Origin of the sequence: Bacillus nitratireducens (assembly GCF_036320425.1) — a bacterium.
GTDB lineage: Bacteria > Bacillota > Bacilli > Bacillales > Bacillaceae_G > Bacillus_A > Bacillus_A nitratireducens.
Map to the genome: position 1 here is coordinate 74,126 of NZ_JAUMJO010000009.1, position 57,671 is coordinate 131,796.

Here is a 57,671-nt window from a genome sequence, read left to right on the forward strand (position 1 = left end):
CAGAAATGGTGGTATAAGGGATGTCTCTGAACAATTGCTGCTTCTATTGTATGTACTGCATATCACTATTATAATCTCTCTCAATATAGATATATCCCTATTTCTATAATTGGATATTTCCCTATCCCTCTACTTTTATTATCAGAAATGGTGGTATAAGGGATGTCTCTGAACAATTGCTGCTTCTATTGTATGTACTGCATATCACTATTATAATCTCTCTCAATATAGATATATCCCTATTTCTATAATTGGATATTTCCCTGTCCCTCTACTTTTATTATCAGAAATGGTGGTATAAGGGATGTCTCTGAACAATTGCTGCTTCTATTGTATGTACTGCATATCACTATTATAATCTCTCTCAATATAGATATATGTAGAAGCGAATTTATCCGGAATCTGAAAATGTGTAGAATCCAATACACGAATACGACGAAAATAGTTAGTATACATGGTTGTAATTTTGTTAGTGGAACACAATTGTTGATGAAGTACATACGCTAGTATTTGTTGTAAAAACTGTGCAGCCTGAGAATTAAATCGTTGATTGAGTCCTTCTAGACTCATAAAAATACCTGTATTAGCTTCTAATCGACTACATAATTGTGCCAATGAAGTATGAGCTATATTTTGGCTTAATCAAACACACAGAGCTACTAAATCTTGTGCACGATATTTACTTTTTCGCTGAATAAATCCTATCTCTCTAGCTAATTGTTCTAAGACATCAGCTAACATAAATCGTTGTAACTCTTTAGAAAATAATTCTAGTTTATCAAAAATCGATAAGTTTATGCCAAATACGCCATCCTTTCCTACGATTCTACAGAAAGAATAACGTATTTTTTCATTTTAAAGCAATTTAGTTTTGTTAGCTTGATAATGATGTGACGCTACCCCAATAATGAGTATCGTAGTTTTCTTCTTGTGTAAAATATGTATATTGTTACATTTATTTACGACGCTTTCTCTTTGCTTTTTTACGCTGATTTGTATAACTATATTTTTTTATATGAGTACTTCTGTTCTTCTTATAATTAGGTAACTTAACTATAAAAACAGTAATTGCCCAAAAAATGAAAAATATAAGGTTTGCAATCATCCAAAGGTTAATATCATAGTCATATAGCTTACTAAAATACTTTTTGTCACGAGTAATATGGCTTACGTTACTGTCAATTGCTTCGAGGGTGTAAGGAATAACCCAAAAGGAACCAATTAATATAACAATTATTCCAAGAATGAAACTGAGTATATGTTTTATCAAGTTCTATTCTCCTTTAATTATGTTTATTGTATACGTTCATATAGTATATATGGTTATGGTGCAAAGATTGTATTTATTTGAAAGAGGTATATAAATTTCTATTGGAATCTATTTTTATAAATGGGTTCTTGCCACACCACAATCAAGCTAAGAAAAGTAAATACCCCGAAACAAAAAAATTGACACCTCCAGGTGAAAATTTACAATTTATTATTTTGGAGGCGTTATAAAATTCTTAAGTTGATGGGCATGTGGCATAGGGGAGTCTTTGAAAAAATTTCTGATTCTATTGTATGAACCAATTATCACGACTATAATCTTCTTTTCAATATGAAAATATCCCTATTTCTATAATTGGATATTTCCCTATCCCTCTACTTTTGTTATCAGAAATGGAGGCATAGGGGGCGTCTTTGAACAATTACTGCTTCTATTGTATGAACCACTTATTACTACTATAATCTTTCTTTTAATATAGAAATATCCCTATTTCTATAAGTGGATATTTCCCTATGTCTCTACTTTTATTATGGAAATGATAATATAGGGAGGAACTCTTGAAAACTACTGATCCCATTGTATGTATCAGTTATTACTACTATAATCTTTCTTTTAATATAGATATATCCCTATTTCTATACCTCTGCCATCAAGTTACACTTATGCAACATCAATTATAGGAATGGGTGTTTCTTTTTTAAAAAGCCCCCAAAACAAAAATTTTATATAGATCACCTGGTAATATCAATTCTCTCGTTTTGGGGTATTTGCCTTTCTTAGCTTGATGAGCATGGGATGTTGGGATATAAGGACGTTTTCAAAAAATGAATGGAGTGGTATAAATGACAGATTCTATTGCATGTACCACTTATCACTGCTATAATTTTCTTTGTAACATAGAAATATCCCTATTTCTATAATTAGATATTTCCCTATTCTTCTAATCTTTTCACTAAGATATAGAAATAGGGATATAGGGAAATATTATGGAAAATAAATGGAGTGGTATAAATGGCTATTACAATTACTGTTGGGAATTATAAAGGGGGCGTTGGTAAAACCACTAATGCTGTATTAAACTCTTATGAATTCGCAAAAAAGGGGAAAAGAACTTTACTCGTTGACCTTGATCCACAGAGTAATGCAACAAAATCTCTAATGCTAACAAAATCTATCCTTAATCCTGACGAAAAGGTAGCTTTAACTAAAACATTGATGAAAGGAATTCAAGAGGGGAATTTAGATGGATTAGAAGTTGAAATAATGGAAAATTTACATTTAATTCCTTCTTATGTTGATTTTCAAGATTTCGCAAAATTTCTATATAAATCGTGTTCTTCGGAAGAAGAGGAAGATTTCTACTTTAAGGAATTGCTTGAGAAAATAAAACATAAATACGATTACATATTTATCGATGTTCCACCTATGTCAATTGAAGTTACAAAAAATGCAGTTGTAGCTTCTGATTATGTTCTTATAACTCTACAAACACAAGAACGTTCTCTTACAGGTGCAGAAAACTACATTAACCAACTAATAAAATTAAAAGAGCAATATAATCTTGATATTGAAGTTGTAGGTATTCTTCCAGTGCTATTAAAAAATAATGGTAAAGTGGATGAATACATTATGGAAAATGCTCGTGAAATTTTTGGTGAAGAAAACCTATTTAAAAATATCGTTCCACAGATGGAACGTATTAAAAGGTTTGATGTTAACGGTATTACTGAAAATGATAGACATGATTTAAATGTAATAGAACTATACGAAAAAATTAGTGATGAATTATTATCTCGTATCAATGTTTTTGAAAGTATGAAGGTTGGTGTATAACATGGCAAGAACTCCTGGACTATTAGGTCGAAAAAAGAGCAATTTTGATCCGACAGATCCTTATATCCCAAACGAGGATTCAGTTGTAACAAAAAGTGACGAGAATACTCCTACTTTTCCACCTAAAAATGAACAAGAACAAGTAAATCAGCAGGAACAAAAGACGGAGCAAACACCAGAGAAAAAGAAATTTAAAAACCAACAAGGTAGTATTAAAATTTCTAGTCAATCTAAGGAAGAGCTTGGAGCACTAATGAAACTTACTAATACGAAATATGCTCATGAAATAATAGATTTACTTATACATCATTATGTAGAAAATCAATTAACTCCCGAACAGAAAAGGAAATTTAAATTATTAACAGAGATTTAGAAATATAGAAATATCCCTACGTAGAAATAGGGATATTTCTATATTTTTTGATTTTAAAAAATATCCTCACCAGCACTTCCTCCACAACCTTTTCTTCTCTCCACTGCAATTTCCTCATGATATACCTTATGTAAATTGATAATAAGGTTATTTAATTTCGATAAAAAAATATAAGAGCCTTGCTATATTTTTTTGTAGTAAGAATCTTTAAAGTTGTTTAATTCATGTTGAACTAAAGTACCCGTTACTCTATTTAGTTAGATGAGTAATTTATTAGAAAAACTATCAATTGCCTGAATAGCTAATTCCAACGCTTTTATCTATTCAAGATCAGAAATATCATTTTAGTTTCATTGTAGTCTATCGTTTTTGACATCAATGATTTAAGCACTATCCGTTAATTTTATAGTTCTATTACTTATATCACATATCATCCCTGTGCTCCTCTCTCGTAGTATAGAAATATCCCTATTTCTATATATCCCTGATTTTTTTATCGGAAATAGCGCAGATACTCCTGTTTCTTCACCTGAAAACGAGTAAAGACAAGTGAATGTATGGAATTTAAAAACCAATATGGCGGTTTTTAAACTTCTAGCCAATCTCATGACTCATGAAGAGCTTGGAACACTAATGAACCTCACTATTAAGAAATATGCTCATGAAATAATAGATTTACTTATACATCATTATATAGAAAATCAATTAACTCCCGAACAGAAAAGGAAATTTAAATTATTAACAGAGATTTAGAAATATAGAAATATCCCTACGTAGAAATAGGGATATTTCTATATTTTTGTAGTTAAAAAAGATCATCACCAGAACTTCTTCCACGACTTTCTCTTCCCACTCATCACCGCAATTCCCTTATGATATTCCCTTATCAATCGCTTTGTCACTTAAGCTAACTATTTAATATCTTCTTTGCACTTGGCTACAGTAACAATCTGGCCCTTTAATGGAATAACTTTATTATCACTTAACAAATTCTTAATCCACAAGAAAAGCCAAAATCCTTTCCTTAAAGAGATAGTAAATTCCGGTTCATCTTTCTTATAAACAATTCAACTTTATTTCAAAGCCACATCAAGATCTGGAATATCCTTTAGTTTCATTTTTATAGTAATTAATCTCTGTTGACATCAATACTTTAGATATTATCCATTAATCCTATAATATGCACCACATATCATGGCTGTGCTCTTTTCTAACAATATAGAAATGAAGGGATAGGAGGGAACTTTTGAAAAGTTACTGGTATACATTACTGATTCTATTGCATATACCACATAACACTACTATAATCTCCTTCTCAATATAGAAATATCCCTATTTCTATAAGTGGATATTTCTATATCTCGTTGCTTTTGTTACAGAAATAAAGGGATAGGAGAGAGTTTTGGATAAGTTACTGGAATACTATACATTACTGATTCTATTGCATATACCACATAACACTACTATAATCTCCTTTGCAATATAGAAATATCCCTATTTCTATAAGTGGATATTTCTATATCTCGTTGCTTTTGTTACAGAAATAAAGGGATAGGAGAGAGTTTTGGATAAGTTACTGGAATACTATACATTACTGATTCTATTGCATATACCGCATAACACTACTATCATCTCCTTTTTAATACTAATTTTTAGCTTTAACTTACATTTTATCGATGATCATTTGTCTTTTATACCATTGGTTTAATTTGCTTCTCGCCGTACTAGAGAGACGCTTTGTTTTTTTATTATAGAATCTAGAAAGAGTAGGCTGTGATATACCTATCTCTATTGATAGTTCTCGCATAGTTATATTCTTCTTCATATGAATAAACTCTATTCTCTCCCTGATAAGTTGTTCATTTTCATTCGTATCTAATGGTTTTTCTACACTTTTTACTGGATGACTTTCTTCATCTATTGTATCAATTGTTTTCTTTTTCGCTAAGTTTTCCATTGAACTAATTAATTCTTTGGGTGGCAATATTACTATTCCTAACTGTGAATAATAGTTTTTAAACCAATTCTTCTTTGTCAGTTTTTCTTCTTCTAAACCATTATGATATTCCCAATGAGAAATTACTTCTTCTTTTTCTAAATCACTAAGAACATTTTCTAATTGTTCGCGGATACGATTAGGTTTTTGTTTTTGATTTATCCCCATAACTGCTAACAAACCTTTATCTCCACCTATAGAATAAGGTCTTTGTAAGCTAGAAAACATTTGACGTATTCTCCATTGCCATGTCAAATATCGAATTAATCTTTTATGATATTTGTGTCTATAACTATTATATTCAAGTGCCTTTTTTGATAATAATGCTGTAGTACTATTAGATCCATATAGATATCCAGATAAGAAACTTCCCGGTTTGATTCGACACGATTCTATCCCCATGTATTCGTTTGTGTTTTTATCTCTCCATAGAACTACGGAATCTAATACAAATAGTCTTTTAATTACCTCGCGTTTTACTTCATAATGCTTACCTGTTTCAGCGCGATCATTTAATACGACTACTTCGTTGTCATCATTTAGATATATAAAAATACTCGCTAGGGCCGCAATCCGCTTCGCAACTTTAATTTTATCTTCTACCCTATAATATTCGACACCATTTGCCTTAGCCTTTGAAATACTGCACATTTCTAAAACTTGTTCATATGAAAAATCAATAAATTCATCAGGCGATTTTGCTTCATTCAACCATTGAATCGTGATGGTATCTAAACAATCTGCAGTTAGATCATCCATATTACTCATTACACCATCTACTAATGTATTCCATCTTGCTGTCTCTTCAATGTTGGTTAACTTTAGATCTTCATCTTTATGAGAGGAAAGCTGTGCCACTCCATTACTATCCTTTGTTTCAATAGGATAAGATTTTAACCGTGTGTTTTCATCTTCTTCAAATTGATTTTTAGCTATTCCATCTCTTAACTTATAATAGACTGCGGAGTTATTTACTTCTAAATAGTTTTCATTCAATATGTTCGCATCTGATTCACTTGTTGCTGTATGCACTATAGTACTAGCTGTCTGATTTTTACGAAACTCTTGTTCAATAAAGACACCTATGGTCTCATGAATAATTAATCTGTAAGTATCTATATTTTTAAATATATCTAGAGGAGAAACACCTTTTCTTTGTTGTTGCTCTAACCACTGTACAAGCATTGAAAATGATGGAGAAAGGTATTCTGAAGTCACAATTTTACTTTTATCTGCTTCAACATCAACATAATAGGAAACCCATTTCTGCCACAATTGCTCATCTTGTTTATACAGTTGTTCAGTTATTGATAGTGCGTCTCTAAACAATTGTAGAACGTCTTCCATTTAAATTCGGCTCCTTATATACATTTAGTTATTATTGATCTTAACTTGAAAATAATTAGCTATATGATGTTCCTTTTTATAAAACTAGAAATAAAGTCAGAATATTCAATTCCTTTATTTCACCCTTAACATGTTAAGGGCTCTAGTTTGCATACTTATAGCACACTCTGTAACTGATTATACAAGACTGAATCGATTTGTAAAATCCAAATAGCAATTATAGAAGTACTTTTACAATAACCTATCTTTCATCCATTAGCTCTTTTTCTATTAGATTTTCAGTAATACTATTTATAAACATAGCTATTCATTATTTTTTATATAAAAATAAACAGATTTAAGTGCCGATACAAAGCATAATTTATAATATCTTTCTTAAACAAACACCATACATTTTCATAGCAAAGGAATGCAAGTATACTGATCTATACTGCATTCCTTTATTGTAATTGTATGTCCACTATATTTTTATTCTTCCTTTTCTAAAATGAAAAAACTAACATCCAAATTTCTTATTTTTCACCTCTTTCTGGATCCACTCCATTGTAATAAAAACTCTTCATTAAATGTCCAAGCTATTAGCTATCCCTCCTAAACAACAATAATTTTTAAAATAGAAGTTCCAACTGTTATAAAAACAAAGAAAGAGTGGAAAAGCAATACACAAACGTGTAAATCACATGGAGTAAACTAATAAAAAGAATGAAAATTCTAATAATTTATTCGCTAAGGGTTTTCGTTTACTCTTTCTTTGTTGTTATGAGTTTAACATTAAAAATAATATAAATCAACAAAAAAACAAAAAATTCTTATATTTTCGACATTTTATTTATTTCGCTCTAATTTCACCTTAAAAACATGGTTACAGTAGCTTTAAGATAAAGTTTAATCGAAATAATGTCATTAACCTTAATAAACGAACAAAAGAAAAGAGCGTATTTAAAAAAAATCGTGACTTTATTTCAAATCCACACTCTCTCTAAAGTACCTCTTACATTTAAAAGAGAAGTGAAAGTAAAAATGTATGGATTAAAATATTAATGTAACTTCGAACACCCCAAATTCATCAAAATGAAAATTTATAGCCATATCATTCCCCTTTCCATCAAAACATGAAACAAAAATGATATTATGTAACTCTTTTTACTAACTCGAAATTTTTTTCTAAAAGTGCTTAAAGCTTGATATATAAGCTTTTCTACTACACCTATACTATTAGTTATGAAAACTTATAGCTATATGATGTCCCTTTTTTTTAGATGAAAACCACCTCAAACCTTTTTATATTAAGGCTTTACATGTTTATAACCTTATTTTCATGTATTTATGCAACATGAAAATCCATAGCTGTATGATGTCCCCTTTTTTACCCAAACATGAAAACTCGCCTAGCCACTTCATGTTCCTTTTGTAATTATAAAATTACAGATAAACCCCATTAACATCACTGTTTAAAAGGGTTCATCTGTTTAATTCACAATTATCAACATGAAAATCCATAGCCATATCATGTCCCTTTTATTTTTAAAAAAATCGATATAACTGTTGATTTAATCATGTTTACAAGGTTTTTTTGCTATTTCTCTTCTTTTCTACCAATATGAAAATCCATAGCCATATCATGTCCATAAAAAAATTTTCAAGAAGTCTGAAACCCCTTGATACACAAGGGATTAAAGGGTGTTTCATCTTTTTGTTTTTTCTCTTAAAGGGACGCATTTCAACAAATTTCGATTTGGTATAATCAAAATTGGTATATTTTATAGTGTTTTGGCATTTATTTCTGAATTTATAGGTAGGAGGTGAAAAAGATGGGAAAATCATTTATTATTCGTAATCAACGTAGTCTAAGTGGACAATCTACAAATGCAGTTTTAGTAACACTGAAGTCTTGGCAAAAATTTGTTGAAACTTTCGAAGAGAAATACTACAGCTATAAAGATACATACCTTGAGGATATTGTTGATCATATGACATATGAGGAGCGTATTGCCGATGTGGATGGCTTCGTAGCACAGGCTAAACCATCTTTTTCACGTCGTACACTATCTGCTATTTCGGAAACAATGGGAAGAAAGCATAAATTATATGGCATTACAAACGCAGATTTGGAAGTCTTCTTATATTTACACAAAAAATGTTACACGAATGGAGTCATTCCAAATGTAACAATACATATGATGTGGGAAGATTACAAACTATATAAAGAAGAATTTGCTTACATACAGCATTCTCAATTCTATATTGCATTAAAGAAATTAAGTATACATAACATTATTACGATTGAAAATGAATTAGATGGCCGATATACAATTAAATTAACTCATTTTATGAATGAAGAAACTGAAAAGGCCAATGCATATGTTTATATTAGCCCCGTGGTATTTACGAAAGCTTTCTTTGAGTTATCAATTGCATCTAAGAAACTATTCTTAGATATTGCTATGCAACAGCACAGTGAAACTACACTAAAACGTTCCTTAGACAAACAAGATGAAAAAGGGAATAAAACTCATTTTGGTGGGATGTACCGCTTTTTACATAAAAAATATCCACATCAAATCCGTGCAGTTATGACAGAATTAACAACTGCATTACCATGTACAGGGACTCCACTATTCAAAATTTGTAAATTACAAAAAGGGGTTAAGAATAAAAAAAGATATACGACTCTATATCTATCCTTACATACGGATTTCTTATGTGCAAAAGAAACAGGAGAAGTACAGTATCGCGATCCATTCACACCAAAGCTTACTTATGCTCGTAAAGCTCGTTTTATCGAATCCGTACTACAAGAAATGAATATTGGTGAATTTACACAAGACATGAACAAGTTTATCCATGTACTTAAATATACATGCCATCGACAAATTCGAAGCGTAATTCATAGCTTACGTGACATGATAGATCGTAATGAAGAATATCCAAGCAAATTAGTATATACACTGAAAAAATTATTAAATCAAACATCACAATATCAAATTCTTGATACCGCAGCTAAAGAGGGTATTTATCCTCTGATTACACAACATGTTCCAAAAGAACAAAAAGAACAAGCTGTATTTGATTTCGGATTGCATTTCTCTATGTACTCTCTGCGAAACATCAAAAAGTTGTTCCGCAAAACGTATGAATTACTAAATTACAAGTTTGCTGTACCTGTTACAGAGGAATCGTATCACCGCAACTATCTAAAGTATCAAGAAGAAACGTTGTTTAGAAAGTACGCCTATGAACAAGGTACAAATCTAAACGCTTATATGGCTTTAGAAATAGAAATACGTGAACTCTTAAAGGTAAGAGGGCATAAGGATCGCGTTATTCCTAGTGATGTTCGAGAATTGTTCATTGAAAAGATAGACAAATTACCGAAAGAAAAGCTTCGTGTTATTGAAGTACCAGATAGCTTTAATTTAATTACATTTATGCGTGCCTTTGAACAGTTAATACGCGCTGGTATCTCAGTAACAACAGCTGAGCAAGTACTGACAGCAATGAAAACAAACTGATCATAATCAGCTCTCTATTTTTGAAAAAAATTCAAAATAGAGGGCTATTCGTGTTGATACGTTTATTTAAAAGAATTTTACTCCTTCTTCACAATAAGTAACTTTACTCGATTCTATTCATAATAGAGTCTTTTTTTATGCAATCATATACAAAAATAGTATGGTACCTATCTCAATTTCCACACATACTTTCATAAAAACATGTTATGAGCTGTCTATATACATTCAGATATCTACAAAAAATCATAAGAAAAAAATTAAATTTCGTGGATAAGTAGATAAATAACACATAATGTGAATAATTTAGTGCCATTATCATTGATATAAATAGCTTATAGGCCATCATCTATCAAAAATCATCAATATTAATGTGAGTTATGTGCTAAATTCGGATTATGTTGATTAAATCACACATAATGTGAATCTTTTGTGAGTAACTACAATAAGATTGTGGAGATTCATTGAATTCATATGAAATTTTACGATTGAATAAATATGTTTAATAATGTATTAATTTGTTTCATTTTTTATGTAGGAATACTAAATTTAATTTATGATTATTTGTAGATTTTAGAGCTTAATATGGTCCGTTTTTCTGCTGTAAGATTCTACTATTTACGATTTTTTACGCTATGCAATGTTAAAAAGCTTTGTTACAGTAAGGATGTACGTACATTTCTCAGTCCTATATAAGTTTTATCTTTATATTTTAAATATATATAAGATATATATTTATATTAGATTTTATTAACTAATATTCATAAACAAACTGATATAGTATAACGATAAAAAATGATTATAGTAAAACTAACAAAAATATATCATTCATTAAATACCATTGTGTGTTCAAAAAATAAATATACAGCTATCCTCACAGTTATTTTTTAAGGCTATAGCACCATGTCAGAGAATTTAAGATTCCTGTCAAACGTCATTCCTATTTTGGAATGACGTTTTTTTTTAGGGACAAATTCGAAAATACATATCATTATCATATGTATTTAGTGTATCTAGAATTCTATATGGATGGTGAAGACATATGAATCAATATCAAATGCTGTATAGTACACCTTATCTGTATTCTTCTCGAACATTGAATCAAATGTACAAAGCTACTAAAAATGAAGGAAACGTATGTGCTATACAAGAGCACATGCTACGACATGAAGTATACCTGGACCGACAATACCGAGGTTATTATCATTTAAGTCAAAAAATCGAAGAGGATCTATATGGTGATGAACAGGCTGTCTCCTGGAATGAGCTATTAGATGAATATCAACTTTTTAAGGATGGTAAAGGGAATTTGTCCATTAAACCAAAAGGATGGGGTTAATATGACAATCATTGGAGAACTAGGTATTGTATATGGTTTGACGGGAGCTTCAATTTTAGGAATAAAAATGCTGAAGAAGAAAGGTCTTTATCTTCCAGGTTGGTTGCTACGTGCGGGTCTCAAATGCTTGCTGATTGGGAGTGTTTGGTACGTTCTAATGGATATACTAGATGTGTTTCTACGTTAGTATTATATCTGGTAGTTGAAAGTGATTATAATAGCGCATCTTAAACAGCTTTTTCTAAGCTTCCATACAGGCTCAACTACCTAAAGGAGGTATGGAGGGAATGTTGTCGCTTTTATTAATTCCAGCAACCTTTATAACTGTAGCTTATTTTTATCAAAGTAACGGAATGAGTGATAAGAAAAAAATTGCAACGTTTTTTGAAATTGCAAAGATATGTGTCCAGCATAAAGGTGAATTACAATACCCCATTTTTATAAAAGAAATTAAGGATGATATAAGTATGAATTATGTTTACAAGTTACCACTTGGTGTACCTAGTCAACTTATCCAAAAGTTAGCTGAAGTATTAGAAGAAGGCCTATATAAACCTGTTAAAATATCGTTCCATCAAAGAGAGCTTCATATTCGCGTATTTAAGCAACAGATACCTGAAATGTGGAATTGGTCTAAGGATCTATTAAAAGAGCGTACATGGAGAGTTATGATGGGGAAAGCGTTAGATAAACATGTGTATCATGATTTCGAGAAAACACCGCATATGTGCGTGTCGGGTATGACACGGTTTGGAAAGACTGTATTTCTAAAAAACGTGATGATAAGTTTGATTTTACAACAACCTCAACATGTAAGTTTTTTTATTATTGACTTGAAGGAAGGATTAGAATTTAGCCCCTATAAGAATTTGTCTCAAGTTGTAGAGGTCGCTGAAAATCCGGAACAGGCGTTAGAAATGTTGATGAGGGTACGTGAAAAGATGGTAAGACAGATTGAAATGATGAAGAAGTCCTATTTTACCAATATCATAGACACATCAATTAAAGAACGTTGCTTCATCATAGTAGATGAAGGAGCAAATCTTTGTCCTACACAAGGATTACCGAAAAAACAACGTGATGTATTATTTTTGTGCCAGGAGATGTTATCTGAAATCGCAAGAATCGGAGGTGGTTTAGGATTCCGGCTTATATTTTGTACGCAATATCCAACCTCTGATACATTGCCAAGACAGATCAAACAAAATGCTGATGCAAAGCTAGGCTTTCGATTACCAACAGCGGTCGCTTCACAAGTTGCATTGGATGAATCAGGCCTAGAAGATTTGCCTTCCCTCCCTGGAAGGGCATTACTTAAGACTGATCGTACAGAAGAAATCCAGGTACCTTTTTTAAAAGATAAAGATATGTGGGAGTTACTGAAGAAATATAAGGTGGTGAAGCAAAATGAGGCATCAAACACTCAAACAGAAAGCGAGACAAATCGAGATTTTATCCACTTTGAGTAAGTTAGATTTTTTAACTAGGAGGCAATTACAAGCCATCCACTGTCTAGGGAGCATTCGAAATGCAAATCGTGTATTAAAGGATATGCACCCGTATTGTCACATTACAAAAATGGCTCGTGAACACGTATATTATTTAAATAAAAAGGGGCGGGATTTATTAGGCATTACAAAAGAAGTAAAGAAAAGTATTCAATTACAGCACATATTAATGCGAAACGAAAGCTGGATGTGGCTTGGATTTCCAGAATGGAAGACAGAAAGACCTATCGATTTTTCAATTAATGGTCAACGGTATCAGATTATTCCTGACGCAACATATTTTGAGGATAATGTTCCCCATTTTGTTGAAATAGATCGTATGCAACATATGAAGGTAAACGAACATAAAATACAGTTATATGGCCATATAACAGATATCTATAAAAGACAGAATGCTATTGTTCCAGTAATCATTTTTTTCACACTATCAGACTATAGGCAATCAAAGTTAGAGCAATATGCTGTAAAACAAAATGTATTTATGAGAACATTTGTAATGGAGGATGTTTTTAGTTAATTCACGCCCAAAAATCAGTAGAATCTACACTTTTTCCGGTTAAGTTCCTTAAAGCTTTTATAATGCGATTTGAATTCTTAGTTGTCGGTGATACGCTGTCCAAACTACACAATCGACTGACAGTAGAACGAGTTACACCACTTTTTGAAGAGAGTTCTTCTTGTGTAATTTTGTGTCTATCTAAAAAACGGCCTAAAGCTGATCTAGGTTTAGAATACCAATTCATCAAATTCACTTCCTTATGTGTTTTACTTACAGTTTGTCCAATAATCCCATTTTTTAAAAGTCACTGAAAATAGGAATTTTATTAATAGTTGAGCATAATATTGAATAAGAAATAAAAATAAAAAAATATGTAATAATTTTGTGGAATCTAGCATTAATAGTAGTAGCTACAAGTTGCTGATACACTATCCTAATGGCAACTTGTTGCAAAGGGTATTCCTATAAAATTAAAAGCTTGAACCTATTGATACACAAGGGTTTAGGCTTTTTTTAATTTATGGAGCAATGAAAACAAGTTTAATAAATTAAGAGATATCATATTGTTGAGTCGTCGAATATTGAAGAATTAAATTAATAATTTCACGTACCATAATGATAATAAAAAAATATATTCTAAATGGTTGTATAACACGAAACAAAAGGTTTATAATAAGAACAAACGTTCTGTTTTTGGAGGGTGAAACAATGTTTGATTACTCAAAATGCATGAATCGAATGATTTTTTGCATAGATCTGTGTTCATTTTTTGCCAGTTGTGCGTGTGTAATGAGAGGTTTAGATCCTTTAAAAGTAAAATTAGCTGTTGTTGGGGATGTAAATAGAAAAGGGTCAATTGTGCTTGCTGCCACTCCCGAACTGAAAAAATTGGGCATTTCTACAGCAACCAGATTATATGAAATCCCCAAAGATCCGAACATAATTATTGTAAATGCAACAATGAGAAGTTTCGTTGAAATTTCAAATCAAATTACGGAAATTTATACAAGATATGTAGCGCTTGAAGATCTACACGTTTACTCAATAGATGAGTGCTTTTTAGATATGCAACAAACAGCACACCTTTTCGGACGTGATCCAATTGTAATTGCTAAAAGAATTCAAAAAGAGATATATGATACGACGGGTATAACAGCATCAATTGGAATTGGACCGAATTTGTTTCTTTCAAAAGTTGCTCTAGATGTGGAAAGTAAACATTCAAATTCTAGGATTGCAATGTGGTCATACGAAGATGTTTCGAAAAAATTATGGGAAATTAAGCCGCTTCAAAAAGTATGGGGAATTGGAAAGGCTACGGAAGAAGCGTTGCACAGCATGGGACTATTTTCCTTGAAGGAAGTTGCAAAAACGCCTAAAGAGCATCTAATCAAGCGGTTTGGCAAAGTAAAAGGTGAAGAGTTATATCGCTTCTCTTATGGTATAGATGAGAGCCGGATTGCAAATAAATACATTCCTAAAAGTACCTCTATAACAAAAGGACAAATCTTATTAGAGGATTGTTTCAGCCCAAATAAAATAAATCGAGTAAATGTTTCCGATTTTTCAAATTATAGTTAATTGATTTTTATTAAACAAAAGCGTTATTTTAAAATTAAAGAGCGCCCAAGGGAGCGCTCTTCGAACAAAATAATATTAAAAAATACTCGATAATATATGTAATCTTTTAAGCTTTGTGATTAATTAAAAGTTTTTCGAATTGCTTTTGGATGGTAGTACATGCTGTTCTATTTTTTCGTAAAGATTAAGTAATTGTTTGATGAATGTAATTTTCGGTGTTAACCAATACGAAAACAGTGCTGAAATAATTCCTATTAGAGCTCCAGTCATGACATCGAAAGGATAATGAACTCCTACCCAAATACGAGAAATAGCTACGCAGAATGCAAGTACAAGCCATAACCATCTAGCCTTTTTACGAACAAGCCAGAATGAAAAACAAATTGAAAAAAATAGAATCGTATGGTCGCTAGGAAATGAATTATCTACTGCATGATCGACAAGTTTATTAACATTAGGTAATACTGCAAATGGTTGATAATTCAAATGCAAATTCCCTGCTAATTTTCCAATTATTTCAGCAGTTACGAAAGCAACTATTGCTTGAATAATCATCATTTTGTTTTTTCTAGATTGAGTAAACCAATAAGCCATAATAATTAAACCTAAAACATACACCATATATTCCGCTAAAAATACTATAGTGGAGTTTAGAGATGAATATTGCTTCCCTAAATCATTGATAGCTCGAAAAGCATCAATATTTAATTGAGAAAAAGACATTTTTAAATCGCTCCTTATTTTTTGTGTATAAGGAAAATTATAGTGAAGAGTTTATAGTGAAAAAATTGATTTGAGTGACATTGGTCTTACAAAACTGTAAGGATTAGCTCATTAAAGATTTTTAATAAAATAGTTATTTGAAACTGTTCATGAAAAAAGAGCACTGTCGAAAGTGCCCTTAGAAAATACATTTTATATTCTGTTTTGAGCTACTATTTTAATATTCTCTGGTGGAATGATATCTTGAATTTTTTCTTTTAAATCTACTTGGACCATTTCTTCAAGATGTTCAAGTGAAACTTCAAAGTTTATGCATTCCGCAGTTGCGATGTTTAATAAAGAATAATTTTCATTCTTTTTAACAACAAGATATTGCGATTGATCTGTAATTACTATACATCCTTGTTGAATTCCTAATTTACGATTATCTTCAAAAGTCATAAATAAATCTCCTAACGTTTTTCTGAAAGGAATTGTACTATATAAAAAAGTTAGTGTCTAGTCGGTCTTAAGTAAGAACTAGAGTCAAACAAAATCCTTATTTTAAATGAAGAAGCCCTAGAGTTAGGGCTTTAGGGCTTCTTGTGTTGATATATCTCACACGATTTTATAAAAAGAATAGAACGTACTGAGGATAACACATGAATGTTTCATAAATGTATCGGAAAAGTGAAAAAAATCGTAATTTGAATAAAAAAATAGCTCTTACAATTATGTAAGAGCCCCATAAACAGAGAAAAAGTCGCGTGTGAAACCATATGGGAATCACAATAACATTTTAACACCAAAATATATAGTTGTCTATATGTCTAGGTGTGGTAGAACTAAATAAAAATGCTATTTGGTGGAAAAGGATGTGCAGTTTGAAATCTGAAGAAGTTAAACAGCTTATTACTGATTTAGAACGTAGAAAATCAGGTTTAAAACGGATCCAAAATGGCTTTTCGGGAATCCATAGTGAGGAATATCGCGATGGTGTTAATAATCAAATAGGTATCCTGGACCACGTACTTATGAAGTTGAATTGGATTATGAGAGATGAAAGTAATTAGTATAAAAATTTCATTTGGTAGAAGTAAAAACCCTAGTTTCCTAGGGTAATGGTATAACAGCTCAATATATTTTATTCTTTTATATTGTAACGTAATATTATGTTAAAAACATCAGGGAAATGTAACCAATTGCAGAAAATAAGAGCAGCTAGCAACAGCTAACTGCTTAGCCCCAAGTAAGAGAGAGGAGCACTTTATTAGGTCTAAAGCTGAAATAAGGGTTTTAGATGTTAAGACCTAAATATAGTATAGATCTCACTTCAGAAATTATGCATATAAATTGTATTCCTACAAAAATGGTTAAAAAACAAAGTAGCTAGCTCAATTAAATAACTACTTGTTGTACAAAAGAAATTAGGCCCTACAAGTAATGATGTGTAACTTTAAGTTACGGTTATAGTGTAAACAAGATTGGAAAAGTTATTCGGAAATGAACTTAATAAAAATTTCATTTTGTAAAAAAACTAAAAAGAGCACTATCAATTAGTACCCTTTGTAAAAATAGCGTAAGTGGCCAGCTCACGTTATAAGGAAAGGTAGAATTTAATATATTCAAACCCTGCTTAAATGGTGAAAACAAAAGAACAGCTAGCAAAAGCTAACTGCTCCATTGCAACTTGTTAACAAAAGAAAAAGGTTGCTATTCAGGAATTGAACAGCTTGTAGATATTATGTGGAAGTTTTGGGATTTTATTCAGATAAATTACAAAAGCAGCTAGCAAAAGCTAACTGCTCGCCTCCGAGGAAAGAGGGAAAGAGTTTGGGTTCTACAAATCGATTATAGCTGTTTAACAGCCTATCTATAGAATGACCGGGATTTATAATTTTATTCAGACAAACAAAAAGAGCAGTGAGTTTTCACTAACTGCTCGGTTCTCCAAGGGGGAACAAGGAGAAAATCTAATGTCATATACAGTATTGACGGAATATTGAGTTTTATTCAGGGGATTTACTAATTATGTAGGTTACATGAGAAGTCCTATTAACATCCAGGCTGCCCCGATTAGAATTAAAGTTTCGAATGTAATCCAAAACTTTCTTTTTTCTGGTTTTTGAAATTCTTTAATTATAGAAAATATGGCACTTATTCCTACAAGAGTGAAAAGAGAAATTCGGATTGCTTCAGTCATTTGCATCACCACCTAAGATTTTAATAGTTTAATTATATAATAATTACCATTTTGTAGAAACTTAATAAAATAATCCTTTGAATAGAAAGTGAGGAATAACAATGGGACAAGGGAACCGCGGAATAGCTTTTGAGAAGCTTATTAATCTAGCGAATGAAATGTATCAAAGAGAGGGATTGGCGCTTATAAACAAGCGTCCAACTACTGTGAAGGTGTTAAAGAGTAAAGGTGGCCGTGTACTAAATGGATTCTATGAAGCTAAAAGTACAGTAGACTATGACGGCGTGTACAAAGGACGAGCTATTGCATTTGAAGCGAAGTCTACTGAGAATCCTACACGATTTGATCTAAAAAACATCGCGCAGCACCAATTAGATTATTTGGAAAAAGCAGAGAGGATGGGGGCGGTTTGTTTCTTCCTTATTGAATTCAGCAAGGATAAGTCAGTCTTCTTGGTACCACTAACAGTCATTCAATCTTATGTAAGGATGTCTCATCAACCTAAGGGCAAGAAGTCTATATCAAGAGCAGACTTTGATATTTACGGGTACCTGTTAGATCAGACAGAACGAGCGCCAGTTGATTACTTACAATACATTGATGAGCAAGGATTTACACCGATAATAGATGGCATGATTCAATTTGATCAGGACCATAAGAGAGTAGCAAATGACATTGAAGCAGCGAAAGAGAAAATGAACAACAAGAAACGTAAATTATTAAAGGCTTAATGGATAGCGGAACGATGGCGAGTAGATAGTGGGGCGACGTACTAACCGTCGTTCCCTTATTCAACAATGAGATATTAAAATTTCACGTACCTTATGTGATGTTAAAATTACAAATTCAGAAATAGGGGGATTCTTTCATGGAGAGACAATGAACTTTATTACCAGCTATCGATGATAAGAAAGTACAAAAGGAAGTAGTAAGCATATTAAAGGAATACAGAGCACTCAAGATGCGATTCAGTAATGAAGTGGAGCAAGAAGGAATCAGTTTGTTTCCTGAGTTACGTGATTCAAGGAATACGAGTAAATGGAAGGTGCAGCAGGTTGAGAAGGCGCTTAATAATTTACTAGATGAAGATGAGCGTAAGATTGTTGAGCGGAAGTTCCTGACAAACGAGAGAGTAAAGGATTCAGACGTTTATCATGACCTACTACTCAAGAAGACATATTTCTATGAGAAGAAGCAGAGTGCCGTTAAATTGATTGCTACAGCATTAGGGATAATCTAAAAACCGCGAACAAAATGCGAACTTTTTGGGGGACTAAATAAAAACGTGAAAATTATAAGCTATTCCTATAAACAGTTCTTTGAAAGAAGAATACGTTTTGGGGATAGCGTTCCCATTATAATAACGTTACTCGGTGACGCGGAGGCTAGAGGGAATAAGAGCTTCCCGAAATTATTTATATTTATCATTCAGCTCGGAATGCGTCCTCTGGGTTGATAATAAATATAAGTCTATTTCTCTGATATGTCGTTTCTTGAAAATGGAATGGGGGTGGTTGCTCATGATTGAGTGACACTTGCGTTCTAAAATTCTAAAAATGTATGCGTAATCTCGTTCATTAGTAATTACTCACGATTCTTATTAATGACCAAAATGAGAGCAGAGAGCTTTCGCTCTTTGTTTGAGAAAATACAGCGGAAGCATTCCCCTTCCGTCCCTCTAGTGTATTGGTTCAGACAAGGCGTCGGAAGAAATATATACGTCTTGATATTAATCCTTTATAATTCGATATTGGTCTGCAAAGGTGAAAATGACATTAAGTAGCCGAAGTATTGAGCCGACTCTACGGAGTATAAACGAGAAGATTCTTAGTCTTCTCCCAGTCACCGAACTAACCAAATGTGAAGCGTGTAGCTAATATATAGTGTTGCGGTGACTTGGAGAAGGTTGAGAGTTATCTTGACCTTTGAAGAGGAACTTTTGCCATTTGTCTTTTTATTTCTCTCTATTAAATATGTGAACTATGGGGAGTTTTGTAAAACATAACTTTTGAATTATGTAATAAAAGTATATATAATTATACTAATGTCAATATATTAACTGGTTAAAAATGGGGAAAGAAAAATGAAGATTAAATTTGATGTAGTTAAAGATGAAAATTTTGATTTTACTTTATTAGAAACAAAATTGCTGAAAACTTTTAAAGAAGTAGATAATGTAGCAATAATTGAAAAGGTTGAAGATAAAATTTTTGAAAAAGATGATGTGCAAACCCATTTAGCGGAGATTACTATTAATGTTACAGGAAATAATATTGGATATAGATCAGTTTCAGCTAGTATATTCATTGTTCTAGAAAGTCTATCAATAGAGCTATTCAATATTAATATTAGTATACATTAAGCATCCAAAATGGGTGCTTTTTTCTTTGTTATATATAAATTACACATTAAATCAGTGAACATTCTAATAAGACAAGCATATGATGAATTCGTGGGACGAGTTATCATAAGAGGTGAAACTTGGGGTGCCATACTTATTTGTTGAAGGGTACCTAATGACAAGTACTCTTTTTATTTTGCACCTTTTAATAAGGACAAGCATATATTGGAGTATGGGGTTGCCCCACTTCATATATTTGAGCACCTATCGATTATGGGTGCTCTTTTATTTTGTATAAAATTAACACTTGGATTAAAGGATATCTATATAAATTGGTAGAATCTAGTTGTTTGGTTCACATTTTAATCCAAGGGGTACAAATTCGATGCGACGTGAAAAGGATTTGTTGAAACAGTGGAAGGCGGATTTGCAAGCTGTGCAAGAAGAGAAAAGGCTGAAGAAGAAGGCTAAGAAAAAGAATAAAAGATATAGCATGCCTGGTAATACAGCTGACTTCATGAATGGAAAGGATACTTATCGTAAAGAGCATGGAGTATGGAAGCAAAGAAATAAATAATGTAAGGATAAATGAGTTTGATTAAGTTTATAGCAATTATCGTAGGCGCTGCCGTGATCTGGGTGGCGTCTTGTTTGTTGTTAAGGAAAGATAACAAAACAAACGAACACAATGAACGAAAAAATAAATGAATAATGTCTCAAAAACATTAGATCCGAAGACCATTGAAAAGAAATGGTTTTGCTTTCAACAAATATTAGGACGTAACGTAGCAATTGAAGGTGATATTAAAAAGTTTGTACTTAATGTATTTCATTCGGATGCAGGACTACAACCATACAATTACAGTTATAAGAAATGGCAGCCACTATTGAAAAAGTATCGTATTCCTGTTGTGGTGGGCCGGGACCAATTTGGAAACATGATTACGTATAACATGATTGGTTCAAATACACCGCATTTATTGATTGCTGGAGAGACAGGAAGCGGAAAAAGCAGTATGGTACGCGTTGTATTATCTACACTTATTCAATGCATGTCACCTGATAAATTACATTTGTACCTGGGTGACTTGAAGAATTCCGAATTTCACTTTTTACGAAGAGTCAAACACGTAAAAGAGGTTTGCATGGAAGAGATTGAAATGAAGATTATGCTGCAGAGAGTGTGGAAGGAAATACGCGAACGTAGAAAACTAATGGAAGAGTATGAAGTTGATCACATCGATGAATACAACAAATTGAATCCTCACAATCAGAAACCATATATCTTACTTGCTATTGATGAAGTGGCAATGCTCCAGGATGAAAAAGAGTGTATGGTTATAATTGAAAAAATATCAGCCGTCGCGAGGGCACTTGGTGTCTTTCTCATGCTCAGTATGCAACGTCCTGATGCAAAAAAGTATTAGATGGGAAGTTAAAGCTTAATATGACGGTAAGAATGGGTTTTAAATGCGATAGTACGATTAATAGTAATATTATGGGTACATCTGGTTCAGAACACTTGGAGCAATTGGGCCAAATGATTCTAAAACTAAATGGATTAAAGAAAGTGCAAGCTCCATTTTTAGAATTAAGTAAGGCGAAACAGATTGTTGAAACTTATCGCATACCAAAAGAGGATATGACGCTTCAAAATCATTCACAAGAAGAGATTCCGTTGTTTGGGGTGTGTTAGACGATGAGGAATAGAGATAAAGCGATTCTAAGTAATCTGAAACGTTTTAGGTGTATGTCCCGTGATGACATTATCGACTTGCATTTTCAAGGATTAAATAACGCGGTTACTTGCTGTAATACCGTGATGAAACGATTAAGAAGAGACGGTCATGTGGATGCCAATATCTCGCAACAGCCATTTATATATTTCCCTCAACCTAGCACACTTCGCAAAACTAGCCAGAAGATTCCCCACTTCCTCGGTATTGTAGACGTATATAAACAGCTTATCCATTATGAAAAGCCGAAACTATTTAAAGTCGAACCGAAATACGGTAGAGACTATATGGAACCAGATGCATTTGCCATTTGGAATAAATCGCCATTCTTCATTGAGGTTCAGAAGTCTGTTTACAGTAAAAAGATTATGCAAGATAAAATAAACAGGTATGAGTTATATTTCCACAGTCAGGAATGGCATAACGAATCGTGGCAGCCGAAAGGATCTAAATTCTTCCCATCAATCCTCATTATTACTGATAAGCAGTACGATATTAATTCTTCTAATTTACGTATCTTCCAAGCTTCTTCAATTAACAATTTCATGGATAGTCTTGCAACGAAAATATAGTAACTCTTCCTTAACTAAACAGCACACCCAGTTTGGCCGTTGAATCTAGGAAGAGTTACAAGGGTAACAGACAATATATATGTTATGCCTAAGAATCGTAATATAGAATACTAAGCCCTAACCGGGGGCTTTTTTCTTTGCAGGAATTTTACACCAATCATGGAATACTGTCACTAGGAGGTGTTGTGACGCTATGACGGATGAGATTATTTATACCGCTAAAGACGTCTATAGTCGCTTAAAAGTGAGCGATAGCACACTAAGAAAGTATGTTGAAGTCCTCCAACGAGAATCCTACATGATTAAGAAGAATAAACAAGGTAAGAGAGAGTACACCGAGCATGACGTCATGGTGATAGAGAAGTTAATTGAACTCAGCAAGCATGACGGTATGACGCTAGAGAAGGCAGCGAAGATGATTGCGCAGCAAATAGAAAAAGTTAATCCGGATCTGATTCAAGAAGAGGCTGAGGAAACGGACTTAGTGCCATTCCACATTAAACAGCAACTACAGGAACAGTACAGCGTTATGACACAAGAAGTGAATCAGAGCATGTTAGCAATGGAGAAGCGATTAAGTGAGCAGGCGAAGCAAAGTAATAAAGAAATTAAAGCGAGCGTAGAAGCACATAATGAACGAGTGGAAAAAAGATTGGAAGCGCGAGATGAGACGCTTATGAAGACACTACGTGAGATGCAGGAAACGAAGAGATTGATGCAGGAGTTTCGTGATGAGGTTGCTGCAGCGAAAGAGAAGAAGCCGTGGTGGAAGTTCTGGTGAGAATAAGAAGGGGTACCGCCAGCATTTCAGAAAAAAACAGGCTAAGATTATGCAAGATTTTATACAGTTTTTCAGCTAATCCAGTAACAAACGAGAACCCTAAAACCCACGTCAGGATAGGAATGTAAAAAAAATGAATAGAGTCATAGAAAAAGAAAAAGACGGATCTCTACTCTTACAAGGAATTCGCCTTTTTCTTGCTACTGATAATGAGACGTTATGTTAACCGAGTATGTATACAATATTCAACCGAAAACAAACAACATATCACCTCTCTCAAATGGTAAAATAGGGGAAAATGATATTCTAAATAATACCTTTAGAAACCACTATTTATCACATAGGAGTTACCGAAAAAAAGTAAAGTAAAGGGGGGGCATAAGTGAAATATATTAATGGATTGTACATATCACTTATATTGATGATGTTCATTAATTTACTTAATATTACAATTTTTGATAATAAATACTCAGGGATAACAATGTATATCTCTTCCGTTATATTCACAATTGGAAGCGCATTTTTCATAAATGCAAAACGGCTTAAAATTAGTGAGAAAAAATAAAACAAAAAAGTGATATTAAGTCCTCCAGTTAAACAAACTAGAGGACTTTTAATAGTCTTCTAAATATATTGAATCCCTATAATAGGACGTTATGTTAACCTTATATGAATACTATATTCATGGGTAAGAACAAATGTTTGTAATTTGTTTAGAAAATTTAGTAAACTTGTTTATGAGGCTAAGTGAGAGGAGAAATATAAATGAATACAATTGATTTATTGTTATTAAACTTAACAGAAGTTAGAAGACGGAGTATAAAAATATGGAAAACGATTCCTAGCGATAAATTGGATTGGAAACCAGATGAAAAAGCTATGACTTGTTTAGAGATGATTCGGCATGTACTGGAATCAGAGCATTATTATCATCTGGCTATTGAAAATAGGGGAAGTCTGAAAGAGTATAATTCTCCATTTGAAAACAGACTTTTTTTATCTGTCGAAGATGAACTGGATTTTGCTGAGATATATCACAAACAATTTTTAGATACTGTTCATTCTTTTTCTAATGAAGATCTAAATACAATTAAAATTGATCGTTCAAATGTAGGGTATATTCGTTCTTTAGGGGATATGTTAATGCGTATAGCATATCATGAGGGTGTTCATACAGGACAAATGTTAGATTATATGAGAACAATGAAAATTGAACGCCCAAATATATGGGATTAATAATTTCACTACCAATAACGATAATTATGTAAATGAGCTGTCCATATGGGCAGCTTATTTTATTTTTTGCTTAGCGTGTTTTTTTTCCGAAATGCTGGGAGTACCCCATGTAGAAGTGAATTTATCCGGAATCTGAAAATGTGTAGAATCCAATACACGAATACGCCGAAAATAGTTTGTATACAAAGTTGGAATCTTGTTAGAAGAACAAAATTGTTGGTGAAGTAAATGTGCTAAGAGTTGTTGTAAAAACTTAACAGCCTGAGAATTAAAACGTTGATTGAGTCCTTCTGGACTCATAGAAATTCCTGTGTTAGCTTCCAATCGACTACATAATTGTATCAATGAAGTATGAGCTATATTTTGACTTAACCAAATACATAGGCCCACTAAATCTTGTGCGCGGTATTTACTTTTTCGTTTAACAAATCCTACATTTTTAGCTAATTGCTCTAAAGCATCAGGTGACATATATCGTTGCAACTCTTTAGAAAACAATTCTAGTTGATCAAAAATCGATAACTTCATATCAAAAACGCCATCCTTTCCTATGATTCTATAGAAAGAATAGCGTATTTTTTCATTTTAGGGGGGATTTTGTTTTGTTAACTTGATAGCGATGGGGTGCCTCAAAATCTTAGCTTGATGGATGTGAGGCGGTACCCCATAATATAGTGCTAAGTTTAAAAACTATAGGGATTTGTAAGTAGTTTTTACGAAATTATGAGTGTTTTTTATTTTGTATTTCAATAAGTTCATCTGGTATCACTTTTGTATAATATTCTTTTTCGGTTAGTTCAAATATAAATAATGCCTTTTTCCAGTTATAAACAACATCTTCTACATTGTGTTGTTTAATCTTTAATAAAGACTGACCTTTTAAATAGAATAGTTCACCTAATAGGTATAAAGTATTTAGATTAATTGCTAATTTGATGCCCTTATCAATATATTTTATTGCCTCTTCATGTTGATATGTGGAGGCCAAAGTTTTTGCTAAATTTAAAATGATTTTTAATTTAATTTCTTTATCTCTAGGAAAATCTAACTTATTAAAATTAGTTAAACATCTTTTTGATATAGTAATACTTTTTTCATATTCTTTATTTATCCCATGAAATATAGCCATTGTCTGCATGATATCTATTTCTCTTTCTGATAAACAATTAACATTCGTTACAGTTAGTTTTAATGCATGATTTAAAAGAGTTAAAGCAGTTTTTGTTGATCTATTCACCTCAAATATAGCAATTGCTTCATGCCATATTAGAAATTGTTTCTCTTCTTTTGTTTGAAAATTATTTAAGTTTTTCTCTTTTTTTACTATTTCATAAAGTTCTTTATATTGTTTTTGTTTTAAGCAATCTCTTATTACGTATTTTACATTTTCTGTATATTTAATTCTTTTGTTTTGAGTTAGTGCAAATATATTTTGTGGATCAATACCAAGTCTTTCTGATAATTGATATAACAATATGCTAGATGGATAAGTTTTACCTTTTTCTATCTTGCTAATTTGACTTTGTGAACATATTCTATTACATAATTCGGATTGTGATATATTTTTTTTAATTCTTAGTTCTTTAATGGTAATACCCAAATCGTTAAATTCCATTTTTCCACCTACTACTTAGCAATTTATTAGCATAATAATATTATCTAACTTTTAATGTAATTTAAAATCAATATAGTTGCAATTATTGTTTTAAATGACCTTTTACAGAATTCCATTATAAGAGACTAAATTTAACATTTGTCTAATTTTTTTGATAATAATACTAAGATTGTAAAACTTTATTTTTTCTTTCAGATGTAACTATTTATGAATAGAAGAATATTTTTTAACATTCAATATAATGTAAAATCAATATAGTTGCAATTGTTGTTTTTAAAAAACTTCAGTTTAATCACTTACATTATAAGGGAGATGCATAACAATAAATTAATTTATATATTTATCTGTAGGAATTTTTTTAATCTATTAATTTTATACTACGTTTACAAGTATTCTTAAACTTGGTATTCATGTATTGAAGTTAAGCTTTTACATATAAATGGGTTGATTTCTACAGATTTTAAAAACAAAATTAATAATATAATAAGCGTTTTATTCACTTTATTATACGAATCTACTATAAATGTTAAATTACATAAACATACCATAACTTTTTTGTATAATAGATCTCTGAAAAAATATCTATAGGGGGAAATGAAAATATGAAAAAACAGATTGCAGCATTTACGTTAGCAACGACTCTTGGCTTGAGCATTCAGCCAATTGTAAGTTCAGCCGAAACAGCTCAAAATATGCAAGCTACTGAACAGAGTGGTTGGGTAAAAGATGGAAATGGAACATGGTTCTACTTTGAAAATGGTGTAAAAAAAACAGGCTGGCTGAAAGATAATGATAGATGGTACTACCTAGATGCCAATAACGGTGGATCTATGAAAACAGGCTGGGTAAACGTAGAAGGAAAATACTATTATTTAGATATGGATTCAGACCCAAATAAAATTGGTGTGATGAAGACAGGCTGGCTGAAAGATAATGATAGATGGTATTACCTAGATGTCAATAACGGTGGATCTATGAAAACAGGCTGGGTAAACGTAGAAGGAAAATACTATTATTTAGATACGGATTCAGACCCAAATAAAATTGGTGTGATGAAGACAGGTTGGCTGAAAGATAATGATAGATGGTATTACCTAGATGCCAATAACGGTGGATCTATGAAAACAGGCTGGGTAAACGTAGAAGGAAAATACTATTATTTAGATACAGATTCAGACCCAAATAAAATTGGTGTGATGAAAACAGGTTGGGTAAAGGATAATGATCAATGGTATTACTTAGATGCTAATAACGGTGGATCTATGGTAACTGGATGGAATAGAACGGATGGAAAAATGAATTATTTCAAGGATAATGGTCAATGGATAAATACTCGTGAATTAACAGTAACGGCAACAGCATATACAAATGATCCAGCAGAAAATGGTTATAAGCCTGGACAACATGTATATACAAAAATGGGAGATGATTTAACTGCTAATCCTAACTTGAAAGTTATTGCAGTAGACCCATCAGTTATTCCTCTTGGATCAAAAGTTTACGTCGAAGGTTATGGAATAGCTGAAGCTAGAGATACTGGTGGCGCTATTAAAGGTAATAAAATAGATGTATTTATTCCTTCAAAACAGGAATCAAGTAATTGGGGAAGACAAACAGTTAAAATATATGTATTACCTAAAAACTAATTCATCAATATATCTATTTATAAATCTAGGAGGTTATTAAAATTATGAAAAAACAAATTGCAGCACTTACATTAGTGACAACTCTTGGCTTGAGCATTCAACCAATTGTAAGTTCAGCCGAAACAGCTCAAAATATGCAAGCTACTGAACAGAGTGGTTGGGTAAAAGATGGAAATGGAACATGGTTCTACTTTGAAAATGGTGTAAAAAAAACAGGCTGGCTGAAAGATAATGATAGATGGTACTACCTAGATGCTAATAACGGTGGGTCTATGAAAACAGGCTGGGTAAACGTGGAAGGAAAATACTATTATTTAGATACGGATTCAGACCCAAATAAAATTGGTGTGATGAAGACAGGTTGGCTGAAAGATAATGATAGATGGTACTACCTAGATGCCAATAACGGTGGATCTATGAAAACAGGCTGGGTAAACGTAGAAGGAAAATACTATTATTTAGATACAGATTCAGACCCAAATAAAATTGGTGTGATGAAGACAGGTTGGCTGAAAGATAATGATAGATGGTACTACCTAGATGCCAATAACGGTGGATCTATGAAAACAGGCTGGGTAAACGTAGAAGGAAAATACTATTATTTAGATACAGATTCAGACCCAAATAAAATTGGTGTGATGAAAACGGGTTGGGTAAAGGATAATGATAAATGGTACTACCTAGATGCCAATAACGGCGGATCTATGGTAACTGGACAAGCTACTATAGACGGCAAGACTTATGTATTTGCTGATAATGGTCAGTGGATTGAAAATGCTGGAGATATTAGTGCATATGGTTACCAGATGCCTATAAAAAATCCAAATGTGAGTTCAGGGTACGGACCTCGTTGGAATGAATCTCATAAGGGGATTGACTTTGCAGCAACAACAGGTACACCTATTATGGCTGCTAAATCTGGAACTGTAGAATTCTCTGGTTTTGGTTCACCTGGCTCATTTAATGATTATGGAAATGTTGTAGTTATCAAACATGAAGATGGATATTACACGTTATATGCCCACATGAGTGAAAGAATAGCTCATAAAGGGGATTATGTTCAACAAGGTCAAGTAATAGGTAAGGTAGGAGCGACAGGGAGAGTTACTGGTCCTCATCTACACTTTGAATTGAAAACGGAATATAAATTTGGTCAGATTAATCCAACATCATATTTACCATTTAAATAGAAGTTAAGATTCAATATTTAAAAGGGTAATATATTAAAATGTAGTAGTAAGAATGGAGAGGGAAATATGAAAAAACAGATTGCAGCACTTACATTAGCGACAACTCTTGGCTTGAGCATTCAACCAATTGTAAGTTCAGCCGAAACAGCTCAAAATATGCAAGCTACTGAACAGAGTGGTTGGGTAAAAGATGGAAATGGAATATGGTTCTACTTTGAAAATGGTGTAAAAAAAACAGGCTGGCTGAAAGATAATGATAGATGGTACTACCTAGATGCTAATAACGGTGGGTCTATGAAAACAGGCTGGGTAAACGTGGAAGGAAAATACTATTATTTAGATACGGATTCAGACCCAAATAAAATTGGCGTGATGAAGACAGGTTGGCTGAAAGATAATAATAGATGGTACTACTTGGATGCCAATAACGGTGGATCTATGAAAACAGGCTGGGTAAACGTAGAAGGAAAATACTATTATTTAGATACAGATTCAGACCCAAATAAAATTGGTGTGATGAAGACAGGTTGGCTGAAAGATAATGATAGATGGTACTACTTGGATGCCAATAACGGTGGATCTATGAAAACAGGCTGGGTAAACGTAGAAGGAAAATACTATTATTTAGATACAGATTCAGACCCAAATAAAATTGGTGTGATGAAAACGGGTTGGGTAAAGGATAATGATAAATGGTACTATCTGGATGGAAGTGCGGATGGTTCAATGAAAACAGGTTGGTTTCAAGAAGATAATCAATGGTATTACTTAGATGCTAATCAAGGCGGCGCAATGGTAACAGGTCAAGTTACCATTGGTGGCCAACAAGAATCATTTGATGAAAATGGACATTGGATATCTGTTAACAAATATGTAGCTGAAGCAAAGAAATATCTTGGTGTACCTTATGTATGGGGGGGAGCAACTCCAAGTGGATTTGATTGCAGCGGATTTATTTCCTATGTATATAAAGTAGCTAGACAAGATGCTGCAGGTTTCTATAACTCTGCTCAAAAAATTAGCAATCCGCAACCAGGAGACTTAGTGTTCTTTAAGAATACATATAAAAATGGTATCTCCCATATTGGTATTGTTGTTGGAGATGGAAGAATGATCCATGCTGGTGATAAAGGTATTGAATATTCTAATTTAAATAGTTCTTATAATCAACAGCACTTTGCAGGTTATGGTAGACTTAAATAAAGTAATAAAATTTAATGAAAAAATGATTTGATTTTCCTTGGTAATTGAAAAAGGTTTGTAAAGAAAAAAAGGAATCCGTAACGGGTTCCTTTTTTCGGTTCTGGTGCGAAAACTGGTTCTGTTACAACTCTTATTATTTAAGGAACTATTCAATATATACATAATAAATAAAGGTAAACATATGACTTTAAATCATCTTAGGAATTGTAGCCTTTATCATGAAATCATTTGTAAGTAAAAGGAGCAAACATATATCGTTTAGCCCCTTTTGTTGTTATAAAGTCTTTTAGTAAAACTTATATTTTTTTCATAAATGTACATAGCCTATATAATTATAAATAGAACTTGTTGTTAATCATCTTTCTAATAACCATTTCTTTTTAATGTGCGATAAATAGTTGTTCTATCAACATTTAAAAAATCAGCAATTTCCTGTCTTGTTTTTCCTTGTTCAAGTAACTCGAGTATCAAATCAGTTTTAGACTTATTAATTTTAGGAGTTCTCCCCAGTTTCCCGTCATTTTTGATGACTTTTGGGATACCCTAATTTACCGGACAACTTGGCCTAGCGGTAAACCTTCAGCGGTAAGCTTGATAAAGCCTGGCCAGCAGCTGAGGTCTGTAAACTTTCCTCCAAATTGAAGCCTGGAACTGATTCAATGCGAGAAAATGTTTCCATAAAAATTTTGAACGCTTTGTTAGCTTCCAATCTCGCCAGTGGCGCACCGAGACAAAAATGCGGCCCATTGCCAAACGTTTGATGCCGGTTGTTATTTTTTCGGTGAATATTCACAATAAATGGATCCTCGAATACATCCTCATCAAAGTTCGCCACGCTATTCCAAGTGATCACCAAATCACCTTTCTTCAACTCAACGCCTAGAACATTGTTATCTACTTTCACTTCACGGTCCAATACAATACTGTGGAAACGGTAACGCAGCATCTCCTCAACAAAATTAGGTACGAGGTTTATATTGTTTCTTAATTCTTCGTAAAGTTTAGGAGCATCATAAAGCAATGAGTAGAATGAATTAGCTAACAAAAGACTTGTTGTTTCAACACCCGCCGCAAGAAGAAACATAGTCACACGAACAACTTCTTCATCCGTAAACTTTTCTCCTTCGATTTCAACTTGAATCAAATCAGAAAGAATATCGTCTGAAAGCTGCTTTCTTTTTTCCACAACGATTGGATACAGATAATTAAAGTATTCCATCGCTGCCTTCGCCTTTTGTTGCCCCACTTCCTCGGCATTCTCACTATTGAACAGCATGAACAATATATCGACCCATTTCTTAAACAGTAGCTTGTCTTTGTTCGGGACCCCAAGCAAATCGGCCATTACTATGATTGGAAGGGGGGTTGTAAAATCTTTGACAATGTCGATCTCCGATTTATCCCCCATTTCGGCAATCAAATCGTTAATAATCTGTTCAATACGCGGCTCCCAATCTTTGAGACTTCTAGGGGTGAAAGCAGTTGAAAGCAGAGAACGTGACTTACGATGTTCCGGTGGATCCGTTTCATTAATCTTTAAGCGATCTGGGACGCTCCCTTCCTCTGTGTCTGTTCCGATCTGAGAAATGGAACGGTGGCGTTTACTTGAAAATAGTTCATAGTCTGTAAGAACTCGCTTAACGTCTTCATATTTGAAAACATTCCAAGTGTTCGTGCCCGCATGATAGTAAGTCGGATGCTCCATCAGCATTTTTTTATACCAAGAAAATGGAGCAAACTCTTCGGATTTAGTTTTAAAACCCTTAATTTCAGAAGTTGAAATGACTGTATTTTCCATACAAATCCCTCCATGTCTAATTAGAGTACAATAGAACAAAATTTGACTATCCAATCCGTCTAGCCCAGAAACATGCTTCCCTTATTACCTCCTGCATTGAGTGTTTTTAATACATTTATATACTAAGGAGTATATGTAATATAGTAAATAAGTTTAGATTAAATAGGGAGGTTCAGTTTTCATAAATTGTATAGTTAATCTACAAAAAAGAAAAAATGTAGATGAGAAATAATGAAGAACGGTTGGATTTACGTGTTAAACGTACACCTAAATTATTATGGGAGTCTGTATTTGAATTAATAATGCAATCAAAACAGAAATATAGTTCCATTACCATCAATCAAATCTATGATTGTGCGATGATGCATCGAACAACATTTTATAAACATTTTGAAGATAAAGATGCATTATTGGGGAACAACCAATTTCTTAAGTTGATGGGCATGCGGTAGGTTCAAAATAGATATTTTTTACTTAATTTGATATAATTTGGTTAATTATTCGTTTTACTCGATTCCCGACTCCGCAGGAGTGCTGCTGGTGCAGGCCCCAGTAAAAAATCCGATTAGAAATATTGTAAACAAAATTGTGAAATTAGGGGTGATGGGTATGAGCAAATTAGTTCCGTTAAAATTTAAAGGACTTGATGTGCGGTTACCATTTACCACGTTAAAATTTGATTATGATGCTGGGGAATCGGGTAAAGCGAATAATTACTAACCTGTTTTGTGCGAGCAATAAGAAACATTAAAACAAGCCATTTCGGCTCAAGTCAGAACGACTTTTAGGTCAAAAGACAGCTCTAAACGGAGCTGTCTTTTTGGTTTTATAGTCTTTTTTTCTTGAGCCCCGTTCGCATGCTAATACATTAATCAAACTGATCAACCAGATTCAATTTTTGTGGCTCCAAGAAATGTTGAAGTTGTACAAGAAATAGGGGTTTGTGTAGTAATGGAGCAAGAACGGCAATAAGGCTTAATCACATTATCAAAAACGATTATTTTTGGAACAATCGGATCTCAATCCATTTTCGCTTTTTTTCGCTGAAAACTTCTCCCAAAACTCACTTTAGAAACTATGTTCTAAAAATGTACGTTTTAGATTTCTTGCATGTAGTTTTAAATGAACGTTTTGATTCATCCGTAAAAGTATACCTTTTCGAACACACATAGGGGTACAGCCGAGATACGTGTAAAAATAGGTCATAGCGATACATTTTTTTCCAGACGTTATTTTTCGGAGACATTTGTAACATAAACGCGTTCGTTTTTGTTACGTTTTGTGTTTAGAAATATGGAATATCCTAATTGTTGAACTAGCTGTAACAAAATACTGTATCAAAAATAATTCGTAACATTATTAGTAAAACAGCTTTTTGTTACACCGAAATCTGATAATGGAAATAAAATATAGCCCATAACCTTAAATTACACGCATCTCGACTGAACCCTTTTTTATTTGAATTTAACATAATATTACGATGTAAAATTTTCTTATTTGCTGTAATATTAGGAAGGGATTACTTAAAGGAGTAGACAGATGAAAAGATTAAACAATACAACTTTTTGGGTTGCCGTAGGAGCAAATTTCATATTTTGTATAGCTTTGTATATTTATTTTACTTATCATTATGAACTTATTAATATTCACCCTGGTGAACCATATTTAGATACTGGACGTGATCTTACATATATAATTTATGCCTTAATGCTCCCATTAGTTATCGCCATTATTTCTTCAACTATGGCATTGAAAAAAAATAAAGATCACGCAAAATTGTTGGTTCCTAATATACACTTTTCCGTAATATTTTTGATATTCACTACCGCCTGGTTTCTTTTTATGTGTATTTATGGTTAAGCGCTACAAGTCTTAACATTAAATGATATGGTGCCCCCCTATAGGTAGTTACTTTGAGAAGTCAGCTAATTTTTTTCGTTTTGGCTTTTATTTTTCGTAAGTTGATGGGCATGTGGGCGGTACCCTTTATTGTAAAAAGACAACAAAGTTATTAAATTTTTAAACCTAAAACAAGCATAACCCCGTTCTAAATTTAGGACGGGGTTAAAATATAGTTTTTTAATTTTCGATATAAGATACTTAACTTTACTCAAAAATATAACAATAAAGTCGTTTGAAAATCTAAGGTTTATTCAAAAATAGCGCCCAATTGTTGAAGAAGATTCATTCTATCCCCTTAAGTCCCCAATATTTTTTAGGGAAAATAATTATTTCGTCTACATAATTAAATAAGCGATTGGACTTTGGGATAATTCAACATAAAGTTCTATTTTATATTTTTTTTTGCTGCATAATCACCATAAAAGTAAGTGTTCTCTAACTCACCGTATTTAGGAGAAGCAATTATAGTGTATTTACCATTTTCATCAACTTCAAACAAAGCTACATTATTATATTCCGATCCCCCATTTGAATCATCTACTAACATATCTATGTTGTATATCCCTTTTGTTAATACTCCACTTTTTTGAAAGTCCTCAATTAGATCTTGGGCCTTTGGAATAGTTTTAGACATGTCAAATTTAAATAGAAAATTTACTACACCTAAATACCTGACATTATAATTTTCACGTCGGGGGTCACTTGGTATTAATGTAGGTAAAAGTTTAGTAGTATCTATCTTTTGGGTCTTTTTAAAATCATCAAGTAGTTCTTGAGAATAAATTATATTAAACTCAAGGTTGTCGTAAGGAAATATATAAACAGGACCATTCTCTACTGAAATAAATTTATTAGGATATTTCACTAATCCATATTTTTTTATGATTTGTTCAATTACTTGAACTACTTCTGGATGTTGCTCAATATATGCACCCTTGAATTGTTCAAGATAGATATCGTCACTGTCATCATTTAAAATTTTCCAAGTACCTCTTTCGATCATTAGAAACGGATAAGCACGATATGGCTTTTTCATTTCTATATAAGTTTGATGGTCAACCCCTTGAAACCAATAATTATCTGTCTCAACAACAGAAAACCCACCTTGTATTCCATAGTTTGTTTTTAAATATTTTTGTATTGGTTGATTCAAATCATCTTTAGAGAAATTAGAGAAACATCCACTAAGAATTAAGATTGATGTACTTACTAAGATGACTTGAATCAATCTTTTAATACTCTTAATTTTTCACCCTACATTTCTAAAATTTTTATAATATTATAACATTCCCATTCAACTAAACTGCCACGTTGGCTAAAGTCCACTTCTTTACATTCTTAACGAGAAAATTAATAAAATCACTCCGTAATCTGGCCCAATTACTGAATAAAATGACCGGTATTTTTAAAACAACTTTATTATCTCTGTACATTTATAGTACTTCTATTTCTTCATGTCGGTAAGGTAATTCAAGCTCAAGTAAGATTATTACTTAAATAACATTTGTAAATGGACAGGCTCAGTAAACAGTATGTAAATTGTTAAAATATCACTCATACCTGTTAAAACAAACAAAGCGAGGGATATTATAATATTAATCCCTGCGTAGCTTCCTTCGTCTTGTAAAGCATATGCTATCAAGCCGAAGACCAAAGACATAAAAAGGAGAGTCATCTGTAAAATATCCAGTCCAACGGTTAATTTCACATCAGCTGGAGTGAAATCACCAACAGTATAATTGTATTTACCATATGTAGATAGCAGGATCCAACAAACAAGAAACAAAATTAGACAGCTTGATGCTATGGTGTTGTACTTCTTAGAACGCATATATCTTCCCTCTTATCCTTATAAAATAAATCAAAAAACAAAAAGCACTATTATGAAAGGAATGTTATCCTTCACAAGCACTTCTTGTTTAATGTTAACAAATATTAACAATCATTACGAATGTTTTTTAGCAGGCGGAAGTAAAATCGCATTGCCATCAAACTAAGATTTTGAAGTACCCCCTAAATGAAAATTTTCTTTCTCTATAGTTAGTTATTTTGAGAAGTCAGCTCATTTTTTCGTTTTGCTTTCCCCGTAGTATCATGTTATCCTTTAATGAGGGAATAAATGGAATTTTCACTTAAACATGTAAGGTTGGTTTTAGATGATAAAGAAATTTACTAGAGTAGTATTAATTGCAGTTATGCCAATTGGTCTTATTACCGGTTGTGGCACTACTGAAAAAGCTGAGGCACAAGAGCCGAAAGCAGACTATTGGGATTACTCATATGGTCGTGCGGGTATTTTAGTAAGCGGCAAAGCGAAAGAGCGTCAACAATACGAGATTGGGTATATTGACGATAATATGTTAATTGGAATCAATGAAAACATTGAGGACTGTATTACTTTAGACAATAAAGATGAAGCTGGTTACATTTGGAAACAAATAGAGCGCGGATCTATTATTGAAGTGCAATACGGTAAAGACCGCAACGACATCGTAGGCGTACAATTAGTAGGAGATCGTGAGCTATTCGAAATTAGTGACAAGCTAGATCGAAATACGATAAACGAGATCGTTGGAAAAGTTAAAGGTAATTTGTAATAAATACATATCGACACCAGAACGAGTATATGATTTATTTGAAAGTCGATTCCTTATCTCAAATAAGGAATCGACTTTTTATAATTATCTTTTTTGTAAGTTGTTTCTCCAAAAATAATAGCTAGTATCAATGGCTTTTTTAAGAAATCTTTGCAATCTTTTCATGCTCCAAAACCCAATATGATTACAGTAGACAAAAATCCGGTCTATCCTATAGCGATTGAGAGTCTTAAAAGGGAGATTTCACATTGAGTTCTCCCTTTTACAATTTACTTGAAAAATAATTTTCCCTTATAAGTCTCTATATAGATGCGCCCGTCTTTTTCTTCTTTTATTTTGCTATCAAAATGTTTTATCCAATCAACAATGCCTCGATCACTTTCTGTGACATTTTCTTTTACATATAGATATGAATTAATTGATTTATAAAATGTATAGTCAGTTAAAAGCCTTTGGCCAAGAGAAATAGGAATATCTGAATTTGGAGTCTCCTGAATTATATATGGAGATGGGAGAATGTTATTACTGTTAATATATACATAATATTTAGATTGATTAATTGCCCATTTTAGCCATATTAATTGAACTATTATGATAATTACAGTTACCATTTTTTGTGTTTTTTTGAAATTTTGCCCTGGAAAAGAATAATAAATGAAAGTAGGAATAGCAAATAAACTAATCCAAGCTACCCATTTGTCTATTGGTGCACCATTTATCCAAAAGATACATCCTAATGCTTTTATAAATAAAAATAAAAAAACAAGACTTGTGAAAATTATTGATAAATAGTGTATTTTATTTTTCATTGTTTTCTCCCCTAAATATATTTTTACAAAACGAATATAAAAAGAGTATTTTAAAAAGTGTATAGCATATAGATGTAAAGCCCAAAATAGTAACCTAAATTAAATATTGCAAGCATAACGCGTTGGTAAGTCTTACTGGCTCCAGCTGAAAATAAAACGCCTATAAGCGGTGCAAATAAACCAATTTTCCAAAAGATATTTGCTGATCCACCTATCTCTAATGTATCCTCATTTATTATAGTTAAAAGAGCGTAGGGTACACACAATAAAGATAATATAGCCCATTTGTTCAAAGTGCCACCTCTTTTCAATTTTTTAATATGAATAGAATATTAATTATATATATTAAAGTTTCGTTTGAGAAATTTCCACTTTAATAGGGGTACGGCACATGCCCATCAACTTAAAATTTTTTGAAATACCCAAAACGAAAATTTTGTGTATTATGCTCGTTTTTATTGTTTTGAGGTAACCCGTCCTTTTTAGCTTGATAGCGATGGGGTGCTACCCCATATAAAAATATAGTTATAGAAAAAGAGAGATTGGATTCCTTTTGAGAGTACGGATCCGCTTTTTTCTTGCTACTGATAATGAGACACTATATGGGTGTTTTTGCCCATCCCCCGAAAAGGTGGATTAAGACAGAATATACCAATTATTCATTAGGAAAAATAATACTTGAATGGGAGTTCAATATAAATTATTTAAATTAAAGTGGTGGTTCTGGTGCAAAAACTCCAAAATCCTTGCAAGTAATCTCCTAATCTTGGACATACTGATAGTATAACTCTAAAAAAGGTGCGTGATCAGTATGGAAAAGGAAAATCCGTTTAAATGGAAGCACTATCAGACTGATATTATCTTATTAACGGTAAGATGATACCTACGGTACAACCTAAGCTTTCGTGATTTGGTGGAAATGATGGATGAACGGGGCTTATCTATTTCTCATACCACGATTATGCGTTGGGTTCATCAGTATGGTCCTGAATTGGACAAACGAATTCGTCGTCACCTCAAGCAAACCAATGACTCTTGGAGAGTCGATGAAACATATATCAAAGTTAAAGGGCAATGGATGTACCTGTACCGTGCTGTTGATTCGAAAGGAAACACAATCAATTTTTATCTAAGCAAAACAAGAGACCAAAAGGCTGCAAAGCGATTCTTCAAGAAAGCTTTGCGGTCTTTCCATGCCTCTAAACTTCGTGTGATTACAGTTGATAAAAATCCAGCTTATCCAATAGCCATAGAAAAATTGAAGGAAGAAAAAAAGATGCCACTAGGCATCCAAATCAGGCAGATAAAATATCTGAATAACATTGTGGAACAAGATCATCGTTTTATTAAGAAACGAGTACGCTCTATGCTAGGATTCAAATGTTTTGACACAGCTACATCCATTCTTTCTGGAGTAGAAGCCATGCATATGATTAAAAAAGAACAGGTTGATTTACAGGATCAGTCTGTCCAAAATCAGAAAGAATTCATCCATCAATTGTTTGGACTTGCAACATAAGATATGATTCCGTTAGGAATCTATGCGCTTTATTATCTTTTATTCTATTTTTGCACCAGAACCTTGCATAATATAGCTGGTTTTTTTATTTCTTTAAAGATGGATGGGCGGTTTTTTTTGTATCCTCAAAAAGGAAAGGGCTGCTCATAAGTCGGTTTCACTTTTTAAACCATGAGGACTTTTTCAGTGCCTCCTCTTCCTTGTGGGAAGTCGACCCTTTTTTAAAACACAACAATTGACGTATTTTATCAAGAATCTACAGTTGTTTTTAATATTTCGAATTTCCCTTGTTTATCCACGGTAAACATGACATTATTATTACGACTGTCCGTTCCTCCTATGGTTGTTTCATTAGGGCTGGAATACATGGTCACAACAGCTATCTTATAAATGCCCTCTGTTAGCACGTGGCTCTTTTCGAAATCATCCATAATACTTTGAGCATTGGGAACAGTTTCACTATTTTTGTAGGTATTGTAATAGTAATTAAAATTGATAACTCCTATATAATTAGCATGATCTCTAGGTTTACTATCTTTTAACATTTTCATTATATTGTCAGTGTTTATTTTTTGATCACGTTTGAAATTTTCAATTAATTCCTTTTCTTTTTCTTTATCTATATGTATATCTAAATAGTAATAGAAATTTGGTTTATTTTTACGATAGGAGAATTCACTTAATAAGTTATACTTTTTTATTATCTTATCGGATTGTTTCAAAACATCACGATGTTGTTCAACATAAGCTCCTTTAAATATTTCTAGAAAAACATCATCGCTTCCATTTTTAACTATTTCATATGATTCTTTGTCTACAAGTAAATAAGCAAGAGTGCGGTATGGTTTTTTTATTTCCACGTAAGTCTGTTGATTAGAAGCTCCAAACCCACTATCAGTAGAAAGAATTTTAAAATCCCCATTCTTTATCCCGTAGTTTTCGGACAAATAATCTCCTATTGGTTTTTCTAATGGTTTTGTGTCTGTAGAGCAACCACTTAATAGGAATAGTGGTATGCTCAGTAAAAAGATAAAAACAGTTACTTTTGGTTTCCTCATTCAAGTTCTCCCTTTTCTATTATATACTTCATACAATCATAGTTAGGGTTTTTTCCCATCCTTTATTTAAATCCCCCTATGTTCATTTTTCATTCTTACCCTTCCTTAAACTACATTTTACCATTTTTAAAGATGAAAAAGGGACTCTCTTGTGAGAAGTCGTTCCTTATTTAAAATACAATAATCGTTGTATTAGGGGTCACCATACATCGCCATCAACTTAAGAATTTTCACTACCCCTAAGTACAAAAAAACGTTATTTTTTCTTATTCCCTCTTTTCGGGAGATGGACATGTATGGTGAGGCCTCTTATGTTTTTTGTTTAGTGAACAGATAAGCCATTCTAAAATTACTGTATGCAGACGTAAATACAGCCATTTGTAAAAAAGTCATGGAGGGATATTATGTTAAATTTTTATGTAACACTGTTTCTTATATTCGGTACTGCAATATTCTTATTTTTTAAGTCTGGTTCACCAAAAATTAAGGCTAAAAACCTATCGTTGATAATGGTCTGTTTAGGGATAAATCTACTCACAAGTCCAATGGCTTTTTTTTATAGGCGGGATGGCAACAGCCCCTCCAGATAGTACTGCACTTGATTTTTAGGGAGGATTTCTCTTCATTCGGGGAATACCGCTTCTCATACTACTTGCAGCTTTTTTGAAGTTGGCACTAGCAAAGAAAACAAAACAAATATAGAAGCATATAATGAATAGGTGGATTCCTTGTGAGAGTAGGGATCCACTTTTTTCTTGCTATCAATAATGAGACGTTATGTTAACCGAGCATGTATAGAATATACATTCAAAAATCCTAACAAATCGATTGCCCCAAATGGTACAATTAGGAAAAGGGAAGTGAACAGGTTGGTCTTATATCATCCGTTTAAAATGGCTAGCAAGCATTGCATTACTTTGGGCAAACCTTGCTAATTTGATTCCAAATCAGGTTACTTCCCTAAGTATCTATATCGTTATGAATTTGATTGCACTGGGAACCAATCTGAAGGGCTTTATCGGCTTAAAAAGAAAAAATATTGAGAGCAGATCATGTCTCCCTCAAAATGGGATAGGATTTACGGTGCAACATGAATTTCATTGAATTAAGTGTAGGAGGAATTCGGATGGATGAAGTACCAAAAAATAAAAATAAAAACCTGTTGTTATTGATTTATCTTAGTTTAGGATTGAATCTCATCACAGCTCCATTAGCATTGTTTATAGGCGGGATGACAACAGACCCTCCAGACAGTACTGAACTTGATTTTTTAAAAGGACTTCTCTTCATTCAAGCAATACCACTTTTCTTATTGTTTATATTTTTGGCATGGTACTTTATCCGTAAGAATAAATATGCTTATGCTGGAATAGCCTTTTTTTTGTCTGTTATCATACTAGTTACCCCTATTGTTTGGATATATGATATGTATAATTCTTTCGCTAAGAAGGTCTTTTTAATACCTGATGGTTACAAAGGATGTGTGGGTGTCCTTTATAACATCAAGGATGCACCACCCCTAAAAATTGAAGATAAGAAAATTATATATCAAGTAACTAAAGATGGACTATTAAAAACATCATCGAATGAAAGGATTGGTAGGAAAAGTGACCTTGATTCTGGATGGGGTAATGTAAAATACTATTATGTAGACAAAAGCGGAAACCAAATTAAGAGCTTAGAAGAAGGCAAAGATATTCACAATACATCAGTATCATCGCAAGCTGGATTGACATATTCGCAATTCTTTATAGGAACAAAGAAAGAAGCAGAAAAACATCCACAATTCTCAATGTGTTTTAACGAAAAACAACAACTACAAATTGATCATAAGTAAGTCATTTATTCATATCGATGATTAAGAGAAAGCATCTGCGGTAGACCAAAGTCAAGTATAATTCTTTATTAATGTGTTTTATACATCCAATCATATTTAATGGAGTCGTTTTGAAAAATGGAACTTCCGCTAACGATCATTATGTAAATAAGCTGTCCATGTGGACAGCTTATTTACATAAAATTCGTTATCAGAAGTTCTTCTTATGTAAAATTGCTGCTATAGATTCTTCTACTTCTTGTTCTGTTTTGAAACCAACATCAAGAATCATTGTGGTGCTAAAATGCTTATACCAGCTCTTTTCTTGATTATAAAATTTCAATTGTTCTTCAAAGGAATTTCTACTCCTGGTTTTATCTGTTTCTTTTCGTTCACGTAATATTTCTACTGGAGCATCTAAATATAAAATTAAGTTAGAGCGACAGTTTCTAAGTTCTTGTAATTCTTGATTTAATTCAGTTTCAACATCCCAGTTCTCTTCTACAGATTTCGGAAAATGCAAAGTGTAAAACTCAATATCTTCTGGACCACGATCTAATAATACAATTCCCTCAGGTAGAGTTTTAAACCTTTCGATCTCAGCTTGAATAAATAACCTTTGGTTATGTACAAACCCTTCCTTTTTTCGAATATCTAAATTGAGTTCTTTTCTTTTTTGTACAATTGGATATGGATTCTCATAGAAGACATGTAAATTTTTGTACTTTTTTTCAAGATTTCTTGCTAATGTTGTCTTTCCAACTGCCATACCACCTTGCAAAGATATTATAAACTTCATAAAATCCCCCCATTCTTAAATGTATACCCTATACATTTAAAGTTAACATAACACATCATTATCAGTAGCAAGGACAAGGAGGAATCTTCCCCTTACAAGGGAACCTCCTTTCTTTGTTCTATCGACCTATGCATTTTTTATACATTCCTATCCTGGCACGGTTTTAGGGTTCTTGTTTGTTGTTGGATCAACAAAAAAAACTGTATTAAATCTTGCATGCTCCTAGGGGTCACTATATATGAACACTACGTATTTGACTTTCTCAATGACCAACATTACTTAACGTGGTAAAATAGTATTCGGATGGGAATCCAATGTTATTAAAATTAAAGTGGTTATCAAGTCGGAGGAAGGCACCTTAGGGTGTCTTTTCTTTTTAAAATATATAAGCGCACCATCCCTTTCCTAATAGAGGCCTCCCCTCATGCCTCCTTACAGGGAGAATGATAAGGCTTTTTTTATTTACCCAATTACCGAGCTCTCAAATTTTTTAAATAGTTACAATACATGTATTGCTTCAATAACATATGATCATTCTTAAGAATGTCATTGAAGTGTACCAATAGATGTTAGTGCAGCAAAATAAATTGTGCTATGATGTGAGCAAATATAAAGCTATCTAACGGAGGGATTCACATGCCGCATGTTGTGTTTCGTGGAATTACTACTGAACAATTAAAACGCATAAGCAAGCCATTAGTAGAAGAGCTCGCAGAGATTTGTGAGTGTGGTACGGATAATTTTACGTTGGAACTACCAAGTTCTACGTTTGTATTCAATGGAGAAGAAATAGAAGCGTTTCCTCTTATTGAAGTGAAATGGTTCGAGCGTGGACAGGAAATTCGTGATCGATTTGCCAAGGCCATTACTACATATGTAATGGATTTTGGACTTCCAGAAGTAGAGGTTGTATTTACGGTTTTCACAGAATCAGCGTATTATATTAACGGGAAGCATTGTGCAAGTTAGAGCTATTTGAAAGATTTTTGTAACATTTATAAGGGGTAGAACCACATTGCCATCAAGCTAAGAAAAGCAAATATCCAAAAACAAAAAAATGAACTGAATTCTCATAGACAACTAACTGTGAAGAGATAAAATTTTTGTTTTGGGAGACATCAAAATATTAGCTTGATGGATATGTATTGTGACCTCTAGTAGAACAAGATCATCGCTTTATAAAGAAGCGAATCCGTTCTGTGCTAGGCCCTAAATCTTTTGACACAGCTACATCCATTCTTTCTGGAGTAGAAGCCATGCATATAATTAAAAAAGAACAGATTGCTTTACGGAACCAGTCTGTACAAAATCAAAAAGAATTCATCCATCAATTTTTTGGACTTGCAACATAAGATACGATTCCGTTAGGAATATATATGCTTTATTCTCTTTTGTTTTATTTTTGCACCAGAACCATAATTCTAAAGGACTTCATTTAAACTCATCATACGGTGGATTATTAAGTGGATTCATAACTTTGAAGCCTAATACTACATACATACTGTCCGCATCTGGAAAAGTAACTACTCCTGGTTCAGAAGTGTCCCTGCTAGCATTTGTTAATGCAATTGGCCCAACTAGTTTGGAATTTACTTCCTCACAGTATGAACAAAAATCGGTCGAATTTACTACTCTAAATTCTAGTAATCCAAGTGAATTCTACATTTATAATAGTGCCGCGTTCAGCTTTGATGTCTATCTTGATAATATCGTACTAGTTGAAAAGTATCCATAATAAAACATATATTTCTATCATTGACACATGAAAGCAATTCTAGAAATGAGCCGCCATATGCCTATAGACTTGAGACTTTGAAATGTATCCAAAACGAAGTTTGTTCTTTCTACATTTATTTATGGGAATTCAGTTCGTTTTTTCATTTTGAGGAACAATGAATTTCTTAAATTGATGGCAATGTGATGGTATCCTTAAAAGTCGCGACTTTATTTAAAAGCGACATTAAAAATATTCTTCAAATCCTGGAAGCATAAGCTTGCAACCAAGTAAAAAAGCGCCCTGTTTACAAGACGCTTCACTTCAACCTAATGACTTATATTGGCACTTGGATATAATGTTGTTCCTCCAATTGAAACTTTAATTTCATTTGTTAATGGAACATTTTGTTCATTAATAATTGTTCTCCACCATTCCCATGCAAGACCTGTACATTCTCTTGCTACGACTTTTACATTTTTTGCATTCGATGGAAGTGGTATGACTGTATTGAAATGAGCAGTTCTGTCTCTGCCGTTTCCTTCCCAAGTTTTATGGGTTAGTACTTCTTTGCCATTTTGATCATATGAGAATTCATCCCAAGATACATCAAATTGAGCAACATATGCACCGTAATGATCAAGCGTCATTTTCGCACTTGAATATTCTGTAGTTGTCGTCTCGATATAATCTGTATTGTTATGAACAGCAGCAGTTGCGTTATCTTTTAAGAAAGTGCTTGTATATGAAATTGGGTATGCTGGATTTTTAGAACTTAATTCTGCATTATCTTTAATGATATTTCGGATTTCATTAAAATCTTTTGTAACAACCTTGTTATGCTCTTTTGCATCTCCGCCTAATACCACAGCGGTAAAGGTACTGTCTTCAAAAATATCTTTGTACTGTCCACTCGCTTCAACGCCTTGCCCCTTAATTAAGGCTTTAAAGGCAGCTTGTACATCTTTGCTCTTAGATGATGTTTCTAATTTCACATAAACTGTTCTACCATAAGCTACATTTGACACCATAACAGGCGGAGCCGCATTACTTACCCCTTTACGAGTTAGCTCATCAAAAGTAACACTATTATCAAAAAGATCTGATGGATTGTTAGGTAGTTCTGCACTTACGGTATAAAAGATTTGCTTATATGCCGCAACCATCACTTTTTTCTCTCCATCTGCAATCGCTTTAAAATCAATGTTCAGTGAATTGTCAAGATATTTAGCGTTAACATTAAGAGCACTTGCTATTTGAGATTTACTATACACCATAGATTCTGTATACTGCATTCTTGCAGGTAACGTATGTGTTTTTGAATACTTTTCATTCCAAGTAGATACTAATTCATCTACTGCTCCAGACACATTACCATATGTAGGATTTTGAACAGTAATTGTATTTTCTTTTCTCATGCCAGGTAAGTCTATACTAATATTCAAAGGTTTTCTCTTAGCCACTAATAAACTAGGTTGATTATCTGCAAAAGCTTTATTTGCAAGTTGTACTGCCCCTGGATAAGTACGATTAGCCACAGAATCAATAATCGAAATATCGACTGGTGAAGTTGTAAGTGATTTTTTCTCGCGTTCAACTACTACAAATTTACCATTTGAATTTGTACTTTCTTTCGGAACAAAACTCTCCACTTTATCACCATTTACTGCTAAAACCTCTTGATTATTATACTTAAGATTTCCTATGCCAGTATCAATGCCACTAGCATTTTTTGATGCATCAGCTGAATTACTTGTTTTTGTTTCAGCGAAGGAAATAGATGAATAATTAATAGTGCATAAGCCAATTGATAAACATGCTAGTAATTTTATCGCCTTAGTATTTTTCTTGATTTTCAAAAAAACAACCCCTTCCTTTTTTTTCGTATGATTCATGTTATCTCTCCCTTTCTTTCATCATTTCTATAAAATCACCAAAAATAGAATTACACTGTACATGGCTTATACTTTTACTTTGGAATAAAATCACTTTTGTTATATTTATCTTAGTTTAAGTATCTTTCAATACACTTTCATAACTGTTACAAAAGTCTTTCATTAATTTTATTTATAAATGCAATAATTTTGTGATTATAGACTGTTTTTTAATAAAATATCATATTATTAAAATAATAAGATAATAATAATGTTACTTATAATTTTACTGAACTTATATTAGCGTAATCTTTTCCTTTCTTAGTGGTCATACCAGTTATGGTTTTATTAAATCATTAAAATACCAATTCGTAAATAGCAGAATTTTGTCGATTATATCAAAAAAATTCAATGTTGAGCATTAACGAAAATTAAAATATTATATTAAAAAAATAACCATTTAATTTCATTTAAGTAATTACAATTGTTATGACTTGATATATCAGGTGAAAAAATAACTATTTTAATCTTAGAAAAGTGTTTAATGGAAATTAAATAATATTAATATAATTCAACCGCAATCCTAATATTAATTACCTTTATTTGGATATGTAAAATTACATCAAGATATAGGTTTAAATAAGACACGGTCTTATAAATAATTAGCTGTAGAGAAAGAAAAAGTTTGAAAAAAGCAAAAACAGGTTGGTAAATGAGGAACAAGGTTTAGAAAGTAGCTAGTAATTATTGAAGTTCATTGTATGTTGAAAAGGCGGAGCCTCTTTGCAGACTTTTCCTTTGTTTATATAGGGGGTTCTGGTGCAAAAATAAAACAAAAGAGAATAAAGCATATATATTCCTAACGGAATCGTACCTTTTGAAGTGATGAGATGTATTTTAGGGGTATCAAAGTTTCTTAAGTTGATTGCATGTATAAGTGCTCTCTTTTTTAAAAAATATATATTAATAAAATCAGGTAATACTTTAGAAATTCTTTAAATTTATTTAACTTTACTTATCCTTATATATTATTTAATATATTTTAAGTAAAAGTATTGGATTTAATATTATTAAAGCGGAGGTTTACATGAGCAAAGGAAAGCCCAATAAAACAAAGAAAGATAAAGTTACTTTTAGATTAAACGCACTGTTTTTTTGTGTGTTTTTACTATTTTCGACTATTATTCTTCAGTTAGGAAAAGTACAACTCGTTGATGGAGAATCTTATAAAAATATAGTTGAAAAACAAGAAAACGAAACCATTAGTGTCCCCGTTCCACGTGGACAGATTTTTGATCGAGAAGGTGAAAAGGTTGTTAACAATAACGCTATTCGTGTCATAACGTACACAAGAATGAAAGGTATACAATCCGATGATATTCTGAAAGTAGCTAAAGACCTTTCAAATATAATTGAAATATCCGAAGAAGATATAAATAAATTAACTGAAACAGATAGAAAAGATTTTTGGATGCAAATGAATAAAGAACAGGCCCAAAAAAAAATAACGAAACAAGACGAAGAAAAACTTAGAGCAAAAAAGATTGAGGGAAAAGGGTTTGATAATAAAATAGAAAAATTGAGACGAGAACGTGTCACTGATGAAGAACTAAGTAAATTAACGCCAGAAGACCTAAAAGTATTAGCTATTAAAAGTAAAATGAGTTCAGGATATCAAATGACACCTCAAGTTATAAAAAAGAACGCAACCGAGAAAGAATACGCAATAATAAGTGAGAATTTAGAAAGATTCCCAGGGGTAGATGCAACAACAGACTGGGATCGTAATTATGTAAATGGGGATTTATTCCGTTCGGTATTAGGAAATATTACAAGTGCTGAAGAGGGGCTTCCAAAAGAAAATTTAGACTCTTATTTAGTGCGTGGTTACAATCGTAATGATCGCATTGGAAAAAGTTATATTGAACAACGATATGAAGACGTATTACATGGAAAAAAAGCTGAAGTTCGAAATATTACTGACAAAGAAAAAAATATTACTCAAACGGAAATAATTTCCAACGGGAAAAACGGAAAAAATTTAACATTAACAATCAATATGAAATTACAGAAGCAGGTTGAAGAGATTATTGAAAAGCGTTTAAAAGAGTTTAAAGGTTCAGAACCACTATTAGACCGAGCGTTTGTTGTAATGATGGATCCAAAAACAGGTCAACTTTTATCCATGGCTGGAAAAAAATTAGTGAAAAAAGATGGGAATATAAAAGTAGAAGATTATGCTTTAGGTACATTGACTAGCTCTTATGAGCTTGGATCTACCGTAAAAGGAGCTACACTTTTAACAGGATTTGAGACAGGTTCCATAACGCCAGGAACATATTTTCATGATGCACCAATGCATTTTAAAGGAACAAAACCCAAAAAATCTTGGAAGGATTTTGGAAGTATTGATGACCTACGAGCGTTACAAGTTTCATCAAATGTTTACATGTTCAATACAGCTTTAAAAATTGCAGGCATAAATTATGTACCTAATAGCTCATTAAATATTACAGCAGCTACATTTGATAAAATGAGATATTATTTTGGACAATTTGGTTTAGGTGTTCCAACAGGTATAGATTTACCAAATGAAGCTATTGGACAAATGAGTAAAGAAAATTATCAGCCAGGTTTCTTACTAGATTTAGCTATTGGACAGTATGATACGTATACACCATTGCAGTTAGCACAATACATTTCTACTATTGCAAATGGGGGATATCGAATGAAACCACAGATTGTGCAAGAGATTCGAGAGCATACAGTGAAAGAAGAAGAGATTGGAAAAGTTGTACAATCCATGGAGCCAGTTGTATTGAACCGTGTAGATATGAAAAAAGAATATATTGATCGAGTACAAGAAGGTTTCAGAAGAGTATTTCAAGAAGGTGATGGAACGGGTGTGCGTTATTTCCAAAAAGCTTCTTATAAACCGGCTGGTAAAACAGGAACAGCACAAACAGTTTATGGAGGAGATGATCCTGTTGGTAGAGATGAACAAGGGAAAAGAATCCGCTGTTATAATTTAACTTTAGCAGGATATGCTCCATATGATAACCCGGAAGTCGCATTTTCTGTTGTTGTACCATGGGTATATGATGATAAAGGTGGAATTAATTCAATGATTGGTAGAGACATTTTAGATGCATACTTTGAATTAAAAAAGGATACAGGGGATAATACCCCTTCTCAAACAAATTAAATAAAGCGAATGAAGATAATAAAAAAATGCCCCCTACATTAAAACTTAGTAGGCGGCATTTTTTATAAAATTATTAATAAGGAATGGAACCATATGTTATCTGAAGAACAAGAATATAATCTTAATTTAAAGTTTTTTCTATTTGGTATGTTGATGTTTTTGTTGTTATTTTTCAATTTTGATTTTTATAAAGTAAAAGGAAATTCCATGTACCCCACTGTACAAGATCAAGAATATATATTAGTAAATAGAGCAGCTACAACAATCTGCCCATTATATCATGGGCAGATTGTTGTTATAAAAATACCGAATGATTCCAATTATTACATAAAAAGAATAATTGGTTTGCCCAATGAAACAGTTAAAATGGTTAACGATTCCGTTTATATAGATGGGGAGAAACAAGAAGAACCTTATGTTTACAAAGATTTAATTAATAAAACTGAATTTCTCTCCAACTTTAGCGAGAGGAAAGTGCCTTCAGGCAAATTATTTGTAATGGGAGATAATCGTTATAAAAGTATGGATAGTCGAAACGGTCTAGGGTATATAGATAAAACTAGTATAGTAGGAGTGTTAGCTTGCAATTTTTGGCTTTTTTGAACTACCCCCACTTTCACTTCGTTTAGAAGAGGGGGATTCCTAAGTAAAGAGTTCTATCGAACTCTAATTTATTAGGCTATCTCCACAGTCCTTGCGGTTAGAAGCCTTATCGCTTCATTCTTTAGATTGATACTTGCGTTAATATCCCTATCATGGTGTGTAAGGCAAGAAGGGCAGTCCCATTTACGTAGGTTTAGATTTTTAACGTCTTTGTTTTGATATCCACAACAAGAGCATAATTGGCTTGAAGCAAATGTTTTCGATACGACAATGACTTGTTTGCCGTACCATTTTGCCTTATATTCCAACATAGTTCGAAACTGTGACCATGATACCTCACTAATTGCTTTTGCTAACTTATGATTCTTTAACATATTAGATACTTGCAAATCCTCTATACCAATAACATCGTGGTTTTTGATGATTTCAGTTGAGACTTTGTCCAAGTAATCTTTTCTAGCATATAAGAATTTAAAATTAATACATTCTACAATTTTCCATAAATCCCCTTGTTGGAGTATAGACCCATCGCTATCAAGCTAACAAAACTAAATTTTCTTAAAATGAAAAAATACGCTATTCTTTCTGTAGAATCATAGGAAAGGATGGCGTTTTTGGTTCTGGTGCGAAAACTTCAAGATAATTGCAGGTAATCTCTAAATCTTGGACATACTGATACTATTATTCTAAAAAAGGTGCGTGATCAGTATGGAAAAGCGAAATTTATTCAAGTGGAAACATTATCATCATGATATTATTTTGCAAACAGTAAGATGGTACCTACGGTACAACTTGAGCCTTCGTGATTTGGTGGAAATGATGGCGGAACGGGGCTTATCAGTTGCTCATACAACGATTATGCGTTGGGTTCATCAGTATGGTCCTGAATTAGACAAAAGAATCCGTCGTCATCTCAAGCAAACCAATGACTCTTGGAGAGTCGATGAAACATATATCAAAGTAAAGAGTCAATGGATGTACCTGTATCGTGCTGTCGATTCGAAAGGAAATACCATTGATTTTTACCTAAGCAAAGCAAGAAACCACAAGGCTGCAAAGCGATTCTTCAAGAAAGCTTTGCAGCCTTGTGGTTTCTGAGCCTCGTGTCGTGACAGTCGATAAGAATCCAGCTTATCCTATAGCAGTTGAAGAATTGAGAAAAGAAAAAAAGATGCCATTAGGCATCCAACTAAGGCAAGTGAAATATCTCAATAACATAGTGGAACAAGATCATCGATTTATTAAAAAGCGAGTTTGTTCGATGTTAGGATTGAAATCCTTTCGCACAGCTACATCCATTATTTCTGGAATAGAAGCTATGCATATGGTAAAAAAAGGGCAACTTATTTTACTGGACAAGTCTGTCCAAAATCCAGTGAAGTTCATCCATCAACTATTTGGAATTGTTGCTTAAGACTAGATTCCACTAGGAAACTTTTCGCCTCTTTATATCTTTCCTAAGTATTTGCACCAGAACCACAATTAATACGAAAACAGGCAAAAACAAAAAAGTATTCAACAGAATGTCACGATTTTATTGTAATATTTCTGCTATACTATATATCTAATTATAAAATTAAATGGATTTAAGGAGAGAAATTTATGAAACAGAAAAAGATTGGTTTACTAGTATGTGCACTTATCATGTCCTCAATTTTATCGGCTTGTAGTAGTAAATCTAATAAAACTATCAATGAGAACCAAAAACAAGTATTAAATTTAACAATATCTGAAGAAATGCCTTCTTTAGATACCGCAAAAGCCATGGATGGTACATCATCACATGTGATGCAAAATATATTTGAAGGATTATATGTACTCGATAATCAAGATAGGCCTATTCCTGGTGTAGCAAAGTCATTTGAGAGAAGTGAAGATGGGAAAAGATATACATTCCATTTGCGTAAAGATGCTAAATGGTCAAATGGTGAAATGGTAACAGCACATGACTTTACTTTTGCTTGGAAACGAACATTAAGTCCTGAAACAGCATCTCAATATGCATACTTACTATTTTATATAAAAAAGGCAAAAGAAATTAATGAAGGTATAGTGGCTGCTGATCAGTTAGGAGTAAAGGCATTAGATAATCATACGCTAGAAGTAGAACTAGAACAGCCTGTTCCATATTTACTGCAATTATTAGCACTGCCTATTTATTTACCGCAGAATGAATCGTTTGTGAAAGAACAAGGAAATAGTTATGGTTTAGAACCAAATCATCTTATATATAATGGAGCATTTGTGTTAGAAAAATGGAAGCATGAACAAGAATTTCAATTGAAGAAAAATAATACATATTGGGATAAGGAACAAGTGAAGTTAGAGGCTATAAATTTTCATATTGTAAAAGATTCAATGACGGCCTTAAATTTATATGAATCGGGTAGTATTGATCGTGCTCCTGTTAGTGCAAAATTTGTAGATAAATACAAGGGCAAAAAGGAATTACATATGAAAAAAGATTCTGGGATAGCTATGTTACGTTTTAATGAAAAGAACACTACGTTAGCAAATAAAAAAACCAGACAATCTATTTCTTTAGCACTAAATAAAGAGGGAATTGTGGATCACTTTATCAATAATGGTGCAACACCTGCAGAAGGTCTTATACCAATAGGATATAAGAATGAAACAAATGGAAAAGATTTCCGTCAAGAAAATGGTGCTTTTGCTGTGTATGATTTACAAAAGGCGAAACAAACTTGGGAAGTTGCCAAAAAAGAACTTAATACAGAAAATGTCACACTTGAATTTTTAACATTTGAACAAGACAATGCAAAACATATCGCAGAATATATAAAAGGAGAACTTGAAAAACATTTACAAGGCTTAACGATACAGATTAAACAGCAACCATCTAAACAAAAATTGCAACTTGAACAAACAGGACAGTATGATATATCTATGGTAGGTTGGGGACCTGATTATAAAGATCCTATTAGTTATTTAGAATTATTTACGACAGATAATCCAAATAATAAAATGGAGTATTCAAATTCTAGTTTTGATGATCTTATAAGTAAAGCTAGACATGACGTTGTATTAGATCAACAGAAAAGATGGGATTATTTACGAGAAGCAGAGAGAGTATTGTTAGAAGATGCTGCTGTTGCTCCGCTTTATCATACTGGTTTAGCATATGTGCAAAAGGAGTATGTAAAAGGAATTAAAAAGCATCAATTCGGTGGTGTATATACCTACAAAAATGCTTATATAAATAAAAAATAAAATAAAAGAGAATAAAGTGCATATATCCCTAACAGAATTGTATTTTATGCTACTAGTCCAAACAATTGATGGATGAATTCTTTCTGATTTTGAACAGATTGGTCCCGTAAATCAATCTGTTCTTTTTTGATCATATGCATGGCTTCAACACCACTCAATATAGAAGTTGCTGTTTTAAATGACTTGAATCCCAGCATAGAACGCACGCGTTTCTTAATAAAACGATGATCTTGTTCCACTATATTATTGAGATATCTAACTTGCCTAAGTTGTATGCCTTCAGGCATATGTTTCTCTTCTTTTAACTCTTGAATCGCTACAGGATAGGCAGGATTCTTATCTACTGTTATCACGCGAAGTTTAGAAACGTACGAAAAAGCCAAGGCTTTCTTGAAAAAGCGCTTGACTGCTTGTTTATCTCTTGATTGACTTAGATAAAAATCAATTGTATAACCTTCTGAATCGACTGCACGATATAAGTACATCCATTGAGCTTTTATTTTGATATATGTTTCATCGACTCTCCACGAGTCATTTGTTGGCTTAAGATGATGTCGTACTTTCTCTTCTAGTTGAGGTCCATATTGATGAACCCAGCGCATAATCGTTGTGTGCGCAATTGATAATCCTCTTTCTTCCATCATTTCCATCAGGTTACGAATGCTCAAATTGTACCGTAGGTACCACCTTACTGTTAATAAGATTAGTTCAGGCTGATAATGCTTCCATTTAAAGAAATTCTCCTTTTCCATACTGATCATGTAAAGTGATAATAAAGTTATTGAATTTTGTTATGAAATATATAAAAGCCTTGCACATTTTATTGTACTAAGGCTCTTTAAAGTTGTTTAATTTCTATCCATTTAATTGCATTTGCACTCAAAAATCAATAATAAAGTTATTTAATCCTTATTGAGCTAAAGCACCTGTTAGTTGAAGAACAACAAAATGAACTGACAAGCAACAGATATGGAAATTTGGCTAAAAAAGTTATCGATTGTATTTACTTGCTTGATTCGCAAACCGAATTGCTCCTAATTAGCCAGTCTTTGATTAGTTCTTGTACTATTTTACGTTTTTCTATTTGAAGCATGTGACCAGCACCATCTAAAATGGAAAACGTAGCATTCGGAAATTTTTCTAGAAGAAAAAGATGATCTTTATAACCACAGATTGAATCTTGTTTCCCTAGAATAATGAGTACAGGTTGTGTAAGTGTACCTACATCATTAAGCGGTTCTTCAGAAAGAAAATACCCTTTCTCTCTCCAATTTGACATTAAAAAATTTTTATTAGCTAATAATCGTCCAGGTTGGATTTCGTTTAAAAAGTAGTTAAGGTTCTCTTTATTTTGATAATTCATCAATGTTTCAAAAGCCATTCTTATATCAGAATCCAATTCTGTTAATAAATCTTCATCTTTTGTAACAACTATTTTTTTAGGAAGATCCCTATCTTTCAAATGAAGTGAAGTAGCCAGCAAACAAATACTCTTTACATTTTTATGTCTATGGTGCAAAACACCTTATGCCAAATATCCTCCAAATGAAAAACCAATAAGAGAAAATGCTTGGTTAGGAATTGTCATATCAATAAAGTTCAAAATATTTAAAAGCATATCATCTGAAGAGTTGAAATTTTCGTCAATTAAACTTCGACCGTGAGCAGGTAAATCTATATATATCCTTTGAAAACCCTGAATCTTATCAAAAATTGGCTCTATCCAGGCTTTCATAGATTTATGGTCTGTACCCATTGAATGCATTATTAATATTGGAAAGCCATTCCCTACGATTTCATAATAAATACTACCCTTTGCAACTAAGCAATCCATCGGTATTTTTCTCCCTATTCATATCAATTTTATCCAACCTATTTTATGTCAACCTACTATGATATAGTTCTGTACTAAGTTGAAAATACCTTTTGACCGCTTGAAAGAAAGATTTTTAAATAACTTTATTATTTTTTAAATGACTATGTTGTGAATTAAACAACTTTATTGTCATTCTACAGATCACACACCTTTTGTAGAGTAGTAATATCAGTATGTCCAAGTTTAAGAGATTTTTTGCACCAGAACCTTCATTTTACCTTATTTTTCGTTAATTAAGAATATTAATCTCATAATCAACAAGTATATCTATATTGTGAAATTCGTTGTAAATGTTTAAAAAATCGAATGTAAACTTTTATCCAAAAGTTTATATTTGTACATATTAATAGTTTGGTGTCGCATAGATCGCAAAAGTTTCCCCGATTGAGAATGCCCCCCAAAAAATAACACCTACAAACATTTGTAGGTGTTATTTTGATCTATTTAGGATTGTAAAATTTCTCGTATTTCTTCTATACTTAACTTCGTGAACTTTGCAATGTCCTCTACTGACATTCCATTTTTATGCATACCACTAACTAATTGAATACGTTCAGCGAGCTTTCCTTCTTCTCTTCCTTTTTTTATCCCTTGTTGTTCTGCATGAGCAAACTTTGCAGCCTCATCCATTAATGCTTTTTCCCTTGCTTCATAGGCTTGACGGAAAGAAGAATCTTGACTCATACGTTCCCACTTATTCATTGCCTTTTGTAAAATTGGATCTTGTTTCATAGCAATATCCTCCAATGTTTTGGTTAAGTGTTCATCTTCATTCGCTGGAAGTAATAATAACCAACGAACGAACGAATCTTCCCAGGGATTTACTTGTTCATTACGCCATTGTTGCATTAACTTCGGAATTTCAATAATATGCACTTCTATATCATCACTCAATACCTTTTGTTGTTGCTGATTCCACAAGATTCCTGTTGTATGAAACGCTTCATATTCTGGAAACATCACAAAGTTTAACAAATTGATGGTAATTGTTTTATGAAGTGAGCTATATGGCATTCCTTTTTTTAATTGAGAAGTGTATAACCTTCCCCAATAATACAAGCTTCGTTTAATCATATCGTGATTGTTATTCAGCTGTATTTCTACATTTATCTTTGTCCCCGTATCTAATGTCGCTGAGATATCTAAAATCGATAATTTATCTTCTTCATGTTCTCGATGCAAATGTGGATCTTCTAACTGCAAGGATATAATCGGTGATTCTAAAGAATCATGTAACATAGCATTTAAAAAAGCAACCAGAATATCCTCGTTCCCACTTGTACCAAATAATTGTTTAAATGCAAAATCAATACGTAAATTCACTAATTGTTGGTTGGACATGGGCTTCCTCCCCCTGCCTTATACTATTTCTTTCCCTTATTGTACATAAAATGAAAGTAAACATGCAAACAGGATTTTATTTGATTCCAAGCTGAGATGGCTGCTGGTATCTATGAACAAAAAAATATAGAAAGAAAAAAATAAATATAATAAGGGAATGCAAGTATACTAATCTATACTGCATTCCCTTATTGTAATTGTATATCCACTATATTTGTATTCTTCCTTTTCCAAAATTAAAAAACTAACATCCGAATTTCTTAGTTTTCACCTCTTTCTAGATTCACTCTATTGTAATGCAAACTCCTCATTAAATATCCAATCTATTAGCTATCGCCCCCCTATAAACCATAATAACTTTTAAAATAGTAACCCCAACTGTTAAACAACAAATAAAATTTTTACAAAAGAAAACAACTTGGATAAAAACAGGTTGTTTTCTTTTATAGGGTAGAACAAAGAAAGAGCGGAAAAGCAATACACAAACGTGTAAATCACATGGAGTAAACCGATAAATAAGACTAAAAATTCTGAAAATTTAACCGATAAGGGTTTTCGGTGACTCTTTCTTTGTTGTTATGAGTTTAACATTAAAAATAACATAAATCAACAAAAAAATATAAAATTCTGATAAATTCGACATTTACTTCATAGATTAACATAACATCACCTATCAGCAGTCACTGTATCTAAAAACCTAAAAAAAGTCCCTTCGAATCTTCTGAAGGGATTTTTCGTTCACATAATCAATTGTTATTGGAAGTTCCTTATTTATAGGTTAAACTCATGGAAATCTGCCGATCTACAAAACCAAATTCTTTATATAGTTCTCTTGCAAAGTTCATTGCATGAACATTTAATCGTATTTCTTTATGTCCTTTTAAAGACAATTCATCTAATCCTGCTTTCATCAATTTCTTTGAAAGCTTTAGACCACGATACTCTGGTAAAACGTATAATTCGTAAATGAATCCTACACTCTCTTGTGAAAAATAATCTTTACTACTGCCAATTAGAATCCATCCCTTTAAGTCATCATTTAGATTGTC

The 57,671-nt window shown here is 32.5% G+C and carries 47 protein-coding genes and 12 pseudogenes (1 of these 59 cut by a window edge); 36 read left to right on the plus strand and 23 right to left on the minus strand.

The window, feature by feature from the left end:
• Positions 1 to 375: 375 nt before the first annotated feature.
• Both Q3V31_RS25830 and Q3V31_RS25835 read right to left on the minus strand, forming a co-directional pair.
• Positions 376 to 798: pseudogene (locus Q3V31_RS25830) on the minus strand (transposase); the annotation flags it as partial.
• 157 nt (positions 799 to 955) lie between these two features.
• A complete protein-coding gene (locus Q3V31_RS25835; protein WP_000589776.1) occupies positions 956 to 1,270 on the minus strand; it encodes a hypothetical protein in 315 nt (104 codons plus the stop codon).
• A gap of 1,011 nt (positions 1,271 to 2,281) precedes the next feature.
• Here Q3V31_RS25835 and Q3V31_RS25840 point away from each other — a divergent pair.
• From Q3V31_RS25840 to Q3V31_RS31015, 3 genes and pseudogenes are all read left to right on the plus strand, one after another.
• Positions 2,282 to 3,103 (plus strand): ParA family protein, encoded by an 822-nt coding sequence (locus tag Q3V31_RS25840; RefSeq protein WP_001018644.1) that lies wholly within the window; start codon positions 2,282 to 2,284, stop codon positions 3,101 to 3,103.
• Between the two features lies 1 nt (position 3,104).
• A complete protein-coding gene (locus Q3V31_RS25845) occupies positions 3,105 to 3,476 on the plus strand; it encodes a hypothetical protein (RefSeq protein WP_016078974.1) in 372 nt (123 codons plus the stop codon).
• 533 nt (positions 3,477 to 4,009) lie between these two features.
• Positions 4,010 to 4,229, plus strand: a pseudogene (locus tag Q3V31_RS31015) (hypothetical protein); the annotation flags it as partial.
• A gap of 910 nt (positions 4,230 to 5,139) precedes the next feature.
• Here Q3V31_RS31015 and Q3V31_RS25850 read toward each other — a convergent pair.
• A complete protein-coding gene (locus tag Q3V31_RS25850; RefSeq protein ID WP_098565421.1) occupies positions 5,140 to 6,819 on the minus strand; it encodes a helix-turn-helix domain-containing protein in 1,680 nt (559 codons plus the stop codon).
• 1,811 nt (positions 6,820 to 8,630) lie between these two features.
• Between Q3V31_RS25850 and Q3V31_RS25855 the strand changes: the two genes are divergently transcribed.
• From Q3V31_RS25855 to Q3V31_RS25875, 5 genes are all read left to right on the plus strand, one after another.
• Positions 8,631 to 10,331: a hypothetical protein gene (locus tag Q3V31_RS25855; RefSeq protein ID WP_088010107.1), complete on the plus strand. Its 1,701-nt coding sequence runs from the start codon at positions 8,631 to 8,633 to the stop codon at positions 10,329 to 10,331.
• Positions 10,332 to 11,370: 1,039 nt separating this feature from the next.
• Positions 11,371 to 11,667 (plus strand): hypothetical protein, encoded by a 297-nt coding sequence (locus Q3V31_RS25860; protein WP_001077849.1) that lies wholly within the window; start codon positions 11,371 to 11,373, stop codon positions 11,665 to 11,667.
• A gap of 1 nt (position 11,668) precedes the next feature.
• Entirely contained in the window at positions 11,669 to 11,854 is a 186-nt protein-coding gene (locus tag Q3V31_RS25865; protein WP_000152450.1) for a hypothetical protein, read from the plus strand.
• Between the two features lie 100 nt (positions 11,855 to 11,954).
• Entirely contained in the window at positions 11,955 to 13,136 is a 1,182-nt protein-coding gene (locus tag Q3V31_RS25870) for an FtsK/SpoIIIE domain-containing protein (protein WP_088010109.1), read from the plus strand.
• Positions 13,075 to 13,692: a replication-relaxation family protein gene (locus tag Q3V31_RS25875; RefSeq protein ID WP_329767469.1), complete on the plus strand. Its 618-nt coding sequence runs from the start codon at positions 13,075 to 13,077 to the stop codon at positions 13,690 to 13,692. Before Q3V31_RS25870 ends, Q3V31_RS25875 begins: the two co-directional genes overlap by 62 nt.
• 1 nt (position 13,693) lies before the next feature.
• Here the strand turns inward: Q3V31_RS25875 and Q3V31_RS25880 are convergent, their stop codons facing one another.
• Positions 13,694 to 13,918 carry a helix-turn-helix domain-containing protein gene (locus Q3V31_RS25880; RefSeq protein ID WP_002187909.1) on the minus strand — a complete coding sequence of 75 codons (225 nt, stop codon included), beginning with the start codon at positions 13,916 to 13,918 and terminating at the stop codon, positions 13,694 to 13,696.
• Positions 13,919 to 14,382: 464 nt separating this feature from the next.
• Here Q3V31_RS25880 and Q3V31_RS25885 point away from each other — a divergent pair, with 464 nt between their 5' ends.
• Positions 14,383 to 15,255: a Y-family DNA polymerase gene (locus Q3V31_RS25885; protein WP_255259105.1), complete on the plus strand. Its 873-nt coding sequence runs from the start codon at positions 14,383 to 14,385 to the stop codon at positions 15,253 to 15,255.
• Positions 15,256 to 15,378: 123 nt separating this feature from the next.
• Here Q3V31_RS25885 and Q3V31_RS25890 read toward each other — a convergent pair whose 3' ends face one another.
• Together Q3V31_RS25890 and Q3V31_RS25895 are read right to left on the minus strand one after the other, a co-directional pair.
• Positions 15,379 to 15,978, minus strand: coding sequence for an undecaprenyl-diphosphatase (locus Q3V31_RS25890; RefSeq protein ID WP_090814519.1), 600 nt, complete (start codon positions 15,976 to 15,978; stop codon positions 15,379 to 15,381).
• Between the two features lie 192 nt (positions 15,979 to 16,170).
• On the minus strand, positions 16,171 to 16,419 hold the full coding sequence (locus tag Q3V31_RS25895; protein ID WP_000141885.1) for a hypothetical protein: 249 nt from the start codon (positions 16,417 to 16,419) through the stop codon (positions 16,171 to 16,173).
• 413 nt (positions 16,420 to 16,832) lie between these two features.
• Between Q3V31_RS25895 and Q3V31_RS25900 the strand changes: the two genes are divergently transcribed.
• Positions 16,833 to 17,030: a hypothetical protein gene (locus Q3V31_RS25900; RefSeq protein ID WP_000337165.1), complete on the plus strand. Its 198-nt coding sequence runs from the start codon at positions 16,833 to 16,835 to the stop codon at positions 17,028 to 17,030.
• Between the two features lie 965 nt (positions 17,031 to 17,995).
• Here the strand turns inward: Q3V31_RS25900 and Q3V31_RS25905 are convergent.
• Positions 17,996 to 18,160 carry a hypothetical protein gene (locus Q3V31_RS25905; protein ID WP_329767470.1) on the minus strand — a complete coding sequence of 55 codons (165 nt, stop codon included), beginning with the start codon at positions 18,158 to 18,160 and terminating at the stop codon, positions 17,996 to 17,998.
• A gap of 101 nt (positions 18,161 to 18,261) precedes the next feature.
• Here Q3V31_RS25905 and Q3V31_RS25910 point away from each other — a divergent pair, with 101 nt between their 5' ends.
• The 9 genes and pseudogenes from Q3V31_RS25910 (at position 18,262) to Q3V31_RS25950 (ending at position 24,826) form a co-directional block, all read left to right on the plus strand.
• Entirely contained in the window at positions 18,262 to 18,891 is a 630-nt protein-coding gene (locus Q3V31_RS25910; protein ID WP_329767471.1) for a Holliday junction resolvase RecU, read from the plus strand.
• A 167-nt stretch (positions 18,892 to 19,058) separates the two neighbouring features.
• Positions 19,059 to 19,400, plus strand: a complete 342-nt coding sequence (locus Q3V31_RS25915; RefSeq protein WP_329767510.1) for an ArpU family phage packaging/lysis transcriptional regulator — start codon at positions 19,059 to 19,061, stop codon at positions 19,398 to 19,400.
• Positions 19,401 to 20,243: 843 nt separating this feature from the next.
• On the plus strand, positions 20,244 to 20,522 hold the full coding sequence (locus tag Q3V31_RS25920; RefSeq protein ID WP_000693592.1) for a hypothetical protein: 279 nt from the start codon (positions 20,244 to 20,246) through the stop codon (positions 20,520 to 20,522).
• Positions 20,523 to 20,886: 364 nt separating this feature from the next.
• Positions 20,887 to 21,078 carry a hypothetical protein gene (locus Q3V31_RS25925; protein ID WP_001250603.1) on the plus strand — a complete coding sequence of 64 codons (192 nt, stop codon included), beginning with the start codon at positions 20,887 to 20,889 and terminating at the stop codon, positions 21,076 to 21,078.
• A 148-nt stretch (positions 21,079 to 21,226) separates the two neighbouring features.
• Positions 21,227 to 22,197 (plus strand): annotated as a pseudogene (locus Q3V31_RS25930) (FtsK/SpoIIIE domain-containing protein); the annotation flags it as partial.
• A 3-nt stretch (positions 22,198 to 22,200) separates the two neighbouring features.
• Positions 22,201 to 22,809 carry a replication-relaxation family protein gene (locus Q3V31_RS25935; protein WP_329767472.1) on the plus strand — a complete coding sequence of 203 codons (609 nt, stop codon included), beginning with the start codon at positions 22,201 to 22,203 and terminating at the stop codon, positions 22,807 to 22,809.
• A 193-nt stretch (positions 22,810 to 23,002) separates the two neighbouring features.
• Positions 23,003 to 23,590: a DUF3967 domain-containing protein gene (locus tag Q3V31_RS25940; RefSeq protein WP_000128969.1), complete on the plus strand. Its 588-nt coding sequence runs from the start codon at positions 23,003 to 23,005 to the stop codon at positions 23,588 to 23,590.
• Positions 23,591 to 23,972: 382 nt separating this feature from the next.
• A complete protein-coding gene (locus Q3V31_RS25945) occupies positions 23,973 to 24,155 on the plus strand; it encodes a hypothetical protein (RefSeq protein WP_329767473.1) in 183 nt (60 codons plus the stop codon).
• 200 nt (positions 24,156 to 24,355) lie between these two features.
• Positions 24,356 to 24,826, plus strand: a complete 471-nt coding sequence (locus Q3V31_RS25950) for a DinB family protein (RefSeq protein WP_329767474.1) — start codon at positions 24,356 to 24,358, stop codon at positions 24,824 to 24,826.
• A 105-nt stretch (positions 24,827 to 24,931) separates the two neighbouring features.
• On the opposite strand, the pseudogene Q3V31_RS25955 reads toward Q3V31_RS25950, so the two are convergent.
• Together Q3V31_RS25955 and Q3V31_RS25960 are read right to left on the minus strand one after the other, a co-directional pair.
• A pseudogene (locus Q3V31_RS25955) lies at positions 24,932 to 25,354 on the minus strand (transposase); the annotation flags it as partial.
• A gap of 193 nt (positions 25,355 to 25,547) precedes the next feature.
• Positions 25,548 to 26,441, minus strand: coding sequence for a helix-turn-helix domain-containing protein (locus tag Q3V31_RS25960; protein WP_329767475.1), 894 nt, complete (start codon positions 26,439 to 26,441; stop codon positions 25,548 to 25,550).
• 602 nt (positions 26,442 to 27,043) lie between these two features.
• Between Q3V31_RS25960 and Q3V31_RS25965 the strand changes: the two genes are divergently transcribed.
• The 3 genes from Q3V31_RS25965 to Q3V31_RS25975 all read left to right on the plus strand — a co-directional run bounded on the left by Q3V31_RS25965 (position 27,044) and on the right by Q3V31_RS25975 (position 30,480).
• On the plus strand, positions 27,044 to 28,087 hold the full coding sequence (locus Q3V31_RS25965) for a 3D domain-containing protein (protein WP_329767476.1): 1,044 nt from the start codon (positions 27,044 to 27,046) through the stop codon (positions 28,085 to 28,087).
• Between the two features lie 44 nt (positions 28,088 to 28,131).
• Positions 28,132 to 29,277, plus strand: coding sequence for a peptidoglycan DD-metalloendopeptidase family protein (locus Q3V31_RS25970; protein ID WP_329767477.1), 1,146 nt, complete (start codon positions 28,132 to 28,134; stop codon positions 29,275 to 29,277).
• Positions 29,278 to 29,343: 66 nt separating this feature from the next.
• Entirely contained in the window at positions 29,344 to 30,480 is a 1,137-nt protein-coding gene (locus Q3V31_RS25975; protein WP_329767478.1) for an NlpC/P60 family protein, read from the plus strand.
• Between the two features lie 363 nt (positions 30,481 to 30,843).
• Here Q3V31_RS25975 and Q3V31_RS25980 read toward each other — a convergent pair whose 3' ends face one another.
• Positions 30,844 to 31,020, minus strand: a complete 177-nt coding sequence (locus tag Q3V31_RS25980; protein ID WP_329767511.1) for a helix-turn-helix domain-containing protein — start codon at positions 31,018 to 31,020, stop codon at positions 30,844 to 30,846.
• 25 nt (positions 31,021 to 31,045) lie between these two features.
• Positions 31,046 to 32,278, minus strand: a complete 1,233-nt coding sequence (locus tag Q3V31_RS25985) for a cytochrome P450 (RefSeq protein WP_329767479.1) — start codon at positions 32,276 to 32,278, stop codon at positions 31,046 to 31,048.
• Positions 32,279 to 32,499: 221 nt separating this feature from the next.
• On the opposite strand from Q3V31_RS25985, the pseudogene Q3V31_RS25990 reads away from it, so the two are divergent.
• Both Q3V31_RS25990 and Q3V31_RS25995 read left to right on the plus strand, forming a co-directional pair.
• Positions 32,500 to 32,691, plus strand: a pseudogene (locus Q3V31_RS25990) (TetR/AcrR family transcriptional regulator); the annotation flags it as partial.
• 1,126 nt (positions 32,692 to 33,817) lie between these two features.
• Entirely contained in the window at positions 33,818 to 34,138 is a 321-nt protein-coding gene (locus Q3V31_RS25995) for a hypothetical protein (protein WP_329767480.1), read from the plus strand.
• A 427-nt stretch (positions 34,139 to 34,565) separates the two neighbouring features.
• Here Q3V31_RS25995 and Q3V31_RS26000 read toward each other — a convergent pair whose 3' ends face one another.
• Positions 34,566 to 35,426, minus strand: coding sequence for a hypothetical protein (locus Q3V31_RS26000; RefSeq protein ID WP_329767512.1), 861 nt, complete (start codon positions 35,424 to 35,426; stop codon positions 34,566 to 34,568).
• Positions 35,427 to 35,669: 243 nt separating this feature from the next.
• Entirely contained in the window at positions 35,670 to 36,011 is a 342-nt protein-coding gene (locus Q3V31_RS26005) for a hypothetical protein (protein ID WP_053446178.1), read from the minus strand.
• 325 nt (positions 36,012 to 36,336) lie between these two features.
• On the opposite strand from Q3V31_RS26005, the gene Q3V31_RS26010 reads away from it, so the two are divergent.
• Positions 36,337 to 36,777, plus strand: coding sequence for a hypothetical protein (locus Q3V31_RS26010; protein ID WP_000591645.1), 441 nt, complete (start codon positions 36,337 to 36,339; stop codon positions 36,775 to 36,777).
• Between the two features lie 135 nt (positions 36,778 to 36,912).
• Positions 36,913 to 37,017 (plus strand): annotated as a pseudogene (locus Q3V31_RS26015) (IS6 family transposase); the annotation flags it as partial.
• Between the two features lie 29 nt (positions 37,018 to 37,046).
• On the opposite strand, the gene Q3V31_RS26020 reads toward Q3V31_RS26015, so the two are convergent.
• Together Q3V31_RS26020 and Q3V31_RS26025 are read right to left on the minus strand one after the other, a co-directional pair.
• Positions 37,047 to 37,586, minus strand: a complete 540-nt coding sequence (locus Q3V31_RS26020; RefSeq protein ID WP_000790910.1) for a hypothetical protein — start codon at positions 37,584 to 37,586, stop codon at positions 37,047 to 37,049.
• Between the two features lie 50 nt (positions 37,587 to 37,636).
• Positions 37,637 to 37,879 carry a hypothetical protein gene (locus Q3V31_RS26025; protein WP_001045664.1) on the minus strand — a complete coding sequence of 81 codons (243 nt, stop codon included), beginning with the start codon at positions 37,877 to 37,879 and terminating at the stop codon, positions 37,637 to 37,639.
• Positions 37,880 to 38,397: 518 nt separating this feature from the next.
• On the opposite strand from Q3V31_RS26025, the pseudogene Q3V31_RS26030 reads away from it, so the two are divergent.
• Positions 38,398 to 39,105, plus strand: a pseudogene (locus Q3V31_RS26030) (IS6 family transposase).
• A 248-nt stretch (positions 39,106 to 39,353) separates the two neighbouring features.
• Here the strand turns inward: Q3V31_RS26030 and Q3V31_RS26035 are convergent.
• Positions 39,354 to 40,163 (minus strand): hypothetical protein, encoded by an 810-nt coding sequence (locus tag Q3V31_RS26035; RefSeq protein WP_199692227.1) that lies wholly within the window; start codon positions 40,161 to 40,163, stop codon positions 39,354 to 39,356.
• A 404-nt stretch (positions 40,164 to 40,567) separates the two neighbouring features.
• Here Q3V31_RS26035 and Q3V31_RS26040 point away from each other — a divergent pair.
• Positions 40,568 to 40,865: pseudogene (locus Q3V31_RS26040) on the plus strand (hypothetical protein).
• 424 nt (positions 40,866 to 41,289) lie between these two features.
• Positions 41,290 to 42,000: a DUF6843 domain-containing protein gene (locus tag Q3V31_RS31020; protein ID WP_199692226.1), complete on the plus strand. Its 711-nt coding sequence runs from the start codon at positions 41,290 to 41,292 to the stop codon at positions 41,998 to 42,000.
• A 190-nt stretch (positions 42,001 to 42,190) separates the two neighbouring features.
• Here Q3V31_RS31020 and Q3V31_RS26055 read toward each other — a convergent pair whose 3' ends face one another.
• Positions 42,191 to 42,778: an AAA family ATPase gene (locus Q3V31_RS26055; protein ID WP_329767481.1), complete on the minus strand. Its 588-nt coding sequence runs from the start codon at positions 42,776 to 42,778 to the stop codon at positions 42,191 to 42,193.
• 636 nt (positions 42,779 to 43,414) lie between these two features.
• Here Q3V31_RS26055 and Q3V31_RS26060 point away from each other — a divergent pair.
• The 3 genes and pseudogenes from Q3V31_RS26060 (at position 43,415) to Q3V31_RS26070 (ending at position 44,513) form a co-directional block, all read left to right on the plus strand.
• Entirely contained in the window at positions 43,415 to 43,747 is a 333-nt protein-coding gene (locus Q3V31_RS26060) for a DUF1904 family protein (RefSeq protein ID WP_001120967.1), read from the plus strand.
• Positions 43,748 to 43,932: 185 nt separating this feature from the next.
• Positions 43,933 to 44,130: pseudogene (locus Q3V31_RS26065) on the plus strand (IS6 family transposase); the annotation flags it as partial.
• A gap of 125 nt (positions 44,131 to 44,255) precedes the next feature.
• Positions 44,256 to 44,513 (plus strand): hypothetical protein, encoded by a 258-nt coding sequence (locus tag Q3V31_RS26070; protein WP_329767482.1) that lies wholly within the window; start codon positions 44,256 to 44,258, stop codon positions 44,511 to 44,513.
• Positions 44,514 to 44,821: 308 nt separating this feature from the next.
• On the opposite strand, the gene Q3V31_RS26075 is transcribed toward Q3V31_RS26070, so the two are convergent.
• Positions 44,822 to 46,387, minus strand: coding sequence for a thiol-activated cytolysin family protein (locus tag Q3V31_RS26075; RefSeq protein ID WP_329767483.1), 1,566 nt, complete (start codon positions 46,385 to 46,387; stop codon positions 44,822 to 44,824).
• A gap of 1,066 nt (positions 46,388 to 47,453) precedes the next feature.
• On the opposite strand from Q3V31_RS26075, the gene Q3V31_RS26080 reads away from it, so the two are divergent.
• Both Q3V31_RS26080 and lepB read left to right on the plus strand, forming a co-directional pair.
• Positions 47,454 to 49,571, plus strand: a complete 2,118-nt coding sequence (locus tag Q3V31_RS26080; RefSeq protein ID WP_329767484.1) for a peptidoglycan D,D-transpeptidase FtsI family protein — start codon at positions 47,454 to 47,456, stop codon at positions 49,569 to 49,571.
• A 93-nt stretch (positions 49,572 to 49,664) separates the two neighbouring features.
• On the plus strand, positions 49,665 to 50,174 hold the full coding sequence (lepB, locus tag Q3V31_RS26085) for a signal peptidase I (protein WP_090814643.1): 510 nt from the start codon (positions 49,665 to 49,667) through the stop codon (positions 50,172 to 50,174).
• Between the two features lie 71 nt (positions 50,175 to 50,245).
• On the opposite strand, the pseudogene Q3V31_RS26090 reads toward lepB, so the two are convergent.
• Positions 50,246 to 50,635: pseudogene (locus Q3V31_RS26090) on the minus strand (RNA-guided endonuclease TnpB family protein); the annotation flags it as partial.
• Positions 50,636 to 50,882: 247 nt separating this feature from the next.
• Between Q3V31_RS26090 and Q3V31_RS26095 the strand changes: the two are divergent.
• A pseudogene (locus Q3V31_RS26095) lies at positions 50,883 to 51,588 on the plus strand (IS6 family transposase).
• Positions 51,589 to 51,776: 188 nt separating this feature from the next.
• The gene (locus tag Q3V31_RS26100) at positions 51,777 to 53,405 is read left to right on the plus strand and encodes a peptide ABC transporter substrate-binding protein (protein WP_090814636.1); all 1,629 of its coding nucleotides are present in this window, start codon (positions 51,777 to 51,779) and stop codon (positions 53,403 to 53,405) included.
• Positions 53,406 to 53,449: 44 nt separating this feature from the next.
• On the opposite strand, the gene Q3V31_RS26105 is transcribed toward Q3V31_RS26100, so the two are convergent.
• The 4 genes and pseudogenes from Q3V31_RS26105 to Q3V31_RS26120 form a co-directional block, all read right to left on the minus strand.
• A complete protein-coding gene (locus Q3V31_RS26105; protein ID WP_098425884.1) occupies positions 53,450 to 54,157 on the minus strand; it encodes an IS6 family transposase in 708 nt (235 codons plus the stop codon).
• Positions 54,158 to 54,408: 251 nt separating this feature from the next.
• A pseudogene (locus tag Q3V31_RS26110) lies at positions 54,409 to 55,239 on the minus strand (alpha/beta fold hydrolase).
• Between the two features lie 486 nt (positions 55,240 to 55,725).
• Positions 55,726 to 56,622 (minus strand): Rpn family recombination-promoting nuclease/putative transposase, encoded by an 897-nt coding sequence (locus Q3V31_RS26115; protein WP_090814593.1) that lies wholly within the window; start codon positions 56,620 to 56,622, stop codon positions 55,726 to 55,728.
• Between the two features lie 767 nt (positions 56,623 to 57,389).
• Positions 57,390 to 57,671, minus strand: the 3' portion of a protein-coding gene (locus Q3V31_RS26120) for a GNAT family N-acetyltransferase (RefSeq protein ID WP_090814594.1). The gene runs 168 nt beyond the window's last position; the window shows 282 of its 450 coding nt (coding positions 169-450); its start codon lies off the right edge, out of view — the gene reads right to left on this strand; the stop codon is at positions 57,390 to 57,392.

Coding starts and splice junctions, on each gene's coding strand:
- Q3V31_RS26080 (WP_329767484.1), top strand. CDS start 47,454: ATGAGCAAAGGAAAGCCCAATAAAACAAAGAAAGATAAAGTTACTTTT.
- Q3V31_RS25890 (WP_090814519.1), bottom strand. CDS start 15,978: ATGTCTTTTTCTCAATTAAATATTGATGCTTTTCGAGCTATCAATGAT.
- Q3V31_RS25910 (WP_329767471.1), top strand. CDS start 18,262: ATGGGACAAGGGAACCGCGGAATAGCTTTTGAGAAGCTTATTAATCTA.
- Q3V31_RS25855 (WP_088010107.1), top strand. CDS start 8,631: ATGGGAAAATCATTTATTATTCGTAATCAACGTAGTCTAAGTGGACAA.
- Q3V31_RS25960 (WP_329767475.1), bottom strand. CDS start 26,441: ATGGAATTTAACGATTTGGGTATTACCATTAAAGAACTAAGAATTAAA.
- Q3V31_RS25875 (WP_329767469.1), top strand. CDS start 13,075: ATGAGGCATCAAACACTCAAACAGAAAGCGAGACAAATCGAGATTTTA.
- Q3V31_RS25895 (WP_000141885.1), bottom strand. CDS start 16,419: ATGACTTTTGAAGATAATCGTAAATTAGGAATTCAACAAGGATGTATA.
- lepB (WP_090814643.1), top strand. CDS start 49,665: ATGTTATCTGAAGAACAAGAATATAATCTTAATTTAAAGTTTTTTCTA.
- Q3V31_RS25975 (WP_329767478.1), top strand. CDS start 29,344: ATGAAAAAACAGATTGCAGCACTTACATTAGCGACAACTCTTGGCTTG.
- Q3V31_RS25840 (WP_001018644.1), top strand. CDS start 2,282: ATGGCTATTACAATTACTGTTGGGAATTATAAAGGGGGCGTTGGTAAA.
- Q3V31_RS25950 (WP_329767474.1), top strand. CDS start 24,356: ATGAATACAATTGATTTATTGTTATTAAACTTAACAGAAGTTAGAAGA.
- Q3V31_RS25865 (WP_000152450.1), top strand. CDS start 11,669: ATGACAATCATTGGAGAACTAGGTATTGTATATGGTTTGACGGGAGCT.
- Q3V31_RS25995 (WP_329767480.1), top strand. CDS start 33,818: ATGAAAAGATTAAACAATACAACTTTTTGGGTTGCCGTAGGAGCAAAT.
- Q3V31_RS25850 (WP_098565421.1), bottom strand. CDS start 6,819: ATGGAAGACGTTCTACAATTGTTTAGAGACGCACTATCAATAACTGAA.
- Q3V31_RS25860 (WP_001077849.1), top strand. CDS start 11,371: ATGAATCAATATCAAATGCTGTATAGTACACCTTATCTGTATTCTTCT.
- Q3V31_RS25935 (WP_329767472.1), top strand. CDS start 22,201: ATGAGGAATAGAGATAAAGCGATTCTAAGTAATCTGAAACGTTTTAGG.
- Q3V31_RS26020 (WP_000790910.1), bottom strand. CDS start 37,586: ATGAAAAATAAAATACACTATTTATCAATAATTTTCACAAGTCTTGTT.
- Q3V31_RS25885 (WP_255259105.1), top strand. CDS start 14,383: ATGTTTGATTACTCAAAATGCATGAATCGAATGATTTTTTGCATAGAT.
- Q3V31_RS25900 (WP_000337165.1), top strand. CDS start 16,833: ATGTGCAGTTTGAAATCTGAAGAAGTTAAACAGCTTATTACTGATTTA.
- Q3V31_RS25985 (WP_329767479.1), bottom strand. CDS start 32,278: ATGGAAAATACAGTCATTTCAACTTCTGAAATTAAGGGTTTTAAAACT.
- Q3V31_RS26055 (WP_329767481.1), bottom strand. CDS start 42,778: ATGAAGTTTATAATATCTTTGCAAGGTGGTATGGCAGTTGGAAAGACA.
- Q3V31_RS26115 (WP_090814593.1), bottom strand. CDS start 56,622: ATGTCCAACCAACAATTAGTGAATTTACGTATTGATTTTGCATTTAAA.
- Q3V31_RS26010 (WP_000591645.1), top strand. CDS start 36,337: ATGATAAAGAAATTTACTAGAGTAGTATTAATTGCAGTTATGCCAATT.
- Q3V31_RS31020 (WP_199692226.1), top strand. CDS start 41,290: ATGGATGAAGTACCAAAAAATAAAAATAAAAACCTGTTGTTATTGATT.
- Q3V31_RS26100 (WP_090814636.1), top strand. CDS start 51,777: ATGAAACAGAAAAAGATTGGTTTACTAGTATGTGCACTTATCATGTCC.
- Q3V31_RS25970 (WP_329767477.1), top strand. CDS start 28,132: ATGAAAAAACAAATTGCAGCACTTACATTAGTGACAACTCTTGGCTTG.
- Q3V31_RS26005 (WP_053446178.1), bottom strand. CDS start 36,011: ATGCGTTCTAAGAAGTACAACACCATAGCATCAAGCTGTCTAATTTTG.
- Q3V31_RS25965 (WP_329767476.1), top strand. CDS start 27,044: ATGAAAAAACAGATTGCAGCATTTACGTTAGCAACGACTCTTGGCTTG.
- Q3V31_RS26075 (WP_329767483.1), bottom strand. CDS start 46,387: ATGAATCATACGAAAAAAAAGGAAGGGGTTGTTTTTTTGAAAATCAAG.
- Q3V31_RS25845 (WP_016078974.1), top strand. CDS start 3,105: ATGGCAAGAACTCCTGGACTATTAGGTCGAAAAAAGAGCAATTTTGAT.
- Q3V31_RS25880 (WP_002187909.1), bottom strand. CDS start 13,918: ATGAATTGGTATTCTAAACCTAGATCAGCTTTAGGCCGTTTTTTAGAT.
- Q3V31_RS26105 (WP_098425884.1), bottom strand. CDS start 54,157: ATGGAAAAGGAGAATTTCTTTAAATGGAAGCATTATCAGCCTGAACTA.
- Q3V31_RS25870 (WP_088010109.1), top strand. CDS start 11,955: ATGTTGTCGCTTTTATTAATTCCAGCAACCTTTATAACTGTAGCTTAT.
- Q3V31_RS26035 (WP_199692227.1), bottom strand. CDS start 40,163: ATGAGGAAACCAAAAGTAACTGTTTTTATCTTTTTACTGAGCATACCA.
- Q3V31_RS25940 (WP_000128969.1), top strand. CDS start 23,003: ATGACGGATGAGATTATTTATACCGCTAAAGACGTCTATAGTCGCTTA.
- Q3V31_RS25905 (WP_329767470.1), bottom strand. CDS start 18,160: ATGACTGAAGCAATCCGAATTTCTCTTTTCACTCTTGTAGGAATAAGT.
- Q3V31_RS26060 (WP_001120967.1), top strand. CDS start 43,415: ATGCCGCATGTTGTGTTTCGTGGAATTACTACTGAACAATTAAAACGC.
- Q3V31_RS25925 (WP_001250603.1), top strand. CDS start 20,887: ATGCGACGTGAAAAGGATTTGTTGAAACAGTGGAAGGCGGATTTGCAA.
- Q3V31_RS25920 (WP_000693592.1), top strand. CDS start 20,244: ATGAAGATTAAATTTGATGTAGTTAAAGATGAAAATTTTGATTTTACT.